Raw genomic sequence first — 57,671 nt, forward strand, 5'->3', positions numbered from 1 at the left:
ATTTTCTACTTTAAATAAAACATTAGAGAGCTCCTATGCAGTTAACAAATATATAAATGAATTTTTGGGTAATTAATTTATATAGTGCTTGATTTATACTTGTATAAACAGTGTTATAACTATATGATGTTACATAATAAGTGTATTATTAAAAAACAAAAACAGTCAATAACCTTAAAGTTGCTAACTGTTTTTATAGGCTGTTACATTGAAGCCATTCTTCTACATTCATCTGCACACATACGACAAATATCTGCACATGTTTGACAATGCTCATCTTTAAACATTGAACATTCTTTCGCACATGCATCACAAGCTCTAGCACACATATTACAGTGTTCTTTTGCAAACTGTCCATTCATAGACATAAGTGCTGATGACATTTCACACATTTGTGCACACTCAACAAGCATTTTCACACAATTCTTTCTTGCATTAAGATCAGGCTCATTTAAACATGCATCATAACAGATATAACATGCCTGTGCACATTTGTCACATGCCTCTATACATGTTTGAAAATTATTTCTTACCATTGTTGCTGTTCCCATTTTTAAACACTCCTTATGTAACTTAATTTTTTAACACGATATATAATATGTGTTTTAAAAAAATTTTTTATACGTTGAATATGGATTTAAATCTAAGTATGCAAGCTTTTATTTTATAGTAGACGTATTAAAAAAAGAGAGCCTTAAAATATTTATAAACTTGAAACGGAGTTTTATGTAACTTTAACAATTTATCATCAATAATTTCATTATTTACTTCTTCTAAATTAGACTTTGCCTTGATCCATCATGTTTTTAATTTCTTGCTGCAGCTGAGAGATATTTTTCATTTTTGAATCTCTTAATTGTGTAAAAAGCTGGCGTATTTCTGGATTACTAATCTCCATCATGTATTTATTATACATAGATTGTAATATCATTTCATCCTGTAGGGAATCATGCAAAAAATCAATATTATTCATATAGTATCACTCCTATTTAATGGTGTGTGACACACCAAATGGTATATCACGCCAAAATTTAAACAATTGAAAACTTTGACATAGTTTGTGTTAATGTATTGTAATGATTACGTGATCCTTGTTCCATTCCTTTTAACATTTGTTTTAACTTTGGATCATTAATTTGTTCTGAAATATTAGCATACTTTTTTGCCATACCGTCTTCATGGAATTGCATTTCCTTAAAAGCATTGTTCATTATTTCTTGTTCAGTAAGCATTTTTATAACCTCCTTATTTTTCAGTTATTACAGAATAGTATAATTCTCCGGTCGGATCAATCAATGCAGCATAAACATCTTTTACATTCGTAATACCTTTTTTTAGCAATTCATCCTTCAGCCATTTCTCATCATATCCTAATTCCTTTAGGTTTTTCTCTATAACTTTCCCGTCATTGATAAGGAGAGTTGGAAGACCACTACCCATAGTTTGAATATTTAAATCCTTTGGAGTTACAGGCTGATAGTCTGATTTTTTTAGAACACTTACATGACCGCTGGTTTCCAAAACTGCAGCCTCCACTTCACTAATATTAGGAACATCTATACTCCGTATATCATATAGTAGTAATTCTAATGGAAGGAAAGCTTTTGCCATGTTAGGGCGAATAATCTTCCCACCGGATACTAATGGTATTGATTTTCCCACTACAACTTTAGCGAAAGTCCTATTTTTTACAGCTATATAGGATATAAGATAATGAAGAATGTATATCACAACAATTATAACTATAGTATTAATAAAACTTATTTTAGCCTCAAATAAGGGAGCTGCTGTTATTCCACCCATCATCCAGAAAAATGTAAAGTCATAGCCTGCAAACTGTCCTCCAGCTCGGTGCGGTAAAACTTTCCCTTCTATCAATAGCAAAATTCCAACTACAATACTGCGTAAAGCGAATATAAATGGTCCAATTTCTTCTGCGCTTCCAAATACACTTTTTAACAATTCCATTGTTATCCCTTCTTTACTATATACTCATATAGACTGTTCCATCTGACTCAAGCATAGCTATAAATATATCTTTCGGATTGGTAATACCTTTTTCTTTTAATTTGGTCATTAGCCAATCATGTTCTAACCCCATAGCATGAAGATTTCTTTCGTCTATTTTTCCATCATAAATAAGAATTGTAGGTAGTGATATAGTTTTAGGTGGTAAGTTCATCTGCTTTCTTGTAAGTGGTAGTGCTTCAGGTTTTTTGATGACACTTATTTTTCCATAGGGTTCTAGTACAATAGTGTCAATTTCTGATAGATTATGGGCACCTCTTAGTCTTAATTGTCCTAATAGATTATCCAGTGTTACACGACAATCAAGCATATTTTCTCTGATTATTATTCCATCCTTCATAAGAAGTGTTTGTTTTCGATCGATTAATCTAGGCCATTTAATATCTAAGTAAGATAAAAAAATATTTACAAAGGCATATACAAAAATAATTACTAATCCAGAAGTAAGAGAAGATTGCGGATTTAACATTCTAATAGCAGCTAAGCTCACAATTCCAGCAGCTACTAAATAGTTATGACCTGACAAAATACCTACTTGACGGTGGCCCATTAAGCGAGTTGCAATGATTAATGCTATATAAAGAATAATAGCCCTTAATGCCAAAGCAATTACTGATAAATTTTTACTTCCTTCCATAAATGAATTCCAATCCAAAGTAAACCCTCCTGTATTACTAAAAAGCACATAAATAGAATAACTCTAAAAACATTATATTTAGTATAATATCTTTAGGGATATTATATTCAATAAAAACTTTTACTACATTCAACCTAGTAGAGATTGAGTCATTAAATCTTAAGCTAAAAAATAGTATTAAAATGAGCACTAATAGCTGATAGAACAGTTATTGATGCTCATTTTACTTTGAATCAACACGAAATACACTAGGTTTAATCTATATTTTATATTGTTTAGAATTTATGTCTTTATCAGTATATGTATAATTTCCGTTAGACGCGGTTTTTTCTATTTCATCGAGCCTATTATTGATTTGCCTTACTTCTGATTGAATGTTTAGTAGTAAATCCTTTATATCTTTATCCATTTAATCATACTCCTTTCTTGAAATAGTTTTTTCCAAGAAGCTGATTTTATTCAGATAAATCAATTTACAGATTGAAGAAATATATCCTCCTGAAAAGATATATTTACGAATCCATCAATCTCATAATTATTAATTACAATCTATAACTAAAATAAAAAAATCTGAAATGCCTCTATCACATCTCAGATTTTTTGTTTTTATATAATCCATAATTCTGTTATGCCAATCTAAACTGTATTCCAAAACCTCCCCTTGGGAAGTTCCAGTCAATATTATCGTGAGAACAAGCTATTCTGCAGGCCCCACACTCAAGACAGCCTTCATAGCCAACAGCAACATGTCCATCCTTAAACTCATAAACACGGGCAGGACAAATGAATGTACAGGTCTTTTCCTTACATGTCTCACATATCTTCTGATCCTTTATAGTTAAGTGAGAAAGGGTGTCTACATTATAAGTATTTAAATACAGCTTATCATCAATATTTACTTTTAATTTTGTATTTTCCATTATTTCATCGCCTTCCATATTTTAAATCCATCCATACCCATACTAAATAAAGATTTTCCGCCAGCCATGTGTTTAATAGCTAACTTTTGCTTGTCTCGTTTTGATACTCCATCTACAGTAAACATTTCACTCATTACCTTGTTAGCTGCCGGTATATAATGATTGAAGAACTGAGGATTTTCTTCCATGGTTGTAGATGCATTCTTATATTTTTTTAGATCCTTCATAACATAACTTTCTTTAAGCAGCTCCTGATAACGTGAAAGTGTTTGTTCATTGAATTTGCCTAACTTCTTGGCATGTATAATAGTCTCAGCAGCAAAACGTCCGGAGGTCATTCCTAAATTTGATCCCTCTCTATGAATACCATTAACAAGCTGTGCTGCATCACCAATTACCAGTACCCCATCCCCTACTAATTTAGGTATGCTATTATACCCTCCTTCCGGGATCAAGTGTGCATAATACTCACTTGCTTCACTTCCTGCAATTAAAGGCTTAATAACCGGATGCTGCTTGATATACTCTAGTAATTCATAAGGCTTAACATTTCTTTCGCTCATCTGTGAAAGCAAAGCTCCACATCCAATAGATATATGTTCCTTATTGGTATAGATAAAGGCTGTACCTACCATTCCTAAGGTTCCATCACCAAACATTTCTATGGTTGCTCCCATACCTTTGTCCAAGTTAAATCTATCTTCAATTTTATCTGAAGGCAGCTTTAATTCCTCCATAACTGCAAGGGCTACCTGATCTTTACGCCATTCTTTATGGAAGCCAAGGCTTTTGGCTAGTAATGAATTAACACCATCTGCAAGAACAACCACATCCGCATAAATATCTCCATCCGGTCTATCTGTTCTAACTCCAACAACTTTATTGTTTTCTACAATACATTCTTTTACAACAGTCTCGTTGACAATTAATGCTCCAGCTTCCACGCATTTTTTTGAAAACCACTGATCAAATTTGCCTCTGAAAACTGTAAAATTATTATAAGGAGGCTTTGACCATTCCATTCCTCTGTAACCAGTCTTTGCTACAGACTCTTTGCCCAATAACCAAAAGTTTTGCTCAATAATAGGACGTTCAAGAGGTGCTTCCTTCCAAAATTCTGGGATAATCTCGTCCATCATGTGGCGGTATAATACCCCACCCATAACATTTTTTGAGCCAGGATATTTACCTTTTTCAATAACAATTACATTAAGACCTTCTTTCGCCATTACATATGCTGCTGCAAGTCCCGCAACACCAGCGCCTACAACAATAACATCAAATTTCTCAGCCAATCTTTAAACCTCCTTCGCAATTGCACATAAATCTTTAGTTTTTAACTGTGAAATATCTCCGAGCGCTTCCTTAAAGCTACTAATTAATTTAGGTAATACTTCAAAGACATCTCCCTGAATTCCATAAGTAGCCAACTTCATCATTTCACATTCAGAATCTGTATTTATAGAAACTATGGTTTCCGCTCCCTGTATTCCAACGGTATGCTGTATCGCACCAGAAATTCCTATAGCAAAATAAAGTTTAGGGGATACTGTTTGTCCTGTTTGACCAACTTGACGTTTATGATCTACTAAACCTTTCTCAACAGCACCACGACTTCCTGCAACTATACCTCCAACAACCTTTGCTAACTCCTCTAGCAACTTAAATCCTTCCTGATTCTGCACACCACGTCCACCACAAACTATAATTTTAGCATCTTCAAGTTTTGCATTTTCTGCCTGTTCTTTAATAATCTCAAGCACCCAAGTCTTAAGAGATTTTTCTTCAATTTTAAAAGTTTCTCTAACTATAGTTCCTGTCTTATTTACTTCAGTTTCTGGCATATTCATAACTCTTGGACGAACAGTAGCCATTTGAGGACGGTGTTTTTCGCATACTATAGTGGCCATTATGTTTCCTCCAAAGGCTGGGCGACTGGCAAGTAATACTCTTTTTTCTAAGTCAATATCCAGCTGAGTACAGTCTGCTGTAAGTCCGGTTTTCATTGCAGTTGCAACGGCACCAGCTAGATCTCTCCCTGTAGTTGTTGCTCCCATTAACAATATTTCTGGTTTATACTTATTTATTAAATAGCAGAAAGCTCTATTATAAGTCTCAGCTCTATAGAAATGAAATACTGGGTCATCTATAACATATACGGTATCTGCACCATGTGTAAAAAGCTCAGATATTATAGATTCAACTTTATCACCTAATAAAACTGCACATACCTTTACCTCTAATTTCGAAGCAAGCTTTCTTGCAGCACCAATAAGTTCAAGAGTAACAGAGGCTAGATTACCTTCCAATTGCTCTGCAAAAACCCATACATCTCCAGTAGGCTTTTCTGACTTTGAAGCTTTATTACCTTCCTTAGTCTCATTCTTCAAGATATCATTGGCTTTCTTTTTGTCACCTAGAATACTTAACGCAGAAACTGGACACACCGATACACACTTTCCACATTCAATACACTTTTCTTTACTGGCTACTAATTTACCTTCTCCATTAATCTGCAATGCATCGAAGGGGCAACTTGGGATACAGGATTCACATCCAATACAAGAATCTGCAATTATAACTGCCATCTAACTATTCCTCCTTTTAAGCTATCTGTAAGCTGTTTTACCACCTCATCAATATTGCCCTTTAGTAATTCCCCACCAGATCTTTGAGGTGGAGGAAATATACGTCGAACTGAAGTTGGAGACCCTTTAAGCCCTAACTGACTCATATCTGCTTCGAAATCATTAATTCCCCAAATTGTTGATTTATAACGAGCTGCTCTAATCATATTTGGTAGCGGAGAATAACTTAAATCATTTATATCTTTTTCTACTGTAATTAAACACGGAAGCTTTGACTCAACTACTTCATAGCCATTATCAATTTTTCTGTGTATTACCACAGTATTATTTTTTAAATTTAGACCTTTTATTTTTTCCACATAGGTTAATTGCGGTATTCCAAGTCTAGATGCGATACCTGGTCCAACCTGAGCAGTATCTCCATCTATAGCCTGCTTTCCACAAAACACTAAGTCAATAGGCTCCTTTTCCATTATTTTTTTTATTCCAATTGAAAGTATATAACTTGTAGCTAGAGTATCAGACCCTGCAAATGCTCTATCGGAAAGAAGATATCCTTCATCTGCTCCCATTTCAATACACTTTTTAATAACTTCCTCTGCTTGTGGTGGCCCCATTGATATAATAGAAACCTTACCTCCAAACTTATTTTTAATTTTAACAGCCTCTTCTACAGCATGTGCATCATAAGGATTAATAATTGTAGGTGCACTTGATCTGTCTAAGGTATTTGTTTTTGGATCTATCTTAATTTCTGTAGTATCCGGTACTTGTTTCACACAAACTAAAGTATGCAAATAAACAACAACTCCTTCAATTTTTATTTAAAATTATTATTTTCAATCGTTTCTCATTGCTTGTGCTCTATTATATAAGTCTGATGTGAAGAAAAAATGAAGATTAAATAATTTTTAAAATTTACTTAAAACAATTTTGATACGTAAATATTTTTTTATAAATCTTCATAACTTCTACACAACTATTCTGTATATTATAGCTATTAAATGTGTTTATAGTGTGAGGGCTATCCCCATGTACTAGCTTATAAAATAACAATAATAATATTTAAATAGAAATAATATACTGATGAGGTGAATTTATGAGCATAAAAAATATAAGATTAAAAGTATACAACATGACTTGTACATCTTGTGAAAAAGCTGTAGAAAGAACATTAAAAAAATTAGTAGGAGTTTTTAATGCCAAGGCGAGCTTCAGCGGACAGTTTGTAGACATAGAATATGATTCTGAACTTTGCAGTCTAAAGGATATTAAAGACTCTATAAATAGTACTGGTTATAGTACCGATAACCCCTCTAACTTTGGATTTGCTGGAATATTAATGGTAGCAATAGCTATTATTCTTATAGGCAATTCTACTGGTGGTTTTGATATGAATAATATGCTTAAAGGAGCAACTTACTTTGTACTTTTTGTAGTTGGGGTTCTCACCTCTATACACTGTGTGGGAATGTGCGGTGGGATAATGCTCTCTCAAAGCTTATCTAATGAAAGCACCAATAAATTTCAGGCAATTAAACCTGCACTACTTTATAATGTGGGAAGAGTAATATCATATACAATTCTAGGCGGAATTATTGGTTCCTTGGGCTCCATACTTTCACTATCTATAAAAACTCAAGCTGCTCTTCAACTATTTGCTGGTTTATTTATGGTTATAATGGGATTCAATATGGCTGGTTTTTCTTTATTTAGAAAGCTGCAAATAAAACTACCTTGGTCTTTTTGTTCAGTAAAGAATAAACCTAAAACTCCATTTATGGTAGGTATTTTAAATGGTTTAATGCCATGCGGACCACTTCAAACCATGCAGTTATATGCTCTTGGTACAGGCAGCGCTGCTAAAGGTGCTCTTTCCATGTTCATATTTGCATTAGGCACAGTGCCTTTGATGTTAACTTTCGGTGCAGTTTCTGGCCTATTAAGCAAAGGATACACAAAAAAGATTTTAAAATTTAGTGGAATCCTTGTAATTGTTCTAGGATTAATTATGAGTAACAGAGGTCTATCTTTATCTGGAATAAATGTTGTTTCATCTGTAGCTTCTCTTTTGCCTGGCACTAATCAGTCCCTTGCTGCTTCTGCAGCGAACAGTACTAAAGCTGTTTTAAAGGACGGAGTTCAGGTAATAAATATGGCTGCAGATGGAAATGGGTATACACCTAATGTACTGTATGTAAAGAAAGGTATTCCTGTTAAGTGGATAATAGATGGAAAACAAATAAATTCCTGCAACAATGCAATTGTAGTACCCTCGCTAAATATAAAGAAGCAGCTAAATAATGGTGAAAATGTAATAGAGTTTACACCAAATGACAAAGATATAAACTTTAGCTGTTGGATGGGTATGATAAATGGTGTAATTCGAGTAGTAGATGATCTAGATTCTGTTGATACATCAAAGCCTGATCCTTCCGCTCCTCCAGTTGGTGGACCTAATTGCTGCAGTGGTGGTGCAGTAGCACCTAGTGCTAATTCATCAACTAAACAACAAACTCAAAGCATATATGGAAGTGATCTAAGTAAGGTTCCAACTGAAACTATAGTTAATACTGCAATGGTGATTGGTAAGAATCAAAGTGCTACAATTAAAGGGATTGGTTATGAGTTTAAACCTCTTATAGTTGTAGTAGATAAGAATATTAAAACTAAACTAACTTTTGATCTGACTGCCTTTGATAATCCAGAAGGAAAGTTTGAACTTGTATCAGCAAAAACTGCTGAAACTTTTAAATCTTTTGATGGAAAAAAAGGAGTTATAGATTTAGATATTACCTTTAATGAAGCCTCCGGTTATGGAATAGTAAAGGATGGTAAAGTTCTAGGTATTATTGAAGTGGTTGATGATATGAAAAAAGCTGATTTAGAAAAGATTAGAGAAACATATATTAAATAAAGTAATACTAAAACCTCTTTGTGTTATAGTTTTTTCCGAAATCTATTAAAGCACAAGGAGGTTTCTTTTTTTTTACTATTTAATTCTTACGTGATATATTTATTGTTTACTTTAAAGTGTATCGTTGTCATCTGCTGACTCTTTTTCTTTAGAGGTTAAACTAACTCTTTGTATATTAGGATAATCACAACTTCCAGATTCATTTGCTCCATGTTCTAATCTATTTAGGATTTCATTTTTTTTAGATTCTTGTTTCTCTTTATCTCTATCTGACATTTGCGACTTCCTCCTTGATTATTTTTTATTCCCATGCTTACAAGTTTTATTTTTCTCTAAATTCTTAACTTTATTCAATTAATGTAACTGTAGCTTCTCAATTTGGGTTACCTTGGATAGAACCAGATATTTAAGTAATAAGTTTTTAGAAACAATAAAATAAACTATATCCTGTAAGACAGGCCCAGAAGGATGCCTTGTTTCAGGATATAGTTTATTATTTTTTTACATATTTTTATTGTGCTTCAAAACTTCCACAATCAGTACATTGTTTAGTTTTAGCGGTTGTTTCATGTTTTGTAACTTGAATTTTTTCTAATGAACAGTAGCTTTCATCCTTTGCATGAAATTTACATTCAGTTACTGTACAGCCTATACTATTATTAGCTTTCATAAGTAAATACCTCCATTTTTATTATTTGTGATCAAAACCAACATTAATATTTTTGCCTTTTTATTTTTGTGTATTCGTGGGAATTGGTTCCTTAGTCGTATATCAATGGAGATATAAAATAGCTTTAAATTCTCCTGATCTTAGAATAAAAAACTATTCACTTGTTTCTTTACCTGACTTTTTGGTTATAACATAAATAAAGCCTACTGATTAAGTTTACCCTCATCAATAGGCTCCATTTATATTACTGCTTATTCATCAATATATTTTTCTTTCTTAAATATTCTTCCTCAGAAATCTCTCTGCTTACAAATCTGTGGTTTAAAATTTCTAGTGCATTGCTTTCCCCTTTATTTCTTATATTAAATATTTCCTTTGTAGACTGTGAATTAAAAGCCCAAACTAAAATAATAACAAAAATTATTAATGGTAGAATCATCATAATTTATTTCCTCCTATTGATTTTCTATGCCCTTATTATAATAAAAAAATATGGAGAAAATATGGAGAATACTAAGATTTAGATATTACCTTTAATGAAGTCTCCGGTTATGGGATGGTAAAGTTCTAGGTATTATTGAAGTGGTCGATGATATCAAAAAGGCTGATTTAGAAAAGATTAGAGAAACATATATTCAATAAAGCAATACAAAAACCTCTTTGTACTATAGTTTTTTACAAAATCTATAACATACAAGGAGGTTCCTTTTTTATTATTAAATTTTAAAAGGCTCTCCAACCGGAGAGTCTTTTAATCGTCTACTATACTTAAAAACTGCTTTAAACGTTCATTACTTGTATTTTCAAATACTTGCTCTGGTGTACCGCTGGCAATAATTAAGCCATTTTCCATAAATACAACCTTATGAGCTGCCTCCCTAGCAAAGCTCATTTTATGAGTAACTACCACCATTGTCATTCCTTCCTTAGCAAGACCCTTCATCACTTTTAGTACCTCTGAAGCTAACTCTGGATCTAAGGCTGAAGTAGGTTCATCAAAAAGCAGCACCTCAGGTTCCATAGCCATAGCCCGAGCAATAGCAACCCTTTGTTGTTGTCCTCCTGAAAGCTGATAAGGATATTCCTCTCTTTTTTCTAGAAGTCCCACCTTTTCTAAAAGCTCAAGACCTTTTTCACGAGCTTCTTCCCTTGAACGTTTCAACACTGTTACCTGTCCCTCCATAATATTTTCAATAACTGTCATATGTGGGAATAGGTAAAAGCCTTGAAATACCATTCCAGTCTGCTTTCGCAAGGCCACCACTTCACTATTAATCACTTTCTTATTTCCATCAAACATAAGTTCATTTTTTCCAATAGCAATGGATCCTTTATTAGGAATTTCCAATAAGTTCATACAACGGAGAAGAGTAGTTTTTCCTGAACCTGATGGACCAATAATCACTGCATTTTGTCCTTTATTAATTTGTAGATCTATACCTTTTAAAATCTCATTACTACCAAAGCTCTTATGCAAGTTCTTTATATTTATCATAATTTCTCCTCCTAGACTTATTAATATGAATAAATACTATTAATCTTTGTCCATGAATTACCTAGCCACATATCGTTCAAACCTTTTTTCCATCTTTTGCTGTAGCATTGATAATACAGTACAGAACATAAGATATATAAGTGCCGTTTCGCAGTAAAGCCAAAGAGGTTCATAAGTTGAAGCTGTTATTTGCTGAGCAATTTGGAACATTTCAGTAACAGTTATTGCAGCAGCAAGTGAGGTCTCTTTAACAAGGCTAATAAAAGAATTAGCTAACGGTGGTATGGAAACTCTAGCTGCCTGAGGTAGAATTACTCTACGTAATGCCTGACTATTAGTCATTCCCATGGAATATGCGGCTTCCCACTGTCCTTTAGGTATAGATAAAATTGCAGCTCTTATAGTTTCAGAGTTATACGCTCCTACGCTTAATGTAAAACCTATTATTCCAGCTGTTAAAGCATTTAATGTTATGCCTGCTGCAGGAAGTCCATAAAATATGATAAATAATTGTACAAGTAGTGGAGTTCCCCTTATTATCCAAACATAAAACTTTGCTATTAACACTATGGGCCTAAAATTTGATATCCTGGCCAAAGCTGTAGCCAACGCAAGGATCAAACCTAATGTAAAAGATATAAGGGTAAGGGGATCGTGTATTCCAATCCCGCCTTTAATAATGGTAAAAAAGAGCTTGTAAGTATGTGTATTATTCTTAATGTATTATCATCGAAATTCATATTATCACCACATTATTTTGATACATCAGTACCAAACCATTTTTCAGAAATTTTCAAATAAGTTCCATCAGCTTTCATATCAGCAAGTGTTTTATTTACCGCATCCACCAATTCCTTGTTTCCTTTGTTAAACAGTACTGCACTCTGTTCTGCGTTGTTATAGTCAGCAACAACTTTTATTGGCGCATCTGGTTTTTGTTTTTTCAAATCTAAGTAGGATAAACTATCATTGATTGTAGCATCCACTCTTTTTGAAGTTAATAGGTCAATAGATTGGTTAAATCCATCAGCCTGAACAATATTAGCACCATAGTTTTTGGCGATTTTTCCTAGATTACTTGTTAATGATTGAGCAGATTTTTTACCCTTTAAATCCTCAAATCTTTTAATATCTTGATTGTCACTTCCAACAATTAAAACTGCTTTCGAAACTATATAAGGAGTTGAAAAATCGTATTTTGCTTGGCGATCAGGATTAATTGAAACCTCATTTACTACAGCATCAAATCTTTTTGCATCTAAGCCAGCAAACATACCATCCCATTTTGTTTCAACAAATTGAGTCTTTACTCCAAGACGTTTTGCTATTTCATTAGCTATATCTACATCAAAGCCTGTTAAATTTCCATTGCTATCATGGAATGTAAACGGGGCATATGTTCCTTCAGTACCTATACGGATTACACCATTGCTTTTAATTGTTTCTAGTAAATTTTTATTTGTAGTTTGTGCCACTGTATTGTTAACTTGTTTACCATTTGATGAGCATCCAGTAATACCTACAGCTACAGCTAAAGTTAAAACAGCACTAATAAATAATCTTCTCTTTTTCATTTTAATTCCTCCTCGTATAATAAGTTTATAGCAGTTATTTACTGCCTATAAACTTATTTATTTTTTATATTTTGTATAGATTAAGAAAGCATCTCAATTTTTCTAGTGGGGATTCTCCCAATTCAGTATTGCTGATTCTTATACTTTCCGATCTATACTGTTTTAACCTACTATTTATTAAAGGATTTTCTAATGCTAAAATAGTCATAACGGAACTTTAGCGAAGGTTACTGCTGTATTCCTCCTGCAAAACACATTGTGTTATTGCCTGTAAAGCTTGCAGCCTGACCAAAGTATCATATTCTGCTTACACAAATGTTGCATCTCCTTTCGCAGCCACCAGCAAGGTTTTGCGTCTGGATGAATGCTAATTACGCGAGGTTGCAGTTAGTACTTTGGATTAGGATAATCCTTTCTAATTTCCTCATTATTTTTGAAAGGTGGTGATTTCATGAAGAAATTAGATTACTTATCAACTCTATTTGTTGGTATCGATATTGGTGCGAGACAAAATGTTGTCTCTGCTATTAATTTTGAACAGGAATTCTTGATTAAGATGAAACCTGTTCCTAATACGCAATTTGGTGCAGAGCAACTTGAATCCATGCTTGTTAAGGTTTTAGAAAACAATACTTTTAAAGCTGTTATAATCGGCTTAGAATCTACTTCCTTTTATGGAGTACATATAGCCAATTTTTTATCTGCTAGTGAAAAACTTATGACTTACAAACCTTATGTTTACTGCTTGAATCCTAAGGAAGTTGCTAACTACAAAGAATCCTTTAATTCTCTTGATAAAAATGATGGCATTGACTCTTTTGTTATTGCTGACTTTGCAAGAGTTGGCAGAATTCATATTGAACCTTGGCGTGGTTCTCAATATCTTGCTCTGCAAAGACTTACAAGGCACAGACTTCATATTGTTGAATGCTTAACTAGAGAAAAAACTTACATGTTATCCAATGTATTTCTTAAGTTCAGCGAATTTGCATTATTACAGGGAGAAGATCATCCTTTTTCTAATAAATACGGTGCTACCGCATCTTCAATACTTACTGAATTTCTATCTTCCGAAGATATTGCAAATACATCAATTGAAGAACTTGTTGACTTCGTCAATAGAAAAAGTCGGAAAAGGATTTCTAATCCTCAGATGACTGCTGAAATTTTGCAGCAAGCTGCACGTAATTCATACCGTCTTGATAAATGTTTGTATGAGCCATTAACAACCTCTATTGCTTGTTCTTTCAACTGTATTCAGGCTTTTGATAAAGAACTTAAAGGTATTAACAAAGCCATTGAAAAAGCTGTTATGGGAATGAATCCTGTGGAATACAAAATATTAATGTCTATTCCTGGTTTTGGCCCTGTTTACTCCAGTGGCATTCTTGCTGAATTAGGAAGTGTGCATGCATTTCCTAGTAATGATGCTATTGCTAAATACGCTGGCATCGTGTGGAAAGAAAATCAATCTGGAGGTTTTAAAGCTGAAAATACACCTATGAACAAAGCTGGTAACCGTTATTTACGCTATTATCTCATAGAAGCTGCAGGAAGTGTTGTTTGCCATATTCCTGAATATCAAGAGTTCTATCAGAAGAAATTTGCTGAAGTAACTACACATCAGCACAAACGAGCACTCGCGCTAACATCTCGTAAACTTATTCGTATGATTTTTGGATTGCTGGCTAAAAATCAGCTCTACTCTTCAAATAGAGTAGATTAATCTATATAAATTATACGAACATACTTTCTCATTGGACTGTATGTTTATTAAGGTTACCCATTTTTAAAGAAATCATTTGATTTTCTTTTCATTTTGTTCTTGACATATTACCAAATTGCTATTTTTTAGTTAATGCATTTTCTATATCTTGTATTAAATCATCTGTATTTTCTATTACGACAGATAACCTAAGATAACTCTCAAAGTCTGAATTTAATACAAAAAACTTCTGCCTCTATATTTAGAGGCAGAAGTTATATTCCGCGGTCCCACTCTAATTACCATAGACATAAATATGTTATGGCTTCTCATTAAATCAGGTACAAACATACCATAACGCTTTAACGGGCGTACCCGCTGCCGTCTACTAACTTTCGAGGCAGTGCTCAAAGGTGCATTCACACAAGTTACACTCAAGATCTTTTCAGCCTAAGGGATCTCTCTCTGTCAGTTTAGCTCATGTTACTCTTTCTTATCATAGCATTTTTGTTTTCTTAGTAATATTATAGGAATACTTTATTAATTAATAATATACAATATTCGACTTTTTTTGTCAACATATTTTTTAATTAACTCATAAATCGTATAGTAAATGTAGATCCTTTACCTACTTCACTTTCAACAGCAATAGAAGCTGAATGTAAAGTTAAAATATCTTTTACTATGGTTAATCCTATTCCACTTCCCTCTATTTTGTTTCGGCTCTTATCTCCTCTATAAAGCCTTTCAAATATAAAAGGTAAATCTTCTTTACTAATTCCAATTCCAGTATCTCTTATACTGACAATAATATCCTCTTTACCTCTAGTTAAATTTACCCAAACCTTTCCTCCATAATTTGAGAACTTTACTGCATTAGATAAAAGATTAATAAATACCTGTTTTAATTTATCTGCATCTCCAATTATACTATAGTCTTTATCTGGCCTTATATTATACACTAAATCTATATTCTTCTCTTTTAATGCAATTGAATAATCATCACATACCGAGGATAGCAGCTGATCTAATAAGACCTCCTCTTTATTAATAGAAACTGTCTCTGCTTCAAACTTCTTTAAAGTATTAAGGTTATTTAAAAGTTTTCCAAACCTAATAACCTCATCATTTAACCCTATTAACTGTTCTGTATTTACTGGAATAATTCCATCAATCATAGCTTCTAAGTTGTTTTGAAGAATATTCAGAGGAGTTCTTATTTCATGAGATATATCAGAGACTAATCTTTTTCTTAATAAGTCCTGATGATTAAGTTTTTCTCCCAAAGTATTTATACTGCTCTTAAGTTTTTCAATCTCCAATATGTCTGTATCTACATTAGTTCTAGAGTTATAGTTTCCATTAGATAGTTTTACTGATACATTTGACACTTCTCTAATAGGTACTGAAAACTGTTTTGAAATATACAGACTGATAATTATTACAATAATAAGACTTAAAAGAATACTAGCGATAATTCCTTTATTAATGGATAACTTAAAATTCACATCCTCAGCAGATAGCAATACTGAAGAATATTGACCTATCTGTACATAACCAACAACGCTTCCATTATAGTTAATTGGAAAATCATTTGTGGTAAAAACTCCACTTTTACCATCTAAGGCTTTAAAATGATCCTTTTCTTTAACATCATTTGGATCCATCATCCAAACCAACTTTTTATTTGAATCCAAGAGAGTTATACAATAATTGCTCATATATGCCTCGTGCTTCATTTCACTTCCCGAATCTGCTGTCCATTTTTTATCTCTTTTATAAACCTCTTGAAAATACTGTACTATTCTTTCATTTCTTTTGTTTTGGTTATTCACCATATACTCGTTAAATTTATTATTTATTGTCATATTTACAAATATAGCAGTTAGAAGAGCAGCTAATATGGAGCAAACTAAAATTATAATACTTAACTTTCGTCTAATACTATACATCAATTGTCACCACCAAACTTATATCCCAGCCTTGTAACCGTCAAAATATACTTAGGATTTTTGCTGTCTTCCTCTATCTTTTTTCTTATATTTTTTATATGAACATCTACTGTTCTGTCAAATCCCTCAAAATCCATACCAAATACCCTATCAATTAATTGTTCTCTACTAAGAACTTTTCCTTTATTTATTGCAAGAGCATATAAAATATCAAATTCATTGGGGGTAAGAGATATTTCTTGTCCTCTAGCTTTTACAATTCTACTGTCTTTATAAATTTGGATATTTCCATCATCTAAAGATAAAACTGAACTATCCTTTGACCCTAATCTTCTAAATAAAGAATTAACCCTAGCAACCAATTCTCTTGGACTAAAAGGTTTAACCAAATACTCGTCTGCCCCCGTGTTAAGCCCCTCTATTCTGTCTTCTAATGCAGATTTAGCAGTAGCCATAAATATGTGTACATCAGATTTGTCTCTTATAATTTTACATATTTCTTCCCCTTGAATATCTGGCAGCATTAAATCAAGTATTACCAAATTAAATTCGATTGAATCAAACAGTTCTAAGGCTTTTAGCCCAGTTGTTGAAGTATGCACTTCATAACCTTCTTTTTCTAGATATGCCTTTTGAATATTAGATACTTTTTCCTCATCTTCTACTATTAAAATTTTATTCATGCTACTCACCTCAATTTTATATTATTAAAAACTAATATTAATATTACTTCTTATAATAACTGAATTTTATAAAGATTTTATGTAGACTATAGAGTTATTAAAATCTATAGTAATCGCTTATTTAGATGTACTCTAAAGTTTGTCCCTAAGAATCTTTATAAAATCTTCACATCATTAATTTATAGTATATATAAAGCAAAAGTTTAAATCTACTGCTTTTTAAAAACACTGCAGGATTAATAGTAACAAATATGTTTAGGAGGACACAAAATGAAACAAAAACTTAAAATATGGTTAAGAGCTGCAAGACCTTTTTCCTTAACTGCTTCTATAATACCAGTTACAATAGGTGCTATATTTGCTGCAAAAGAATCAGAGTTTCAGTTAATATACTACCTGCTTTCTTTATTGGCTGCTGTTCTTCTGCAAGCTTCATCAAATATGCTTAATGACTATGATGACTTTATAAACAAAGTTGATACAAAAGAGTCTGGCTCTTCTAGTGGTATTATTTTTGAAAATTTGTTAACTCCTGAAGAACTATCTAAAGGAGGTCGCCTAGTTTTAGCTTTAGGATGTATACTAGGATTATTTTTAGCTTTGCAAAAGGGATTCTTTATTCTAATTCTAGGTACTATTGGAGCTTTAAGCGGTTATTTTTATACTGGAAAGCCCCTTATGTTAAAGTATAGAGGTCTGGGTGCCCCTTTAATATTTATAATCTTTGGGCCCCTAATGACGCTGGGTGGATATTTTGTTCAACTTCAGAGAATTAATACAAAGGTACTTCTGTTATCTATTCCAGTTGGACTTTTAACTACAGCGATTTTACATGCAAATGATATTAGGGATGTTTATCATGATAAAAAAGCTGGAATAAAAACTCTATCTATAATCATTGGAAGAGCTGGCTCCTACTATATCTATTATGGTTTAATTTCTTTATCCTATATTTCTGTTTTAGCTATGACTTATTATAGAGTTGCCCCTATTTGGAGTTTATTTTGTCTAGTTACATTGCCAACAGCATTAAAAAATATAAATAAATTGCATATATCTAATGGATCTACTTCTAAACTTGCTGCCCTTGATCAAGAAACAGCAAAACTACAGGGACAATTTGGAGTTATCCTTATTATTTCAATACTATTGTCCACTATAAGATAAAGGAGGTATTGTCTTGAACAATAAAAACTATAAATATTTAACTTTTACATTGTTTGCAGCAGCAATTCTATGGTATCTAATGTTTGTTATAAAACCCTTTAACTTTTGGATAGAAATGAGTGTATCAATATTACTATTAATATTGATGGCCTACTTTGCTAATAGAGATATCTTCTCTCTTGGAAAAGTAAAAATAAGATATATTTTAATTGGAGTAGTCTCAGCTATAGCCTTGTATGGAATATTTTACGCAGGGAATATAATATCAGGATACTTGTTTCCATTTAAGGATGCTCAAATTTCATCAGTTTATAGTAATAAATCAAATGCTAACTTAGCGCTAATAGGATTGTTACTATTTTTTATAATTGGTCCAGGTGAAGAACTATACTGGAGAGGCTTTATACAAAATACTTTAGGTAAAAAATTTGGAGAAAACAAAGGATATTTATTTTCAGTTTTATTATATGCAGCTGTGCATATTGTTACGGGCAACTTTATGCTGGTTATAGCAGCTTTGGTATGCGGATTATTCTGGGGATGGCTTTATAAAAAAGAGAAGAGCCTCATTCCAGTAATTATCTCTCACGCTGTTTGGGACTTAACAATATTCGTTTTGCTTCCACTAATGTAATCTCTTTAGTTATACTCAGGAAAAGACCCCAGTAATTAATTTTTATAGGTTCTAATTTTCTTCATAATTTCTTTATATGTACACAGTATAATTCAAGTAAAATAAAAATTATTTTATAAATTAAGAAAAGCAATTTGGAGGGATATATATGAATTGTCATGGAGATAACAAAGAAAAACAAGGAACTCATAAACATAGTCCATTAAAGCATATGCTGCATATGGCTATATGCTGCGGACTACCTATAATTATAATAGGATTATTACCAATTATAACAAGACTAAGTCCTAGTGCTGGTAGTGTAATTGGGAGAGTAACACCATTTTTGTGCCCAATAATGATGATCTTTATGATGCCAATGATGATGGGTAACAATAAAAAAGGAAGCTGCTGCGATACTAAAAAAACTAACACTGATAGTAAAGAAGTCGTATAGATTAAAGCAATAAAGTTATTTTTAAGGAGAGGCTCTTCATATTAAAAGGTCCTCTCCTTAAAAATAATCGCAAAATATTATCAAGCGAAACTTGAATCAGGTGACCATCGAATAATTTAATTAAAAGGGGGTACACTACACGTGATGAATAATACAATAGATGTTCAAAATATTTTCTCCTCTATCGCAGAAAAGTATGATAAGTTGAATTCAATTCTAACCTTTAATATAGATAAGCTTTGGAGAAAAAAAGCTATACAGGTATGTGATTTAAAACTCAATGATAAAGTCTTAGATTTATGCTGTGGCACAGGCCAGATGATTGATTATGCTTGTAGGAATGTAGGTAAAAAAGCTGAAGTTATAGGACTTGATTTCAATCAAGAAATGATTAACGTCGGATATAGAAGACTTAATCAAAGCATAGGGGATTATAAGTTTAAGTTATTAAGAGGTGATATTTTAGAATTGCCTTTTAAGGATAATAGTTTCCACTGTATAACAATTGCCTTTGGTCTTAGAAATATCAAATATAAAAATAAAGCACTATCAGAAATATATCGAGTTTTGAAGCCTGGAGGAAAACTTGTTTGCCTTGAACTATCCAATCCAGAACTTCCTATTCTCAAAGAGCTTCATTCTGCATATCTAACTTTTGTTCTACCTACTATTGGATATATAGGCACAAAAGACAAAGGGGCATATGCTTACCTTAGAGATTCTGTTAAGAACTTTATGCCGAAAAAAAAGTTGAAGCTTTTATTTGATGATACTGGTTTTATAAGAACTGGATATATATCTTTAACAGGTGGAATTGCTTCTATTCATTATGGAGTAAAAAAATAGATTCTATAGAAACATTATATTGGAATTACCTACAATTAGCCTATTTAAAATAAAAATTGGGGATAACTTAAATCCTAGTCAGCTATCGGCTATGGCGGAGAATTTAAATACAATTGTAGATTTTTCTAATTTAAAATCCGCATTTAGTTATAAACTTTAAGCTAAATGTGGTTTTTAAATTATTTAATAAATTTTTATCTTTTACTATATATCTTCATATTTTCTTCACAGCAAATCACTATAATAACAAGTGTAGTCGAGATATTAAGAAATCAATTATGCATCAACTTGCTTAATTTAGAATATATAGGTGGTGAAAAAATGAGATTCGATGAAATTTCAATTCTAATAATAAAAGAACTTAATCAATTTGAGTCAGAGTTAAAAAATATTGCATCAAAACTAGATTCTACAGTTGCACAAGATATTTTTACCTACTTTTTTTCAATTCCAGGTAAGAGGCTAAGACCTACGTTAACATTTTTGTGTGCAGGTGCCATAAATGGTGAACTTACTCCTTCTGCAGAACATAACTTAATTCAGTTAGCAATAGGTTTAGAGCTTATTCACAGCGCCAGTCTAATTCATGATGATATTATAGATGGTGATTTACTAAGACGTGGTCAAAAAACCTTAAATAAGACCTTTGGAAATAAAATAGCAGTGCTTGCTGGTGATGCTTTGTACTCAAGAGCCTTTACTATTTTCTCAGATACTCTGCCAAGAGAGTTTGCACAGGTGATGGGCAGAGTTACTGAATCAATGTCTGTAGCTGAAATATTAAATGCGAACAATCCCTCTCCAGATCGTGAAACCTATTTTGAAATTATTTTAGGAAAAACAGCATCCTTTATGAGTGCTTGTTGCATGCTTGGTGCCAGAATAGTTGGTGCCACTGAAGAAGAGTGTAATATGCTTTCTAAATATGGTAAAAACCTTGGTATGGCATATCAAATACTAGATGATTATATTGATGAGGATTCTATTGCAATGAGAAATGTAACTATTGAAGAGGGCTTTGAATTTGCATATAATGCGAAAGCTTCTATTGAGAATTTGAAAGACTCAGCATACAAGCAAAGCTTAATTATGTTAGTGGATTATGTCTTAGATTTTTATAGTCCTAAGGTAGAGAATGCATTATAGTAACTTTTTATTTTGATTTAATTATAAATGAAAGATAGGAGTGTGTATAAAGATGAAATTTTTCCGTGATAAAAGATTTGCTGTTCTTTGGACAGTACTTAGAATCTGGCTTGGTTATGAATGGATATCTGCAGGTTTTGAAAAAATATCAAATCCAACTTGGGTGGGCAGCAAAGCAGGAGTGGCAATTACAGGCTTCTTAAAAGGAGCATTAGCTAAGGCAACCGGTGAGCATCCCTTAGTACAAGGTTGGTATGCTAATTTTATCAAAACAGTTGCTTTACCAAACGCAAAAGTTTTTAGCTACTTAGTAGCTTATGGCGAATTATTAGTTGGAATTTCCTTAATTCTTGGTGCTCTAACAATTGTTGGTCTACTTGCTGGTGCATTTATGAATTTAAATTATATGTTAGCTGGTACAACTAGTACAAACCCTAACCTATATACTGTGGCTATTCTACTTATGGCTGCTGGAGCAAATGCTTACGTATTTGGTCTTGATAGATTTATCGTACCTAAGTTAGGCAAGCTTTTTAATAAAAATTCTAATATAAAGACGGTGACATAACTTTATTGCTGTTACCAATCCCAAAAGACAAAAATATTAAACTAATAGTAAAGGAAGGTACAAAAAATGAAAAACAAATTAATAAAAAAATTATCAATTATTTCAGCTCTAGTTCTAACTTTATCTACATCAGTATTAGCTGACGGCACTGGGAAAAAGATAGATCAGACAATTGATGGAGTTAAAGCAACTCTTATGCTAACAGGAGATAAGGCTAAAACCGGTGAAAACGAGTTAACCCTTAAATTATCCGATGATAAGGACAAGCCAATAAGTAACGCTGATGTGAAAGTATCTATAGAAATGGATAAAGGCAGCATGGGTGATATGAATATGGGTGAATCCAAGGCTGAAACTGTTCAATTCAAAAAGGGTCATGAAGATGGCGAATATGTTGGAACTGTAAAATTTAGTGATAAAGGCAAGTGGAAAGTTAAAACAAGCTTTATGACAACTAATGGAGATAAGATGGCTGATTTTAATGTTGATGTAGCAAGTTCTGGACCTAACTGGTTTGTTGTTGGAGGCTTCTTAGTTGTAGCTACTTTAATTATAGTAACTGCTGGAATAGCAAAGAAAAAGAATAAAAAAACTATAAAATCATAGAAAGTGAGGTAATGTTTTATGACAGAAAAAAAGAAACCTTTCATTGATGAAGAAAAAACACCCTCATCAGATGATAAAAATCTTTTAGATAATAAAAAATTTGCAAGCTTTATGAAAAGCAAATGGTATCCTGGTGTTTTTCAATGGCCAGTAGCAATAATATTTGCCTTTATAGTTTATGAGCTTTTATTCGGCTCTACTAGTGCCCATGATAACTTCGGTACTGCTGCAACCTGGGTATTATGGTGGCCTCTACTGCCAATTATATTCTTCCTTTTAGGTAGATTTTGGTGTGCTATATGCCCTTTTGGACTTCTTAACGATATAGTTCAAAAATTTGTTGGTAATAATCGTCCTGTTCCTAAGTTTTTAAGGAAATATGGTATTTGGATTATAGATGCAATGTTTATTGCGATAACTTGGAGTGATCACATTTGGGGTGTTGTTGAGTCACCTAGAGGTTCAGGAACATTATTATTGATGATGACTATTGCAGTAATATTTTCTGGCGCAGTATTTGAGCGTAGAACTTGGTGTAGATATCTTTGTTTCCTAGGTGGAGTATCTGGTAACTATACTAGAGCAGGTATGATGGAACTTAGAGCTACTCCTGAAAAATGTGCTAAATGTAATGTTGCCGCTTGTTATAAAGGAAGTGATAAGGCTGCAGGATGTCCTATGTTTGAATTTCCAAGAACAATGGATACCAATGCAGAGTGTAACTTCTGTGGAAACTGTGTAAAGAGTTGTCCAAACAATTCTATAAAAATATCAAGACGTGTACCTACTAGGGAATTGTGGTTTATCCGTAAACCTAAGCTCGAAGAATCTTTCCTTGCTGTTGTAATTATGGGTATAGTATTTGTACAGAATATCACTATGCTTAATATATGGGAACCAATATTAAATTGGCTTGAAAAGGCTACTGGTACAGATAGCTATTATGTAACCTTCACTGTAACATTTATTATTGCAATGCTAATTCCTATATTAATGTTATCAGCAACAGGATTGATTGCTAAAAAGTTTAATGGAGATTCTGTTAAACAAAACTTCGCTAAGTTTGGGTATGCTATTATTCCACTAGATATGGCTGCTCATATAGCCCACAACTTATTCCATCTACTAGCAGAAGGAAAATCAATATTCTACACTTTTATGGGGCTATTTGGTATGGAGATGAGTGGTTCAACTGCAATTTTGGATACTCCAACAATACAAGCCCTTCAGTATCTTTTAATTGCTCTTGGAACTATAGGTTCAATATATACTGCATATAGACTTGCTAAGAGTAATTATGGTGGTAAGAATAATAAGTCCTTAGGAACTTCAATAGTATATAGTGTTTTAATAATAATACTAGGTATTATAAACATAGTACTATTCATGCTTCCAATGGCAATGCGTATGTAGTTTAAATGCTATCAGAAAATGTTTTTCTGATAGCATTTTCTTCATAAAATCTACATATCAATTTTGTAAAATATGGTTAGGTTATTACCTCAGTAGTTTTTATTATTTATAACAGCATAAATAAGAGGTATTAATTCATTATAAAATTAGTTTGGGGATGATATGTTATGTTAAGAATTGATGACAATGCTTTCAATTATGCTCAGAGTAAAAGTCTATGCTTTGTAGTATCCGTAAAAAGATCAACAGTAGATTGCGACTGCGGAAATTGTAAATCTAGCATCAGAAATATTAAAATTAAAGTTTTATACGAAACTGAAGTTTTAGACAAGGAACGATATGATATTTATAAATATCAAGGTGTTAAGGTGTTTCTTTTAAAAGATTTAAGAGTTGTTGGTGATATAAACGTCTATCAAAAGCCGAAAATACCTTTTATGCAACCAATGTTCGGAGTTAAAGGTATAACAGCATATTAATAAAAATCACCTATGTCTTATAAAATAAACCATTAGGAAGGACTGTTAACTAGAAAGCACCCTCCATATTGCAAATTAATTATAAAAATATTTTCCAAGCAAAGGGTCAAACTATCCCCTGTAAGGTGAAATTATCTTTTCTGTGCACCTTACAGAGTGCAGTTTTACCCTTTTTCATGGTATAGTTAAAATTCCTATATTATATTACAAAAATACTATACAAGATCATACCATTTAAAGTTTAATTTTATATTTCCCTATTTATTATTCATCTTTCTGCCTTTTTCAGTGCACTTGCTACAGCATTTATAATTCCTTCACTTGATAGTGTAGCACCTGAAACAGCATCTACCTTTAAGGAATCTGAACTAATAATTTCTTTTGGAATTAGTCTAAACGGTTCCTCATAATATCCTCTAGTTTCATTATGAGAAATCACTTTAATATCTGTAATTTTACCACTACGTATAGTGACTGAAACAGTAAGACCAGGGCTGTATCCTTCCGATACTCCAGTATATATTCCATCATGATAGTGTCTGCTAGATAAATTATTAATTCTACTGGAAACTTCACTATTATTCAAATTTACGTTATCGCCATTACCATCACCGGTTTCTTGACTGCTATCCATAACAAAACTCTCTGTTGATGCATTATTTTGAGTAGTCTTATTTTCCTCACTGTTCAATAAAATACTTGTCCAATACAGTGATATAAATATAACCAATGAAATCAAAATATAGTTTATCCTATTTATTTCTACACCAAAAATTATCAGTTCTGAATTATTCTTCTTACAGTTATTAAAACATTTTAAACATCCTATACATTCCCCGCTCTTCATTGCACTAATACCGTCTATATCTATCTTCATGGGACAATTATTTGCACATAATTTGCATTTGTCGCATTTCCTTTCATCAACTTTAATCTTCAACAATTTTATCTTAGACATAATTGCTAAAACAGCACCTAGCGGACATAAATACCTACAAAAAAATCTCTCGATAAACATTGACCCAAATATAATAAAAGCAAGTACCAGAAAAGCTAAGGGATATTTTTTTATAGAAGTAGGAAATTTATTCATCTGCGCAAAGGCTACCCATGGATTAAGTATCTCTAAGGATGTATCATTTAAAATCCACATAAAAACTATAATATCAAATAATAATATGTACTTAATGAATTTCATTGTATGATCTACTTTTTCACTTAATTTCATCCTAAACTTGAATATCTTTTTACAAAAAAGAAAAATGAAATCATTTAAGGTGCCAAAGGCGCACATCCAACCACAGAAGAATCTTCCCATTACTATAGTCAACAATATTACGGGCAATATTTCTAGCGAGTATGCAAGAAATACATCTGATGAAAATCTTCCATGTATAATCATGTCAAATATTTTTCTTAAACCACTAAATGTTAAGTTGAACATTCCGCAAAGGAAAATAAAAGACATAACTTGTACAACAAACCTTACTACTTTCAGTACTTTAACTCTTAGTTCCATTTTACACCCCTATCAATATATTTAACAACTAAAAACTATTCTAACATAAAAAACTAAAGTTTTATGAAAAATAATAAAAATTTTGTCTAAATATATCGTAAAGACACTGGTGTTAGTTTGAAGTTTCAATTTTGATATCTATAGAGTTCGAAGATGAAACTTTAATCTATATTAGTGGAAAAACATATCATAAATATAGATTAAAATATGATCTTTCACTATTTAATTATGTGAAGTTCACAAAGAGTTGATTTAGCAGGATAATTCCTTAGGTAACAAGTTTAAAATGCCAAAGGTAAAGGCTTTGTTCAAGCCTCGCCTTTAATAAGCAATAAGACCTTACTTATTATTTGTATCACCTAGATTATTTTCAGATTTAACAGTATACTTATGTTTATTCAGCTCATCTACCAATGACCTATTTGATTCTAATAGCTCTTTTACCTTATCATTATTTTCTTCATTAATTTTCTTTATTCTATCCTCATATTTTACGGATTGATCCAGTAAAGCTTTTTCTTTTTCAAAATTAAGTTTTTCTTTAAGTTGCTTATTTTCTGTTTCGCATGTAGTTTTTAAATTAGTTATTTCCGCTTCATGTTGGGCAGTAAGGTTGTCTATTTCCTTTTTATGTTGTTTTTCTAAAAATTCAATTTTGTCATCTGCTTCATTAAGTTTTAAATTGCTTTCTGATAGTTGATGATTAAGTTCACTTACAAATTTTTCAGAAGTAGATAAGTCTGAGCGTACCTGCTCTATTGATTCTTTATAGCCTTTATACTCATTAACTAGACCAGAAAATGTATTTATCTTCTCTTTATATTCATCGATTAGAAGCCCATTCTGCTTATTAATATCTATCTGCTGATTATTCTCTTTTTCTAATGTATTATATTTATCTGTTAATTCCTTAAGTGATAATTTAAATCCCTCAACCTGTTCCCCTAATCCTGATATAGTTTCTTGAAGTGTTTCAATAAGCCTATCCTTTAGTCCTACAGTTTCATTGCATTCTTTATCCTTTGCATTGCTTAAATTGTTATACCTTTCGCCAGCGTTTATAAAGATTCTGTTTATCTGCTTAGTGAGTACTTGAAGTTCTTCTAAATCTACCATAGCTGTTGGAGCAGCTTTTTTAGCAATATCTATTTCATAAAGCATTATGAGATTTTCTGCAAACTCCTTGCTAGTTGCATAGTCTGAATTTCCGATGAGTTCATTAAGTTTTGACTTCAAATCTGAATCCATTTTTACTGACCAAGTTGTTTCTGACAATTAGAACGCCCCCTTATATGAATGAGGTATACCTATAGAATATAATATTATTAACGGGTTTACCTGGTTTACCATTATATTCATTATTATACCATAATTATTGCCAGCAGATACAATGGTATTCATGAAAAAATAAAAAGCACTATAAAAAACTGCTTTTATCTGCGGTACATCCTAGTAATGAAATACTTATCAAAACAAGGAATATAATTAGCAGACTTTTTCGTTGGGTACTCATATAAATCTCCTTTTAATAAGTTAAATTTGTATTTCAAGCCTTATTACTATTCAATGTCTATTGTGAAATTCCTTTAAGTAAGTATTGGTAATCCTATCTTGTTCTGAATGACCATAGTTTATTAGCTGAAAAGTTTATTATTAATACCAGCAGGGTTACAACTATCTGAGCTAGTATTTTATTAAGACCTATTATGCTAACACAAAGATATAGTAAAAAGGTACTTGCAGATAGTGCCCCTAAATTAACTAAAATAAATTTTACTGCGGTTGTTCCTACGGAGTTTTTAGATTTAAAAACCCAACGTTTATTTAAAATAAAGCTGTTTACCATCCCCACCCCATAGGCCAAGACATTAGCTACTATATAATAAAGTCCTAGCTTTACAATGATTGTATAAGAGATAAGAGAAATTAAGGTGTTTGAAACTCCAACTAAAGAGAACTTAATGAATTGAAGGTGCTTCTTGATTAAGTTTAGGTATTTCAAGTACATTAAGCTTCCCCTTTCTGTTTCTATACCTAGATTTCATATATAGAGATTTCAAATACATATCTCTAAGCATAAATCTACCTATGGTCCGAATATAGTGGTTTAATATTTCAAAGCTCGTTAAAGGCATGTCCACAAGGTATCTATTCAGAAAAGCCTTATCTTCCTTTAATATTTTAGTTATTATTTTTAGCCAAGGCTCGCCCCTCTTTCATCATTTGATAAGAATTTTAACTATAGCTATAATCAATAAATGACATGGATAAAAAGCATATCCAAAGTATTTATTTATCTGTAAATTGATTGTCCATTTTTTATAAATGAGTAGTAATGAAAATAAGCTTAAACATTGGATTAAAGTATTGTGTTGTAGTGCATATATCCCATTAATAATTAATAGAGCTATCACAGTATCATTTATATTATTCTTAAATACATAGAAAGCTATAATAGTTAAAACTCCATATAAACCATAGTCTAAAGGCAGAAAGTAGCTTAATATTAAAACTAAAGCTAAGATCACATACCTCTTTTTATCTATAGCAATGATACAAATAAGTCCAATAATAAGTGTAAAAAATATATTTAAACCTTTAGGGGTGATTAAGTGGAATATAGGCTCAGACACTAAAGCAAAAGCAGCTAGCCTTAAGATATACTTATTCACGTTTTTACTATAGGTGTAGCCCATTGCAATCCCATAAGCGAATATTGGAAAGGCTAACCTTCCAATAATTCTAAATGCTATTATATTAGGGAAAAATGCTAAGCCCATATGATCCATAATCATTAAAACAATTCCAAATACTTTTAAAGTATCATTTTTTTTATTTTCTTTTGTAACTATGATAGGATGATTTAATGTTCTCAGTGGATGCTCCATACATAGCACTACCTTTCAGAGTTATCTTCTAGGTCCATCAATTCATCTGCATTTAAATATAAAACTGTAGAAATCATAATAACAAGTAATATTCCGAGGATTATTGGTAAAGATGTTTCCATTATTTCACCTACTTTATATATCTTTTAGCTATTGTAAAATCACTTCTTGAAGATAACGAGGATATTTTGATTACATCCCCTGTTCGTGGAGCATGAATGTACATTCCATCACCAACATACATTCCTACATGGTGTATGTCACTTCCACCGAAAAATACTAAATCTCCTGGTTGTAATTGCTCTACAGGTATAGTTTGCCCAACTTTTACTTGCTCATAAGTAGTTCTAGGAATGTCAATTCCAAAATGCTTGTAGGTATACTGCACTAACCCACTGCAATCAAACCCGCTAGGGGTAGTCCCGCCCCAAACATACGGTAGGCCAAGGTAATTACTTGCAAAATCCACTAAGTCATCACCAGTAAAATTAGTGGTACTAGCAGTTTTACTAGCTTTCCTTGAATTAATTTTGTTCATCATATTTGTGGCAGATTCACTGGTATTCCCAAGGTTACTAATTAAATTGATCTGCCTAGATATTTCAGCCTGTCTTGCTCTTTCAGCAGCTTCGGCAGCTTCCCTAGCTTTTATCTGCTCAAGGATAGCCTGTTGAGTTTTTTTCCTAGTTTCAAGTTCCTTTAACTTATCTTCATTTTCCTTTTTTAATAGCTGTAGTTTTCTATTTTCATCAGTAAGCTTTTTCTTTTCTGCTTCACTATTATTCTTTAGGTCTTCATACTTAGTTACGATAGTCTTATCATGTTGTATGACTTTCTTAACCAAGTCAATTCTATCAATCATATCTGCCATGCTTTTAGCATCAAATATTACATCTAGGTAGGTACTGTTGCCAGAAACATACATTGCTTTAACTCTATTGCTTAAAGAAGATTTCTGTATATCTAATTCATTAGATAGATTCTTAAGCCTCTCTTCTTGTAGCTTTAATTCACTCTCTTTACTGCTTAATTCTTTTTTCTGAGTATCTATCTGCGCCATAATCTGTTCAATTTGATTATCTAGCTTTTCTATACTCACCTCCATCTCAAAGCTCTTTTGTTGTTGATATGATAATCCAGTAGCAGGGCTACTTGGAGGTTGGCTTACAGGATCAGCGAATACAGAACTATTTATTGCTAACATCAATCCCATGCTTATAGCAAGGATAAGCTTTTTTCTTTTCATAAATCCCCCTATATACTTGACAATATAATCATATAAGTAATTATAACACAACAAATTTATTTAATCAATGTAACAATATGATAGGAAATATAATTTTAATTTCCTTTTTAAGAAAACAAAATAAATATTTAATGCTGATATACATACAATAACTTCAATTAAGATAAACGTAATGTTAGGAGGAAAACTAATATGCAAAACCCAAATCAGCTTCAAGATAATGAATCAATCCTAAATGCTTTTAAAATGATTCTTCCTTATCTCAACAGAATTGTTCGTGAAGATATGGCTGTTGGTCTAACTGATTTAAAAGAATATATATCATATTATAGAGCGAGAGAATTTGAACTTGATCTACCGGCTGGTAAACCAATTAGAGGAATAAGGACTATAGAAGAGTGTATAAGAACAGGTAAGGATACCTTTGATGATATTCCAGATGAAGTATATGGGCGACCTATAAAAACAATATTTACACCAATTTATGGAGTAGATAAGAAAATCATAGGAACTCTAAGTTCTGGTATTGATTTAAATAACAGTCGTGATTTAGTAAAAAGCGTGGAACATTTATCTCACTCAACAAATCAGGTATCAGAAAGTGTTTCTCAGATATCTAAAAGTGCAGTGGAGCTTTCAGCCTCTGGACAGCAATCAATAGAGTTATCCAATCAGTTATCAGAAAAGTTTAGAGATACTACTATGATTTTAGAATTTATAAGAAGTGTGGCTGCACAAACTAATCTTTTAGGATTAAATGCTTCTATTGAGGCTGCAAGGGCAGGTGAGCAAGGTAGAGGTTTCGCAGTTGTTGCTAACGAGATAAGAAAGCTTGCAGAACAATCTCATGAATCTACTAAAAAAATTCAGACTATATTAGAAGAAATGAATAGTTCGGTTGTTGAAATTAATAAGTCAATAGAATCCACAGGAGCTATCAGTGAGGAACAAGCTGCATCAACACAAGAAATATCTTCAAACTTAGAATATATAAAAAATATTTCAGAGCAATTGAAAGTTTTTGTTGATCGTTATAAATAAGATACTATTTATTTTTATCATTCTTAGCCATGAATTTAATAACCCTCCATAATAAGAAAATGCCTATATCTTAAATTAGTAAGATATAGGCAAAGTTTATAAATTCAATTGAAATTATTTAATAGTTATTGGACTTTCATACTTAACTGTTTTCCCAAAGACTTTATCAAATTCTATATATTTTCCTGTAAGGTTTGCTCCTGATTCTCCTACCTTAGCTTTAGCTTCTGGATCTAAAACACTAGAACTAGGAGTAGTAATCTCTATTATATATTTACCTGGAGTTATTGAACTAAGGCTACTTGAAAACTGACCGTTTGATACTTTAGGAGTAAAGTCTTGTGTAACCATACTCTTATCACTAGCATTAAGTATCCTAACCATAACTTGTGTTGTATTAGGTAAATTTGTTTTTCCTTTTACGTTGAGAGTTCCGTTGCTTGAAGAAGTTTCAAGTGATATATCAACATTTATTTCCTTACCTTGAGTTGGGGCCTTCTCTTTCATTGAATCTGGTACTGGAAGCGGAGTACCTACATTGATTTCTTTATTATTGTAGTACCACTTGCCATCTTTATTTACATACAGGTTTTTAATAGTATCCATGTTCATAGTGTCAAGTTCTGCCTCAGTAACCTTAAGATTTACTTTAGCATTACTTACTAGCATGTAGGCTCTCATAACCTCTATAATAGGTCTTTTAAACTTTTCTGAAGCTGCTACAAATATAGGTGCATCTTTACTGTTAGTTTTAAATTGTTCTTGAATAAAATCATATATCTGTTGATTCTCTGCACTACTACTTTGCTTCTGTACCTGAGCAGGGGTGCTTACTGCCCCATTAGGTTTAGAGGAACACCCTGTAATTGTTGTTAGCATTGCTGAAAGTATAATTGCACATAATATTCTACGATTCATAGTTATTTATTTTCTCCTTTTTCAATTAATCTATTTTTGCTTACTTATCATTGATAAATTCCCTATCCAACTTATTACCCTTTACTTTAAGCTTTGCTTTATAAGTACCTTTAGGAGATTTAAAAGTGATAATATCAGTTTCTTTCTTCTCTTGTAATTGAGGTATATATGGCTCTAGGTTTACCCCTCCACTTTCAGCCGGAATACCAAAACCACATCCCTCTTTCCACCTGTTACAGCCCCATCCTGTAAATTTTTCTGTAGACTTATAAATCAAAGTACCTTCTTTACAAGCTGGACAGGAATAGGTCTTTTTATCAGAATGAACAGTTTCAGTGGCACCAGATGATTTAGCAGTATTAGAGCCTCCAATTCTATCTTTAATGTTCCAGTAGACACCTTCCTTAATTAAAAAGAATTCCTTATCTACTTTCTCTTTAGTGGTAGGGTCAGTACAACCTTTTATACTAGCCTTATCCCCTTTTAGAAGTTGTTTAGCTGCAGTTTTGGTTAATGTCTTACCATACTTGCCTAATATCTTATCATTCTTCCATAAGGTAAATTTGCAACCCTCTCTCCATTTGGAACAAGAAAAGCCTTTTGAGGTTTCGATTATATCTGCTCCGCACTCTTTGCATTGCCCTATAACCTCATTGGATTTAGATCCACTTTCGCCATTGGATGATTCAAAGGTAATATTTTGAATTTTCTTTGCTTCTTCTACAAGGAACTTAGAGTAGTTATGAATACTCTCCATAAATCTTTGAACAGGGTATTGACCTTTAGCCATCAAGTTAAGTGCTTTTTCCCATTTAGCAGTAAGTTCTGGTGACTTAATTTCCTTTGGAACTATCTCTATAAGCTTGATACCTTTATCAGTAGGTATTAAGTAATCAATCTTTCCTTTTTTCTTTCTAACAACATAACCCCTTGCTATTAAGGTTTCGATTATAGAAGCTCTCGTAGCAGGAGTTCCAAGACCGCCTTCTTTTAGTTGTTCTTTTAATTCTTCATCTTCAACAAATCTTCCCGCATGTTCCATAGCTTCAAGTAATGTAGCCTCATTGTATAGTGATGGTGGCTTTGTAGCATCTTTTTTACACTCAGCCTTATTAATTTTAAATGTATCTCCTATAGCGCATTTAGGAAGTTCCTGTTTTTCTTCATCTTCCCCATCCTTATTATCTTTACTTTCATTCTCTGATTCATCATTCTGATATAATACTTTCCAACCTTTTTTTATCGGTGTTGAGCCTTTTGTTGCAAAGGATTCATTTTCACAGGTAGTTATTATAGTAGTTGATAAATACTCATATGGAGGAAGAAAAATAGCTAAAAACCGTCTAACTATAATGTCATAAACCTTCTTTTCTCTATCAGATAAGGAATTTAAGTCAGCAGCAACCTCAGTTGGGAGCAGAGCGTGATGGTCTGACACTTTACTGTTATCAACCACTTTCTTATCTAATTTTAAGTTCTTCATCTGCAATATATAATCACAAACTTTTTCTAGTGGCGAGTATTTTACTGCCTTAACTCTATCCATTAATGTAGGTACTATATCATCACTTATATATTTAGAATCAGTACGAGGATAGGTAATAATTTTTTTCTCATATAATGATTGTGCAGTTTGTAAGGTTTCATTTGCAGATAACCCTAGTTTCCTTACACATGTCCTTTGCAGTTCTGTTAAATCAAATAATTGAGGTGCATACTGCTTCTTATTTTCTGTTTTAACATCTTGAACGACTGCCACTTTTCCAGTAATTTTATTAACTATTACATCAGCTTTAGCTTTATCAAATATTCTGCTCTCTTTAGATGTAGGATCAAACCATGTTCCGCTGAAGGTATCATATATTGATTTAATAGTCCAGAAGTCTTTAGGTACGAAGTTTTCAATCTCGTGATGCCTATTTACTATCATGGACAAGGTTGGGGTTTGTACCCTTCCAAGGGATAATGCTTCTTTCCTAGTAGTAATTCCACTTAATGAATCTTTGTATTTCAGAGTGAATGATCTTGTTCCATTCATTCCCACAAGCCAGTCGGATTCAGCTCTACACTTTGCTGAAAGATAAAGATTATCATAATCTGAACCAGGCTTTAAATTTGCGAAGCCTTCTCTGATAGCTTTATCAGTTTGGGAATTAATCCAAAGTCTTTTAAATGGTTTCTTGCAGCCTGCAAGCTGATGAATTAACCGGAATATATGTTCGCCTTCCCTCGCTGAATCAGTGGCTACAACAATATAATCTACATCAGGACTATTCATAAGCTTCTTAACAACACTAAATTGTTTTGCAGTTTTAGGGTTGACTTTTAACTTAAACTTATCCGGCAATATAGGTAATGTATCAAAAGACCATTTTGCATATTTTTCATCCATTTCTTCTGGATCACAGATGCTAACCAGATGACCCACTGCCCAGCTTACTATAAATTTATCTCCTTCTATATATCCATCATGTCTAGTATTAGTTTTATTTACTACTTTAGCAATGTCCATAGCAACACTTGGCTTTTCGGCAAGTACGAATACCTTCCCCATATTTAAAGTCTTCCTTTCGCTTTTCATTAAATTTTATCTATATGTTAAAGGTGGCCTTATCTAGCCACCTTAACCATCAAATCAGAAATCATATTTATATATTTTCTGTCATCAGAGATTCTAATCAAACTTTCTATAAAGTGTTTACTCTTGCTCTTAGGCAACTGCTTTCTTTCAACCAATTTAATTAGAACCATACAAGTATTATAGTTTTCTACGTGAGTGTGACCTTCTGCAAAACCTTTGTGAGTATTATGAACAATATAACCATAGCTAGCTCTATATACCTTGAAATCATGGTATTGGCATATCTGCTTTGACATATCTCTCACTCCTTAGCTTATTAGTTAATTTAAATGGTGTACCTTTGAACAAAAGTCCAATATATACTTTCATTTGCATTTACTTATAAGCCCCAAAGAATATTCTTTGGATTTGCATAAGTCTAATATTAAATTGTAATCTTCTAATCCCTAGAGATGTGCTTTTGCAACCTTATATATAAATAATACTTTGTCACATATAAGGATTAGAGATTTGAGCTACAAGCCTCCCCTCAAGATACTGGAGTCTATCGGTTATCAGGAAGCTATAATCATGCATAAAAAGCTACAGTACAATGAGATATCTTGAGAAGCGGATTAAATGTGATTTGCATTACCCATTGTTATGAATTTTATAGGGAATATTTGTACTGCCTATGCTTTTTTTATTGTACAAAATTATATCTTACATATATTATACAATAAAATTATTTAATTATCAATAACACTATGATGTAATAATAAATAATGAATTAGAAAAACTTACTAAATTTATATAAATATACAATAGCAAAGATGTATTTGAATAAACAAATTTATTGTGTTATAATTATATATATAATAAGATTAAAATTGTACTAATCCTTTTTTACAATGAATGAGTATTGCAACGATTGAATACTCAAAATCTAAAAATAAAAGAATGGATGCTGAAGCATTCGAGAAAAGAAAGGTAGAGGTGTTAAATTATGATGAAGAAAGCAAATGAAAAACAATCACTATATATAAATAGATTAAGCTATACCCTATATAAATTATGTGGGTGCGAAAATAAGAAGATAATAATATTCCCAGACGAAGCAGAGCAGCTACCTGCAGATATGGCAGAAGATATGATAAAGGAGTTAAAACAGAAGATATACAAAAAGGAATTAGAAAATTATGTTTTTCCATACCTTTATCAAACGGATAAGCTAGAAGAAATAAAGTCAATAAAGATTGGCCAGTACAAAAAAATAGAAAAGGTTAAACCAGTAGATACAACTCTATATGTTGTAACAACAGATGGAGAGGAATATCGAATTAATGGCAATTCAAAGCTTCTTATAGGTAAAACAGAGAGCAGTTTACAACAGGTGTATGAGGCTCTAGTAAAAGCTATCAACTATGACAAAGGTGTTAGATTATATGTTTCTGATAACTTGGCGTCTATATCAGTTAAGGATCAAGAAAGGGATACTTATATAGCTTCAATAATTGAAATAATAAATGCAATCATAGAAATCATGGGTAATAAAATGCCTATCAGCTGGGATAACAAATATAAACCAGAGCATATAGTAAAATTACAAATTTACATTAATGAGAGAAATCAAGATGTAGCTGCTAAGTTCAAAGCTGTAATGGGAAATGCACAACAAGCTCAGGATTTCTGTACGCTTCTTAAAGCAGGACAGGAGCATTACTTTGGGTTAACAGAAAAGGAATAAGGAGGTAACTGATTATGAAAAAACTTTTAGTATTTCTTATGTTTATAGGAATTTCATACCTAACATTAAAGTTTTTAAGTCCACTTTTAGGTTTAGATTTTAAAGACTTTTTACCTAGCAGTAAACTTGTAGGAATATAAGTCTGTAGTTTTCAGTGAGGGATATTAAGGGAGGTCATTAAATGATATGTACTAAGTGTAGGGACGATAATCCTGATACTAATGTGTTTTGTAGTAAATGTGGTAAAAAGCTAAATGGGAGCAGTAATAAAGGTAAAAAAGCATTAATGATAGGTATGTCTACTGTTGTTGCTTTAGGAATAGGTATCGGAGGGTATAGCTATTTCAAGCTGAACAATGGACAACCAACTAAAAGTAATACCTCCAGCACCTCTACAAAAACAGACGATAAGGTCAAAGAAAAGAAGAATGAACTTAATGGTGTTGATATAGGAATCCTAACTAAAGAAGATATTGCAAAGGCAGTAGAAAAGGGAAAAGAGTATAAGGGAAAAGCAGTGACTGTTGAAGGCAAAAATATGATTACTAGATCCAGTAATGAGTTCAAAGAAACTCTAGGGAAAAGGTTTGGTATAGCAACTCCATATAATCAAGTAGTATCTGCAAGTGTAAGTTATGCAAATAAATATATTGATCCTACTGTAGATAATGTTATGGAAACATTTAAACAATTAAGCCCAACTTATTTAAGTGAGATAGTTGGAATGGCATTCGTTGGTGGAGACAATATCAATTTTGCAAAAGAATTACACATGACTTTAAAAGTTTATGGTGATGAAGAGAAAGTTCTACAGCCAAAAGAGATGTTTAGGGAAGATTACTTCCCACCAGCAAAACCAACTGAGTTTTTCCCATATACACCTATATATGTTGACAGTGTAGCTGCGAGATTTGATGCAAAAGAAGTTCAAAAATTAAATCCTAAAGCAATAGAAATTATAGTTATTTATCCAGGTGGGAAAGAAGTAAGGCAGAAATTTGATTACAGTAAATTAAATGAATTATAGTACTGATCACTTAGTAGATTTGTTATAAATATAGGGGGTTAAAATGAAGAAAATATCAATGCTAGTATTATCTATAGTAGTTGCAAGCTCAATGTTTACTGGATGCTCTAAGAAAGCAGAGCAATCAGCAGCACAGGAAAAGAAGCAGGAACAAAAAGTTGAAAATAAAACGGAAACTGTTCAAAAGGAAGTACCTGTTTACCATATATATAAATTAGCTAAATACATGGATTCTTCTAAGTACACCCAACAGCAGAAGGATCTATTGCAGACAAGGGCAAATCAATTAAAAAGAAAAGATAATGAGAAGATTTCAATTGATGTTTGGGATAGTGATATAGGCTATGATAAAGATGGAGGCTTACAACTATATGCTTTTATTAGCAATTGGTCAGCAAGTGATATACAGAAATTAAACTATCAGGTAAACATAACAGGTAAGGATGGTCGCAAAATTGCTTCAGCGTATTTTAAACTGTCACTAGAAGAAACAGGCAACATACCAGCAAATCAGTCAGTACTTGTATGGCTCCATTTTGATCCTCAGTTTGTTTATACAAAAGATTATGATTTTAAAAATGGATTTTCTACAGAAGCAGTATATCAATATTAAAAAATATTAAAAAAAGTTTAGGTAAATTCTCTTAGATTTAAAGCAATTAACTTTTAGTAAAGAGTGTAATTCTAAGGTTTAGCCTAAACTTTTTTATATAAAACGATCATTTTAGCATTTTTACAATATTATTAGTTACCAGAGGAAAAAATATAAGAATTATCTTTAAATAATATAAATACGTGAGATGTAGAACCTAAATACGAATCTTTATGAATTCCATTTAGCTCACTTTCTACTTCTACTTCTACACTTGGAGTATCATCTCCTTCATCCCATTTAAACTCACAACTCTCTATATGTATAAGATTCCTTCCTGCATAATTATACGTATGAAGGTCCTTTTTTGTATCTTTAATAGTTTCGTCATAGCATTTTTGGGTGGTTATTGATTTTAAATCATCTAATTTTCCACTTAAATTATTAAATCCACCACAGTAACGAATGCTTAAGTATTTGTCAGACAAATTAAACGCTTTTTCTTGAAAATTTGATATACATTTCTGAAGTGCTATCAGCTTATTCTCATCTAAAGGACCTGCTTTAATAAAGCTATAAACATTAATAATCCTATACTTTCCGAATCTATCTTGAAGTATTATTAATACTGCATTTTCATTAACCACTTCTTTTCCATTTAGTTTGTAGTCTACATTATAATACACATCAAAAGCTTTGTATGTCCCATCCTCTAATGTTATATTCTCTCCTGATGCCAAAAGCATAGTCTTATTTATTTTTATTAATTCATTTGTTTGGTTTCTATCTATAAAAGTATTATATAGTCTTAATTGAGTACCATAAAAATGAGTAGTACCTATATTTTTTAATACTTCGTTATACTGCTTTTCAACGTTACCAGCATTCAAATTATAATATGAATTTAAGAAAGTCATTGCAATATCTTTAACATACATGTTGTCATTATACGGTTGATTTGAGATTGTATTACTTGACGGAGTATCATTTACCTTATTATCTGTTTTTTTATTATCTACTGCCTTATTATCTGCTGCTTTCTTGCTATCCAGATCCTTTTGTATTACTTCTTGTTTTACATTATTAGTCTGATTGACACTTGTTTCCTTAGTGCAAGGAATACACTAAACATTCACTTCCTTTCTCTAGCTGATCTCAATCAATTAGGTTTAATAATACGTATTTTTTTAAAATGAGTTAATATCTCCTTAATTTTATATTTCTACAGTTATAAATGGAATTCATTAACTATATCGGTATGATTATGTCGATATTAATACTTAACAAGTAAATTTAATAGAAGTACTATTTAGCTTGCTCTCATAGATTTTATTCGATTTATTTTTAATTAAGAGTGTAATTCTAAGGTTTTGCTTAAACTTTTTTCTTATTTTTTATATAAAAACGAGCACTTTCTCACCATAATATGGACAAAATATCACTTCATACCGTAAAAAGATATACGAAGTGGGAAATATAGAAATATTTGAAAAAAGGTTTTTAGTATTTTTTGTTCCTCCCCTACTTCCCTTCCCCCTTTTAAATATGTACAAATAAAAAAATAAAGAAAAAAAATAAAAAAGGGAAAAAGAAAAATAAAAAAAAGAACGAGAAAATTTTTTTCCACCGGAAGTTAGAATAACTGAGAGAGTTTTTAAGAGGACAGGCAGAGGAGCTTGAGCGGAGGGAGGATTTTATATATTATCCACTTCGTATATCTTTTTGCGGTGCGAAGTGGGTAATTTCAATGTAATGGAAACCTTATAGAAAAGTTTTAGGGCTAGAATCAAACTTCGATAATATTATTAATGAATGGGTATTACCATCATCTGCATCATAAGGGTCAATAAAATCACCATATTAGTATATAGTGATTTTAACATTTTAGTTATTCTTTTGAATAAAGATAATGATAGCATCCTTATTTTGAAGCTAATATCTTACTTTCTATCTCACGTAACTTATTGTACACAGCCTCATCATCACTTTTACTTAATTTTATTCCTATATTATATGAACCGACTGTTACATCGTCTTCATCCCTAATACTTTGAGAATATGGTTTTACTATAAGTAAATCTTTTAATTCCTGACGATACAGATCTCTATCAATCTTAAAACTACTAAAAATTATTTTTTGGGAACATGGAGCACTTAAGCTATCTGCAGCTAATTGTAGTATCCCAATCCCCCCATAATATTCATTAGCAACTCCTAATGGTGGCTTTATTAAGCATATACTTGCATTCTTCTGTTTTGAATTGTACAAATTAAAAAAGATTAAAGAATCGGTAACACAAATATCTGTATTAAAGTGCTTTTCTACTATTGGTATTGAGAAAACTCCACTTCCATTTTTTAAATCTTTAATATGCAATTCTCCCTCTTGAATTCCTTTTCCTGAACTATTTGTTACAAAAAAATATGTGTAATAAGTATCTTTTAAAATACTTTTTTGTGATTCATAATCATATCCAAAATCATCTATTTTATCTTCATTAGCATAGTTAATTAATTGATTTATGTTAAGCAACTCTTTAAAAAAGAGGTTATAGTCTATATTGTATATATCACAGAGAGTAAGAATCGTCTCAGTATTTGGTAATGCATGTCCGTTTGTATACCTTGATGTTAAAGAAGGATCAACTCCTAATAAATCTGCCAATTCTTTATTATTCAACCTATTTAAACGTTTTATTTCATTAAAATTATACGCTACAATCGCGTCGCTTCTCTTTTTTACTTTTTCTTTCAGCATTATTAAATTTTTATTAGCAGTAACAACATCTGAACTAATTGAATGTTTTACTGTTTCTGCCAACCTATTAATTTCACGATTAAGTTCTGTAACTTCTGATTTTAAGGATATCAAATCTCTTCTCTCCATAAATAAAATCCCCCCTCATCATTTCGTTCATAAAAATTTAACATTATTGATTATATTGAAACATAAATTGTTTCATTTTTCAATTATTTTCTTTTTTCATCCATTACTTAATGAACTGTAGCTAAATTGTTATACTTTAAATAGAAGATAAGCCTGGACAATTTTTGTTAAAGAGGATAGTCCAAATAGTTAATTTATAATGGGTACAAGGCTAATCTTAATAATGAAAAAGGGAGATGATATTATGTCTGAAAATTCTTCTAATCCTTTAGCAAAAGCTATAGTTGAAGGTGCTGCAGCGGCTATAGGTGAAGCTGTTTGTGGTAAAGGTGGTTCAATTATTGGTGCTGGAATAGGTGCAGCTATCTCTAATAGTGATGTGATGAATAAGCCACTTGGGTCCTCAAGTGTAAAAGTTACTGAATGGGATGAATCACAAGGTAAATGGGTGGAAGTTAATAATATTTATTAAAACTAATAATCACATTGCCGGGTATACATCAATGTATAGTTTGGTTTTATTAATTGATGTATACTAGCTCTTCACAAAATTAATTAAGTATATTATTAATTCAATTGAACATTTTAGGGGGGTTTTATTATGAAAAAATTTATATGTATGCTTGTAGTGGTGGTCTTTTCATGGGTAGGTTTACAATTGCAATCATCAAGTGTATCTGAAGCATGGAGGAATCTTATTTCTTTTTTTAGTGATAATGAGAAAAGGCAATCAATAGTTCTCACAGCAAGCAAAGCTCAAATAAACTTAACGGATTATAACTGTAATATATCTTTATATGATAGTAACAGAACAGTCAGAGCAATTGCTAACTTTGATGGACAAGTTCCAAAGGATGTGAATTTGATACTACAGATTAAGAGTATCAAAGGAATAGATAAGGTTAGTCTAAAATGGGACCCATCGCTTGGTAATTACGGGAAGTATACTGTAATATGTGATAAGGATTATTTTGTACCAGGTATAGAGTATACTTTTTCAATAGAAACAACATCCAAAACTACTAGTGTTGCCAAATCAACAACCCTTTTGTATGGACATTTGGTAAAAACAATAATTCAAACTTCATATGGCCAGTGGGAGGAAAAAGTGTAAAAACACAAAATTTCTCCTCAAGCCATTCTGGTATAGATATTAGTTCTTCATCAAAATCACCATCTATATTAGCTGTTGGTGATGGTACAGTTGTAAATGTATATAATAACTGTAATCATAAAGACAATCTTAAAGATAACTGTAATAAAGGTACAGGTTTTGGTGCATACGGTAATGTTATAGTTATAAAGCATAATGATAACACTTATTCTATGTATGCACACTTACTTAAAGACAGTATTAAGGTTTCAGTGGGCCAAACTGTAAAAAAAGGAGATATTATAGCAACTATGGGTAAATCCGGGGCATCAAAAGGTATTCATCTGCACTTTGAAATAAGAACAATCGCAAACAAACCAAGCTCAGCAGTAAATCCAAGTTTATATCTTCCTAAACACTAAATTTTATAAAAAAACACCTCTAAAATTAATTAGAGGTGTCTTTAACCATTTGGATTATCTCACTAAATTGTTCTTCTGTAATGCTTTTTTCATCTAAGGCTTTAATTAGTTCTACTGCTTGTCCAGGTGTTATTTTACCTTCCAAAGCAGATTGTGTAATCTGGTTTTTGGTTTTTTGAGTATCTATATATACATCTGCCAACTTTTCGGCATAAGGAATTGACTTTTTATCGTCTTTTTCCTTGTCATTAGAGGTTTCATTGGATTTGTGACCAGTTAGAGTTTGCTTTACATTTGTTATAAAGCTCTCTACCTTGTCATCACCGAACATTGGTACTGCTGCTACTGATGCAGAAACTGCGATAGCCAATGTTACCCCAATGATAATTTTTGTTATTTTGTCTAATGCTTGAAACCTGGTATATACAGGAGTGCTTATAAACCAATCTTTTAATTTTTCCAGTACACTTTCAATAAACATTTCTGCAGCCTTTTTAATGCAGAACAACACAGTTACGATAATCCCTACAGTTATCAATAGTACAAACCACTTGATTACCATAAGAATCCACCTCCTTGGTCATTTTTTTATTTCGATAATCAAAAAACTCAACCAATAGAGGGGAACCCTTAATGGGATCTTCTCGTAAGGTTGAGAATAATCCCATTAGGATTATGTAATCAAATTTTAAAATTCAATTTAAAATTCTAGTATAATATTTTAAGTTAGATATCTGGGTATTAATTACTGCAGCATATTATTTAAGTAATGTGAATATAAAAATTCCAGCTAGAATTAATGAAAATAACCCTGTTATAATATTAAATCCTATTCTTTCTTTTTTATATTCTTGCTTATTTAATATAGGTCCCACTATTAGAAGCAATGCCACTAATAGTATTGCACTAATTACTATTACTCCATATATAACTACCTTACTCATTGTTATATCCTCCCTCAAATACTTGCACAAAGCTTTTATATTTGCACAAATCTAAATAGAATGTTACGTTTGTAACCCCTTATATATATGTGTGTATAATCCTACTATCTTAAAGATACGAATACTGCTATGCAAAGTATTCCTATGAAAACTTCAAGAGCTATAACCCACTCTTTAATATCCTTTCTAAGTTGACAATGTTCCTGTCCACTTATAGCAGGCATAACCAACGTTACTATTTTAGTTAGTCCTACAATAAAAAATACATTTGCAATAATCATTAGTATTCTAATAAACTCCATTGATAACTTCATTTGCTAAAACCCCTTTTCCACTTATTACTGCTATAATAGGTATATTGTATCATTTCTACAACACATCTACTATAGCGGTAAGAAAAGTGAAATTGAGTTAGTTTAAGCGTATACCTTTATATCATTAGCCTCCCTTACCTCTTCTGCTGTAAGTACTCTCCTACAACTAGGGCAGGTAGTATAATAATCCCCCGGAGCAGAGAACAAACTCCTAATTGGACTTCCAAAATCCTTAAGTGTGGTCTTATCCCATTGTAACAATGAATGATCTTTCCCACAGTTTGGACACTTTAACTGACGATCAGTTGCTTCGTCAATCTCTCCCCTACTGTTCTCTTCCATACAGGTAGGACACACGAAGATATCTTCCATATCGGAGTGCTCTATTGGTGTTATCTCACCTTCAAAATACTCCTCTGTTGCCTTATTCCATTCTCTTATTGAATGATGGTTGCCACAGTTAGGGCAAGTATATAATGATACGTTATCTAATTTTGTTATATAATATCTTTCCATTTGCTTAAATCCACCTTTCCTCTTAAAATTTGCTTAAATCTTTTTATTAAATCTTGCAAGTATCTCTGCTTTTGATATTTCGTAGTACTTTTCAGATTCCCTATATAACTCCATATTTGTGTTATAGGAGCTATTTAGGTATATTAAACATTGCTCAAAGAAACTCATTAACACTTTATTAGAAAGTGCCCAAATGCCTCTTTCTCCAATAATCCTAATAGTATTTTTAAACTCCAAGTTATCCATTCCGTAATCTCCATTTAAATGTCCAATGCCTCGGATGTTCATATCTTCCTCGGCTAATCTTACAGATATATGGGGCAGTTTTAAACTATTCATCAATACCCATCTCCTTACTCATTATGTCCGATAGTCTTTTAGCTTCCTCATACATCTCGGCTAGGCTTTTTCCTATCTCCTTTGATGCAGGATCTTCTTCTGACCAATCACCATTTTTAAGTAACAATAACATTTCTTCATGAGAGAAGGAGTCTATCATTACTTCTATGGTTTCTGCTAAACTAATATCTTCTTCCTCAATATATGCATCATATTTAGAATTAATATATTGTTTGTGCATTGGTAAGACATTTCTTAAAAACATAGCTGTTAAATGTGTTATTGTGAATAGTTTGCCACAACAATCGCAACTGAATACACTTGTTAATTGTCCCTCAGAAAAACACTCTCCTACAAGCTTTGCTTTAATTATACGTTGATCGCTCTCTGTACAACTTTTCTTGTATTGAAATCCATTTTGATTTACTACTACAGGATCATGTTTAACTCCAGCTGCAGGTAACCAGAAAACTTTATTCCCTAGCTCCCACTCTATAAAATGTGGCTCATTCATGTATCCATATAGTACTTTCTCAGTATTTAGGATTTCATCAAGTTCATTATTGAATTCACCATTATAAAATCCCTTATATCCAAGCTCCCTAAATCTAAAAAGTGTTTTTCTGCTGAAGAATGTTTCGTCTAAAACTCCTATTTTAATTACATTTCCATTAGTTTGATGTTTAATATAGTTTCCCATTTTAAAAAATCCTCCTTTAAATTTGCTTAAATCCTTGAATTTGCATAAATCTGAGTTTAGCTTTCGTAAGGTAACATTATAGTTATTACAGGCTCCATGTTATCTCCTGGACCAATAACTGCTTTTAATTTCAGTTCTTCAATAACTTTTTTACCTCTTGTAGCTTCAACTTCGTGGTGCATTATTACTTTGTATAATACTGTTTGTCCACCAGATCTTTTACAGTGTAGAGCAGCCATATACAGTACATCCCAAAACCTACCCTCTCTATCTTGATAAGAGTATTGTTCTGGAATAGAGTTTATAACTTCATTTAATTCAGCAGTTATGGCTACTGGAAACTTAAATCCTGCTTCTTTTGCCATACTACTTACATCAAATAAAACTCCATCTGCTAAGGCCTCTGCTCTTGTGTAAACGCTAATTACATCTCCGAAAATACTTTCCATAATAAATTACCTCCATTTGCTTAAATCTTTTTTTATTTGCATAAATCCTTAATCCTTAATAATTTGAAAAACAAAAAAACCCTAGGTAAACCCACACATATAATCTGTGTAAATCCTAAAGTATTTGCGAAAAAAGTATTAAATTTGTTTAAAATCCGCTAAAAGAAATAAATCCTATAGCTTTAAAAATAAAATTATTAAGTTGTAATAATTATACCATTTATAGTGTTAAAGTGCAATATATATAATGAGTTCTCTAATCATAAAGTTTGCATTAGTGCAATTATACAACAATAAAAAAAGCAGTTATTTATATTAATAAAAATAACTACTTTAATTCCAATCATGTAATCTTAATATTATTTAAATAAGTATAAAAAATACAGAACTAATTCAGAAACCCCTAACAAAACACATGAAGGGAGTACACATTTAGTTTTTGTTGAAAACTTACTTGCATTTACTATAGGTACTAATGCAATCCCAAGAAATATTGTTACAAGTTCTCCTGTAATTACAGATATTAAAGCTACCTTATCATACATCTCAATACTCTCCCTAATAATTATATATTTTTGTATATGAAACTTTCATTCTTATTTGCCTGTTAAGGTCTTTAATAACTTAGCTGCCTTCTGATCATTGGGTTTTAAACTTAGAGTTTCTTGTAAATCCTTAATAGCATTCTCATTTTTGCCTAACTTACTATAAGCAAGCCCTCTATTATAATAGGATGCATAAGCTTTTGAATTAAGTTCAATTGCTTTGTTGTATTCCAGTATAGCATCATCATACTTTTTTTCGTTGTACAATGTGAGCCCCTTAGAATTATGGAGTGCATCTATATTCGGCTTCAAACTTATAGCCTTATCATAATATTGAATCGCTTCGTCATATCTCCTAAGCTTATCCAGAGCTTCGCCTTTGGCATAATAGGCTGTATAATTCCTTTTATCTATCGCTATAGCTTTATCAAAATACTTAATTGAGTTTTCATAATTACCCACCTTATACATAGATAAACCTTTTTCAAAAAAGAATACATGAAGGGCAATCTGTAAAGGGAAGATTAACACTATAATAACCGCAAAAATAATCCCAAACTTAGCATATTTCACACCCTTCTTACGTCTTTCCTTTTCCAAAGCGTAGTAATAGATTAGCAAAATACCCGTCAAACCTGTATTAAGATTAGTTGCTATCACTACAGGAAAATAATCACCTAGTTGCGTATACAGACATATTTTTAAAACAGGTACAATTAAAATCCATAGCCTGTGCCTCTTTTTATCGTAACTGAATCTAATTAATTCTAATACTATTATAAGCGTGCAAGCTAGCACTAAAAAGTAATTCATATATATCCCCCTATTTAATCTTCTATAATATAATTAATTTTCGTAGGTACGAAATTCTAATTAGGACACCACCTTTCTTTTAAAGTAAAAAAACAAAAGTAATGCCCTAATGGAGGGATTACTTTTGTTTTCAACTCATAAATACATTAGTAATCCCAAGTATTAAATTTTCTCTAGTATCCTTTTTTAATCTGCTTAAATCCTTCTGGACTAGCCTACATTTGGTACCGAATAATCTTCTAATATGACATTCTCACTACTGTTACAGTAGACACATTTGTCAAATTCAGGATTAAACATACCTTGTACAAAGTAAGTATAATTACATTTAGTACAAGTGCACCTTTGAAGGTCTAAATCTTCCTCTGCAAATAATTCTCTTATAAGAGTATGCGCAGATATTAAATCTTCAATAGGCATTTCAAAATCTTCCTTACTAAGAACTCCCTTTGTAATGTCAAATACTTTGACATTCATTGTTGCAACGTCCAATTCAATTTCAATCTTTTTGAAATTGTAAATACAGTAATAAGCAATTATACCTGTTCTTATAGAATAGTCTGTGTGGTAGTGAATAATCTTTGCATTATCCCCTACTAATTCCTTTAAATGATTCCTCTCATAGTCTGAAATCTCAGATAGTATAAAAGGGTTCTGGCATATCTTATCAAAGTATTCTTGCGGTGTTGCTAAGTAACAATCTACACATCCATCTACATCCTCAAAATAGAAAATGCTTACATCCCTATTACCATTAACATATTCAACAGAATAGGCTGATCGATGCTCCCAAGTACCTTCATCATTCCTTGTGCGAAAATCACTTATTAATTGAGTTAGTTCCTTCATTTCCAATCTCCTCCTTAAATTTGCATAAATCCTTAATAAATTGTGAAAATAAAAAAACTCTAGCAATTAACACAAAAAATCTGTGTAAATCCTAAAGTATTTGCTAAAAAAATATTTAATTTGCTCAAAATCCGCTGAAGAAAATAAATTCTAAAGCTTTTTAAAATAAATTATTAAGTTGTAATAATTATATCATTTATACCACTGTTATGCAATATATATGATGAGTTTACTAATTATAAAGATTGCACTTTAATAGATTTATAGTCACAAAAGAAAATAAAAAAATAATTTAAGAGTAAAAAAAGGCAGTAAAAAAGGAAAAGGTGTGCTACCCTCTTCCCTTTTCTGTCCTAAAGACAAAACCATATGTGCCTTATAATAAGGCTGCTCCTATGAGCCAAATCATATATAACTTTTCAATTATATAAGTACTAATATTATAAATAAAAACTACTAAATCGTCAATTCTGTCTATTAAGGATTAACTACTTTAGGTGTGGTAGCAGGCATTCCCTTTCGACTAAAGTATATTTTATACATCGCTATTGCTATTGCAATACCAACTACAATGACAGCAATATTCTTAATCAATATTACTATATCAAAGCTTTTAATAGCAGATAGTGAGGTTTTATTCATTTCGTCTATACTTGTAACTGATACCTTATTACTTTCTTTTACAACCTTGTATTTACTGTTCTTAGAGCTTGATAAGGCATCTAGGTTATTCCACTTAACTGTTCTATTTTCAAAGGCAAGTTCTTCTCCAGTAGAAATAACATAGGCTTGCAGCATTTGTCCATCTAAATATAGTGTTTCATTTTGATCTAATCTCTCTTTTAATTCATTTACTAAATCAGGTATGTAACTAAAATATATCTTTTGTGTCATATTTGCTGAGAAGTTTCCTAGCAAATAGCATATACCGAAGAAAACTAATATGTACGATAAGGTTCTTTTAATTTCCATAACCTCCTTTCTTATAAATTATTTGTTTACATTTCCATTATAAGAGGAGGTTTAATCTAAAAGCAACAAAAAAGAAGCCCTAGCAAACTGCTAGGACTACAAAGGTTACATATTAAACATCATTTGACCTTCGATTAGGTTATTTTTCTGCTTTTTACTTTTTGATTTTATTTCTACTATAGAAATCTGAGCAAAGCTTTCAGAAGGGTTAATTGCAATATCCTGTGTTCCAAATTTAACATCATATCTCTTTTTTGCTTCTTCATATAAATTATCCCAAGTAACATTTATTGCTTCTCTATGACTGGATAGTAACTCTATCTTCATGCCTCTGCTTGAAGTATCGTATCGCCCTATCCTAAAGAATCCATCTGTTAAAGCAGTTAAGCACTGCTTTGAGTAGGCCTTTTTCAGCTCATTTATTACATCATCCTTACCTTTACCTTTAAACAACTTTAGAAGATCCTTATCAGAAATTAATTCTTTTATGGATTTATCTAATACTTGTTTATCCGTTAGGACTTTGGCTTTTTCTGAACCTCTTCTTCCGTACTCATCTTCAAATAAATCTCTTATAGGTCCTGCAACTGATTCTTTAGAAAACCAAGTTGAGTTCTGCCATATGAAATTTATGAATTCTCTTTTTTCCTTAAATTCATCATCAGCATATGATTTCACGTTATCCCTCATCTGCTCCAGCTCATCTGCCCAAAGGACTTCTTTTGATAAATCATCAGCACTTAATTCTAGTTTACCAACCTTCTTACCTTCAAGAATTACAGTTCTGTCTTCTCTTATACCTGTTATCAGAAGTTCACCGTATCCTTTTAAAGTAACATGATAGCCTACTGCTATATCTCTATAATTTAAAATCTTTTCCCCTGATATTCTTATAGACTTTCTAGCTTCATATACCTCATCTGCATTGATTCTAGCCCTTTCATTTTTAAGAAAATCTAAGAGCATTGATTCTTTTATATCCCAAGGAAGCTTTACTCCTGTGAAATATTCAAATGGTTTAGAGTAAAATCTATTGTTGCCTGCATAAGCTAGGATCTTTCCATGTTGCATAACTCCTTCAAAATCTCCAAGTAGAAAAGAATTAATCATCTTCTGTATTTTTCTTAGGCTATCCTTATAAGAGCGGTAAATTGTTAAGTTCATGTATTCTGCAAGCTGAGATATTGTTACACAATGATTGATCTCACAACGATAATCAAATATTGCATTATCTAGGATATCTTTAAAGGAACTGAAGTAATATTCCTCCCTGTACTGATATTCAAAGGCATACAACTGAAAATACAGAAGTACCTCATCTATATCCTGTTCAGAAAATGCTGGCTCCAAAAGTTTTATTTTTTCTTTTACAACCTCACATACTTCAATCTGAATCTCAACAAATTCAGCTTGGTCAGCTGCTTCCAAAGCCTTTATTTCATTCCTCATTCCTTTAATTTTATTTTCATTATCCTTTAACTCTTCACCTTGTAAGCTTTTGCTCTCTGCCTTTAATACATCAATTTCATCCATTAATGAATTGATATAATTAATGGTTTGATTATTCATTTCTGCCCATTCATCTTCAATAAAAGCAGGGCTCTTAGATAAAAGAGTATTCTCACTTACATCTACTGATTTATTTTCTAATTCTAATATATTTAATTGTTCCATTTGCTCAAATCCTCTCTTTAATTAAATTTGCTTAAATCCAGAGGGAGAATAAAATTTTATTCCCCCTCTTTAATTAATTCTTAAGTTTAAATTGCAAACAAAGTCATTTGTCCTTCAATTAACTTATTTTTATCCCTAGTCTTTTTTACAGTATTGCTTAGCTTCTTTATGTCCGATTCTGTTAGAGTGAATAAAGTAAGTTCCTCTTGCTTTGAATTTTCTGGATTAGTTACTTTAGACTTTGCTACTTCAACAGGCTTAGCCTTTACTAATTCAATATCTTCCGTTATCTCTTTAACTCGATATTTCTTTATAAGCCTATCTGATATCTCCTTATATGACATTTTATATTTCTCTTTGCAATAATTCTTCACATCCATATCACCATATAATGAAATAGTTGCGCCCTTTGTAGTGCATGTAACTTGTCCTATAAAAAATCCATACTCTCCGCAAAGAGTTCCACCGTAATATTCATGTTTGAGTGCCTTTTCCAACTTTGCTTTATCCCCACTATTGATCATTTCCTGGTATCTGTCAGTGTAAATCCACTTAAGTGCATGTCCTTTAGCAGTTTCCTCATCCATATTAATAGCTGCTAGTCGGCCTCTTCTCATACTGTCCTTATGCAAAGGATCAAATATAGAATGTAAAATAACCTCGTTGTAACCTTTTATAATTAACTGGTCACTTGCTTGAGGTTTCCCCCATCTATAAAATCTTTCGCTTGAATGAAGTACATCCCATATATAGTTCTGTTTGTTGTAAAATTCTAAATCAGAAAGAATTGTTAAGTCCTCTGTTTTAACTGGTGTTGCATTAAGGCTTATGCCTTTTCTCACTAATTCTTCTAATGTGTATACTTTACTTTCGTCAAACAGTTCAAAAATTGTTCTTGCTATTTTAAGCTCTATTTCTCTAATTGAAATTTCTCTTGTTAAACAGTTAGGAGTTCTTTCAACCATTGCTTTTAAGGTAGGATCATCTTCTAATTGAGATTTTATTATAGGTGATGATTCAGCCTCATTCTCACCATGTTTATATATGAATGATAGTGATTCCTTGTCCTCAGATACCTTAACATCATGTAGACTGTATTCCATCATATTTTTAGATCCCTCATATTGAAGAAGTATGGTTTTATAAGGTGATTTTGCAATTTCTACAACACAATCGTCCTCTGTTTCTTCCTCTTCTTCTATGATTTCCACATCTACAGTTTCCACATCATTATCTACTGTATCTACTATTTCAACATTTACTTTATCAACTTCAGTAGTTTGTTCTATAACAGGTAATTCTGTAGTTGTTTCTGCTGACAACTGGACTTCTTTATTATCCTCACCTAAAATAATGCTTAACTCTGCAATTACACTTTCTAATTGGGCTATGTCCCCTCTTGATACTAAATATTCTGTTTGAAATTTAGCGGCTGCTATTCCCAAACGATATAAATGTCTTTCTTCACCTTCAGTTAAGATGTTATTAACTTGTAGTCTAAAGTATTTCTTTAAATTATCTAAGTGTTTGAAGTAAACTACATGATATTTTGGTGAATTTAACATATCGTTGTAAGTTCTTATAAAGCCACAATCTTCAAGTTTCCTATCAATTTCAAGAATGGAACTTGGTACTTCCTTCTCCTTATTTATTAAAGATTTACTACTTACTATATCTACATATTCCTGGTATTTCTTATCAGAAACATTTGCTGGAGTTAAGTGTTCCTTCATGGTCTTTGAAAGTTCAGTTTCTTGTACTGGCGAAATCACTTCTTTATTTACTGGAGCTTCAGCATTTTTAGTAGTTACAACTTCTTCATCCCCTGTATTTTCTGTTTCTATTTGAGGATTTGATATACTACTTGCCTTTTCAAACATTTCAACAAATTCTGGCTCATAGTAAAAAGATGAATTTCCCCCATATCGTCAAAAACCTTGTAGAAGTAATATCCTGTACTATCACTAATTAGCTTATACTCTATTACTTCTTTATTACACCTGTATACTGTCTTCATGCTATCTACAACCGCAGTATAATAGTGCAATCCCCCTCTTAGGTTGATAAATAATAATCTGTCCTCTATGCCCATGCTTTTAAGTTCATCAGAACGATCATTTTTATCTTCTATAACTCCTTCATAGCTTGGAGATATACCCTTTGTAATATGAGCTGATACTTTGGTTAAGACATCTACCAATTTCCACTGTTCAGCTAGTTCTTTTAATAGCTTTTCAGCTTTTTCGATAGCTATCTTTTTAGCTTCATCCATATTCCTATTTTGAAGTGGCTGGTAGCTTACTACAGTACCAGTTGTTGTTTCTACTACCTCAAAGTAATCATATTGATCTTCCTTTGTATAGCACACCACAGTTTCTAATCCACTTATGATATTAACAACCTTATATTTTTTTACTTCTATATACGCTCTGTCATAGATTGCTTTGAACTTATAAACCTTATCAGATACTTTTTTAACTCCCTCAATTAATGTATTATCACTTACTAAACTCAATAAATTTTCCATATTTGCTCAAATCCCTTCATATTTTATTTGCATAAATCCTTTTTATTAAGGGAAGAATTTAAATACTAAATTCTTCCCTGTATTTGTATAAATCCTAATTAAACTGAAAAACTTAAATTTGGTTTTAGGGCTCCTACTCTCTGCATTATTGCTTCCTTTATGGTATCGGCAATAGCACTTGCCATTCCAACGGGAACACCATTGCACACTTGCAATTGTTTGGATGATAAACTTCCATAGAATATAAAGTTGTCATCCAAGCCTTGCAATCTGGCACATTCCCTCACACTCAGGATACGATTGAGTTCAGGGTGCAGTATCATAGCCTTTCGTGGGTTAACTATTGTTATTGAAGGCTTGTCCCACTCGATTCTCTTGAAGTAATCACTGTGCTGCCCTGATGGTCTAAATTCTTGTGGAATATCATGTACATTTCCACCAGAAGGCACAAACTTCATCCTCTCCAATGTGAGTGGTTTAGGCTTAGAGTAATCCTGCTGATTAGGAGTTGCATCTGTTAAACCTTCAAATGCCTGTCTTACTGTCTGTACTGCATGTAGTTTCGGCTTTTGTATGTCTATCTTGCCTATCTTACTCCCGATAAGGATGCTTCTCTTACGCTCCTGGGCACCATACTCAGCTGCATTTAATATTGTTGAAGTAATCTCAAAGTCCTTTAATTCGGATTTAATTTCCTCTAGCAACTTTCCCTCGCCAATAGTATTCACTTGTCCTACATTTTCATGAACAAACACTACACATTCATCATTGTGCTTCACAGCCTCAATATATTTTCTAAGAAGTATATTATCTTCTATGTCTAATATTCTTTCTGCTTCATGTAACTGCTTATTAATATTAGTTACCCTATTCGAGTTACTATATTTTACACAGGGCGATCCACCTATGACGATTGGTGCTTTAGGGATAGTTGTTAAGTCTAAATCTCTAATATCAGCATTTACGATATGTGGTCCAATATTCTTTGAATAAGTCAAACAAGCATCAGCACTAATGTCTGTAGCAAAGATTATTTCAAAAAATTCGCTTGCTCCATTAGTTCCTTTGCATTTCTTGAAACCCATATCTAATAGTCCTGCTCCAGAGAATAGACTTACCACCTTCAAAGGTATTTCTAAGTTTTTAACCTTATTTTTTAGTTCCTTTGAATTACTGAACTTTTCAGCAGCAGTAGTTGCAGTTTGTATTACTTCGCTAAAGTCAAAGCTGAGTTGTTCAAATCCAACTGCTTTCTTCAAGTCCTTAACTGACATAACAACTTCAGATATCTTCTTAACCTTTATTAAGTCAGTTATGCTTGTTATCTTTCCAGCCTTGCTTTTAACACCCTTAACAAGAGATACTGCCTTATCTACAAAGGATTCCTTTGCATTAACATATCCTTCAACAACAACTAATGAGTTTTTAATTGTGACTTGTAGATAGTCAACATCCTGAAATGCCTCTAAAACCTCTTTTTTTCTAATGTCAATGACCGCTTTAGTATTACCTTCTTTAGTAACCCTTTTAGATACTTTATTGTCCTTCTCATTATCAGAACTAATAATGAATAATTTCTTAGACTTTACATCTAAAATGTAGCGGTAGTGACTACCAACCGTTAGGTTGGTAAGTCCTAGCTCTTTATCTTGAAGGTAAATTCCCCTTTTAGATAACTTCATTTTTCTTTTTTTAATCATTTGCGGAAATCCTCCTAATTTTCATTTGCTCAAATCCTAACAATATCTAGTGTATATCTCTATACACTGATTAATTTTACTCACTTTACACATAGACTACATATAATTAATGTAGTCTATGATTTGTTATCATTGTGGATAAATTAATTATAATTTCTCATATAATTTACCCCTTAAAATTTCTAATTGCTCTTTTAGTTTCTTATTTTCTTCTTCTAATTCTTTAATCTTTTTATCTTTAGCCATTATGATAATATCTTTAGATTTAGCTGTCTTATCATATTTGGCTCTTTGATTCATTTCCATACTTACTTGTTGCTGTCTTAATTCTTCAATTCTATTTTTAACTTCTTCATTATTATAAAGAAAAGTTTTAGATACTCCACTGGCTATCGCCACGCTATTGAAATTAATCTTTTCTTCACTAAGAGAAAGTTCTCTAATAGCTTTATCAACCTTTTCTAAAGTAATCTTTGTTTTTTCCTCTGCATATTTCTTTAATCCCTTTGTACTTCCAGCCATTATTGAATATCCTCCCTTGAAGCTCCATTTTTATGTAGTATCTTTTGTTCCCTAACTCTTTCGAGCGTATCTTCCAGCAATTTTAAGTATGTTTTATTCTTCTCTGCCCACAATTCTCTTCCACATCTTTCAGCAATATCAATTTGTTTTTTAGTATGTTCAATTTCATCTTCATATTCAGGAATATTTTCAACTGTAGTACAGAAACTTGCACAAGTTAAACAATGGTTCATTTGTTGCTTACATGGTAGTTTTGAAGGTTTAAAACATACACCGAAAGGTACTCTTACAGCATCTAAATTCTTTTTAACATATTCGTATCGTATAAGATTTTCACCATCATCAGAATTTAGATCTATTTGTTCAAGTTTATTGGTTTCAGTATTAACTCTAAATAAGTCTAAATCCTCAGTATTCTTCCATTTCTCGTAGAGAGTGTTTTCTGTTACTGTTGCATAATGGACTGTCATTTGAAGGCTCTGATGACCTAATATCTGTTGTATAATGCTAATACCCATACCTTGTTCTACATATTCTTTAGCTCTTGTATGCCTTAGTGAATGAAGCCTAAAATGATATAACTCACTATTAACATCTCTAATATCTTTTTGTTCAATAAGTCTTTGAATTGTATATAATAAAGATGCTTTATTCAATGGTCTTCCTTTTAATTTACCTTCATAAGTATTAAATAAATACTTTTTAGGGTTGTTTTCCTCTGTACTTAACTCTTTAGCTTTATCAATAGCTTTCTGAACCATTTCAGCAGCCTTATCCCTAATCGGGATTTTAAGTTCTGCAATGCCAGTCTTAGTTATTTCACCACAAAGGTAATAATTATATCTTTCCTCTTTACTATTCCATATCTGATCTAGGCAATTATCATATCTAAGATTTAATATATCAGTACCACGCCATCCTGTTTCTCTTAGGAGAATATAGATAGGTATATACTGTGGTCTATCTAAATCCATAATATTGTTATCTAATTGTTTCAATATAGGCTCTGGAACAAATTTAACCCTTCTCATTTCGTCTTGCACAAATTCTCTTCTCGGAATATCATCTTGGAAAATTAAAAATGACACTTCCTTTTTAGGAGCTTTATCATATTGAGCTATTTGAATATACTCTAAGAATGTTCTTACATAAGATATATATTTACTTGTTTCTGTAAGGTTTTTATCTTTTCTTTCATTACCTATAAAAAACAAATAATTTTCAATATCTTCTCTGTTTAAATTTTCAATAAAACCGTCTTTATATCCGTTATTATAAAAATAGTTAAAAAACACTTTTAAATGTTTTAGTATATTAAAACAATGCCCCCAACTTTTTTTAGTTATAATAGTTTTAAAATATCTTTTAACCATATCTTTATAATAAATAGGGATATCTGAAAAATTTATAGATGTAGCTAATCTATCTGATGTAGCACTCTTTTTAGCACCTTTAATATTCTTTGAATACCATATATCTTTTTCAGTTTCTTCTCTATCATCATATAAATCTTTAATAAAATCTAACAAGTAATTTGAAAACCAAAAATAACTTTTTTCATTTATATCAAATTTAATACCTCTATCTATTAAAAATATTTTCCATTTTATAAATGTCTTTTCTCTATCTAATTCTAATAAAGACTTTCCAGTATAAAATTCAGAGAAATGTTTTAGCGACACATTTAATCTAAGAATACCTTTGTTAGTCAGTAATTTTTCTTTATGTTTGTAAAGAAAAAAATATTTAATTTCATTTTTTAAATTATCATTTTTAATATTTGAAAAATCTATATATCGCATATTAGATATTTTTTCTCCTATAAAGAATGTTTCTATAGCATCCCATATATCATTCTCTAACCAATATCCATTATCCTGACTAAGATACTCAATTATTTCTTCATACTTGCTTTGTTGATTACTTTTTATCAGTTGTAAATTATCCACTTTATTCTTCCCCCTCGTTATAAATATCCAAGTCCAAATTAGGTTGAGTTTTCTCAAACTCCCTTGTTATATCTTCATCTGAGGGGTGAATATAAGTGTTCATAGTGGTATAAATATTTTTATGACCTGCTCTCACTCTAAGAAGTTCTGGTTGCCATCCTGCCATTCTAAGTACTGTTAATGAGCTATGTCTGAACATATGTGGTGTAACATATATTCCTGTTTTCTTTTTAAGACTTCTAAATAAATTATCTACATCAACATAGTGCATAGCTTTGTTTTTGTTATTACCACTTATCTTTATGAAAATATGATTAGTTTCAACTTCTTCATTATGGTATTCAGCTATATATTCCATAAACATGTCAGCCAAATTTTGTGATATATCTATTCTTCTAGGACTTGATACCGTTTTAATCTCAGCATTATTTTCAAGTTGTCCTCTGTCTTTTAA

General features: G+C 31.7%; 65 protein-coding genes and 1 other annotated feature (1 of these 66 only partly in view). Of the genes, 19 read left to right on the forward strand and 46 right to left on the reverse strand.

Features of this window, described 5'->3' with window-relative positions; genetic code table 11:
- Positions 1-203: 203 nt before the first annotated feature.
- The 10 genes from CLMAG_RS13160 to CLMAG_RS13200 all read right to left on the reverse strand — a co-directional run bounded on the left by CLMAG_RS13160 (position 204) and on the right by CLMAG_RS13200 (position 6,970).
- Positions 204-551 carry a four-helix bundle copper-binding protein gene (locus CLMAG_RS13160; protein ID WP_066622766.1) on the reverse strand — a complete coding sequence of 116 codons (348 nt, stop codon included), beginning with the start codon at positions 549-551 and terminating at the stop codon, positions 204-206.
- Between the two features lie 227 nt (positions 552-778).
- On the reverse strand, positions 779-973 hold the full coding sequence (locus CLMAG_RS13165; protein WP_066622769.1) for a hypothetical protein: 195 nt from the start codon (positions 971-973) through the stop codon (positions 779-781).
- Between the two features lie 58 nt (positions 974-1,031).
- Positions 1,032-1,232, reverse strand: coding sequence for a hypothetical protein (locus tag CLMAG_RS13170; protein ID WP_066622772.1), 201 nt, complete (start codon positions 1,230-1,232; stop codon positions 1,032-1,034).
- A gap of 13 nt (positions 1,233-1,245) precedes the next feature.
- Entirely contained in the window at positions 1,246-1,968 is a 723-nt protein-coding gene (locus tag CLMAG_RS13175; RefSeq protein WP_066622775.1) for a DUF421 domain-containing protein, read from the reverse strand.
- Positions 1,969-1,984: 16 nt separating this feature from the next.
- On the reverse strand, positions 1,985-2,683 hold the full coding sequence (locus CLMAG_RS13180; RefSeq protein ID WP_242873018.1) for a DUF421 domain-containing protein: 699 nt from the start codon (positions 2,681-2,683) through the stop codon (positions 1,985-1,987).
- 241 nt (positions 2,684-2,924) lie between these two features.
- Positions 2,925-3,074: a hypothetical protein gene (locus tag CLMAG_RS32995; RefSeq protein WP_169809802.1), complete on the reverse strand. Its 150-nt coding sequence runs from the start codon at positions 3,072-3,074 to the stop codon at positions 2,925-2,927.
- A 217-nt stretch (positions 3,075-3,291) separates the two neighbouring features.
- Complete coding sequence (locus CLMAG_RS13185) at positions 3,292-3,585, reverse strand: ferredoxin family protein (protein ID WP_066623124.1); 294 nt, start codon at positions 3,583-3,585, stop codon at positions 3,292-3,294.
- On the reverse strand, positions 3,585-4,880 hold the full coding sequence (locus CLMAG_RS13190; protein ID WP_066622776.1) for an FAD-dependent oxidoreductase: 1,296 nt from the start codon (positions 4,878-4,880) through the stop codon (positions 3,585-3,587). Before CLMAG_RS13190 ends, CLMAG_RS13185 begins: the two co-directional genes overlap by 1 nt.
- Before the next feature lie 3 nt (positions 4,881-4,883).
- Complete coding sequence (locus tag CLMAG_RS13195; protein WP_066622777.1) at positions 4,884-6,173, reverse strand: FAD-binding protein; 1,290 nt, start codon at positions 6,171-6,173, stop codon at positions 4,884-4,886.
- Entirely contained in the window at positions 6,161-6,970 is an 810-nt protein-coding gene (locus CLMAG_RS13200; RefSeq protein ID WP_066622779.1) for an electron transfer flavoprotein subunit beta/FixA family protein, read from the reverse strand. Before CLMAG_RS13200 ends, CLMAG_RS13195 begins: the two co-directional genes overlap by 13 nt.
- A gap of 302 nt (positions 6,971-7,272) precedes the next feature.
- On the opposite strand from CLMAG_RS13200, the gene CLMAG_RS13205 reads away from it, so the two are divergent.
- Positions 7,273-9,090 (forward strand): urease accessory protein UreH domain-containing protein, encoded by a 1,818-nt coding sequence (locus CLMAG_RS13205; protein ID WP_066622784.1) that lies wholly within the window; start codon positions 7,273-7,275, stop codon positions 9,088-9,090.
- 111 nt (positions 9,091-9,201) lie between these two features.
- Here CLMAG_RS13205 and CLMAG_RS32460 read toward each other — a convergent pair whose 3' ends face one another.
- The 6 genes from CLMAG_RS32460 to CLMAG_RS13230 form a co-directional block, all read right to left on the reverse strand.
- Positions 9,202-9,366: a hypothetical protein gene (locus CLMAG_RS32460; RefSeq protein WP_161486970.1), complete on the reverse strand. Its 165-nt coding sequence runs from the start codon at positions 9,364-9,366 to the stop codon at positions 9,202-9,204.
- Positions 9,367-9,601: 235 nt separating this feature from the next.
- Complete coding sequence (locus CLMAG_RS13210; RefSeq protein WP_066622787.1) at positions 9,602-9,760, reverse strand: DUF1540 domain-containing protein; 159 nt, start codon at positions 9,758-9,760, stop codon at positions 9,602-9,604.
- 244 nt (positions 9,761-10,004) lie between these two features.
- Entirely contained in the window at positions 10,005-10,202 is a 198-nt protein-coding gene (locus tag CLMAG_RS13215; protein ID WP_066622794.1) for an SHOCT domain-containing protein, read from the reverse strand.
- 309 nt (positions 10,203-10,511) lie between these two features.
- On the reverse strand, positions 10,512-11,255 hold the full coding sequence (locus CLMAG_RS13220; protein ID WP_066622795.1) for an amino acid ABC transporter ATP-binding protein: 744 nt from the start codon (positions 11,253-11,255) through the stop codon (positions 10,512-10,514).
- 57 nt (positions 11,256-11,312) lie between these two features.
- Complete coding sequence (locus CLMAG_RS13225; protein WP_341420323.1) at positions 11,313-11,876, reverse strand: amino acid ABC transporter permease; 564 nt, start codon at positions 11,874-11,876, stop codon at positions 11,313-11,315.
- Between the two features lie 131 nt (positions 11,877-12,007).
- Positions 12,008-12,829 carry an amino acid ABC transporter substrate-binding protein gene (locus CLMAG_RS13230; RefSeq protein WP_066622797.1) on the reverse strand — a complete coding sequence of 274 codons (822 nt, stop codon included), beginning with the start codon at positions 12,827-12,829 and terminating at the stop codon, positions 12,008-12,010.
- A gap of 451 nt (positions 12,830-13,280) precedes the next feature.
- Between CLMAG_RS13230 and CLMAG_RS13235 the strand changes: the two genes are divergently transcribed.
- Positions 13,281-14,555 carry an IS110 family RNA-guided transposase gene (locus tag CLMAG_RS13235; protein WP_066616512.1) on the forward strand — a complete coding sequence of 425 codons (1,275 nt, stop codon included), beginning with the start codon at positions 13,281-13,283 and terminating at the stop codon, positions 14,553-14,555.
- Positions 14,556-14,795: 240 nt separating this feature from the next.
- Positions 14,796-15,043: a binding site (T-box leader), on the reverse strand.
- A gap of 81 nt (positions 15,044-15,124) precedes the next feature.
- On the opposite strand, the gene CLMAG_RS13240 is transcribed toward CLMAG_RS13235, so the two are convergent.
- Both CLMAG_RS13240 and CLMAG_RS13245 read right to left on the reverse strand, forming a co-directional pair.
- On the reverse strand, positions 15,125-16,486 hold the full coding sequence (locus CLMAG_RS13240; protein WP_066622805.1) for a sensor histidine kinase: 1,362 nt from the start codon (positions 16,484-16,486) through the stop codon (positions 15,125-15,127).
- Positions 16,486-17,169 carry a response regulator transcription factor gene (locus tag CLMAG_RS13245; RefSeq protein WP_066622808.1) on the reverse strand — a complete coding sequence of 228 codons (684 nt, stop codon included), beginning with the start codon at positions 17,167-17,169 and terminating at the stop codon, positions 16,486-16,488. Before CLMAG_RS13245 ends, CLMAG_RS13240 begins: the two co-directional genes overlap by 1 nt.
- 270 nt (positions 17,170-17,439) lie before the next feature.
- Here CLMAG_RS13245 and menA point away from each other — a divergent pair, with 270 nt between their 5' ends.
- The 9 genes from menA (at position 17,440) to CLMAG_RS13290 (ending at position 24,464) form a co-directional block, all read left to right on the forward strand.
- Positions 17,440-18,336, forward strand: a complete 897-nt coding sequence (menA, locus tag CLMAG_RS13250) for a 1,4-dihydroxy-2-naphthoate octaprenyltransferase (RefSeq protein WP_066622811.1) — start codon at positions 17,440-17,442, stop codon at positions 18,334-18,336.
- A 13-nt stretch (positions 18,337-18,349) separates the two neighbouring features.
- Positions 18,350-18,970, forward strand: a complete 621-nt coding sequence (locus tag CLMAG_RS13255; protein WP_082831909.1) for a CPBP family intramembrane glutamic endopeptidase — start codon at positions 18,350-18,352, stop codon at positions 18,968-18,970.
- 148 nt (positions 18,971-19,118) lie between these two features.
- Positions 19,119-19,406, forward strand: a complete 288-nt coding sequence (locus tag CLMAG_RS13260) for a hypothetical protein (protein WP_066622820.1) — start codon at positions 19,119-19,121, stop codon at positions 19,404-19,406.
- Positions 19,407-19,550: 144 nt separating this feature from the next.
- Entirely contained in the window at positions 19,551-20,252 is a 702-nt protein-coding gene (gene ubiE, locus CLMAG_RS13265) for a bifunctional demethylmenaquinone methyltransferase/2-methoxy-6-polyprenyl-1,4-benzoquinol methylase UbiE (protein ID WP_066622821.1), read from the forward strand.
- Between the two features lie 321 nt (positions 20,253-20,573).
- Complete coding sequence (locus CLMAG_RS13270) at positions 20,574-21,398, forward strand: polyprenyl synthetase family protein (protein WP_066622825.1); 825 nt, start codon at positions 20,574-20,576, stop codon at positions 21,396-21,398.
- 52 nt (positions 21,399-21,450) lie between these two features.
- Positions 21,451-21,966, forward strand: coding sequence for a TQO small subunit DoxD (locus tag CLMAG_RS13275; protein ID WP_066622828.1), 516 nt, complete (start codon positions 21,451-21,453; stop codon positions 21,964-21,966).
- A 66-nt stretch (positions 21,967-22,032) separates the two neighbouring features.
- Positions 22,033-22,572: a FixH family protein gene (locus CLMAG_RS13280; RefSeq protein WP_066622829.1), complete on the forward strand. Its 540-nt coding sequence runs from the start codon at positions 22,033-22,035 to the stop codon at positions 22,570-22,572.
- An 18-nt stretch (positions 22,573-22,590) separates the two neighbouring features.
- Positions 22,591-23,985 (forward strand): 4Fe-4S binding protein, encoded by a 1,395-nt coding sequence (locus tag CLMAG_RS13285; protein WP_066622837.1) that lies wholly within the window; start codon positions 22,591-22,593, stop codon positions 23,983-23,985.
- A 167-nt stretch (positions 23,986-24,152) separates the two neighbouring features.
- Entirely contained in the window at positions 24,153-24,464 is a 312-nt protein-coding gene (locus CLMAG_RS13290) for a hypothetical protein (RefSeq protein ID WP_066622839.1), read from the forward strand.
- Positions 24,465-24,732: 268 nt separating this feature from the next.
- Here the strand turns inward: CLMAG_RS13290 and CLMAG_RS13295 are convergent, their stop codons facing one another.
- From CLMAG_RS13295 to CLMAG_RS13315, 5 genes are all read right to left on the reverse strand, one after another.
- Positions 24,733-25,983 (reverse strand): FMN-binding protein, encoded by a 1,251-nt coding sequence (locus tag CLMAG_RS13295; protein ID WP_066622842.1) that lies wholly within the window; start codon positions 25,981-25,983, stop codon positions 24,733-24,735.
- Between the two features lie 339 nt (positions 25,984-26,322).
- Entirely contained in the window at positions 26,323-27,258 is a 936-nt protein-coding gene (locus tag CLMAG_RS13300) for a coiled-coil domain-containing protein (protein ID WP_066622845.1), read from the reverse strand.
- A 331-nt stretch (positions 27,259-27,589) separates the two neighbouring features.
- Complete coding sequence (locus CLMAG_RS13305) at positions 27,590-27,991, reverse strand: GtrA family protein (protein ID WP_066622848.1); 402 nt, start codon at positions 27,989-27,991, stop codon at positions 27,590-27,592.
- Positions 27,992-28,202: 211 nt separating this feature from the next.
- On the reverse strand, positions 28,203-28,871 hold the full coding sequence (locus CLMAG_RS13310; protein ID WP_066622851.1) for a TraX family protein: 669 nt from the start codon (positions 28,869-28,871) through the stop codon (positions 28,203-28,205).
- A gap of 130 nt (positions 28,872-29,001) precedes the next feature.
- Positions 29,002-30,117, reverse strand: coding sequence for a C40 family peptidase (locus tag CLMAG_RS13315; protein WP_066622854.1), 1,116 nt, complete (start codon positions 30,115-30,117; stop codon positions 29,002-29,004).
- 192 nt (positions 30,118-30,309) lie between these two features.
- On the opposite strand from CLMAG_RS13315, the gene CLMAG_RS13320 reads away from it, so the two are divergent.
- Positions 30,310-31,158, forward strand: a complete 849-nt coding sequence (locus CLMAG_RS13320) for a methyl-accepting chemotaxis protein (protein WP_066622857.1) — start codon at positions 30,310-30,312, stop codon at positions 31,156-31,158.
- 114 nt (positions 31,159-31,272) lie between these two features.
- Here the strand turns inward: CLMAG_RS13320 and CLMAG_RS13325 are convergent, their stop codons facing one another.
- The 3 genes from CLMAG_RS13325 to CLMAG_RS13335 are packed head-to-tail and all read right to left on the reverse strand — an operon-like array spanning position 31,273 to position 34,953.
- The gene (locus tag CLMAG_RS13325; RefSeq protein ID WP_066622863.1) at positions 31,273-32,076 is read right to left on the reverse strand and encodes a hypothetical protein; all 804 of its coding nucleotides are present in this window, start codon (positions 32,074-32,076) and stop codon (positions 31,273-31,275) included.
- A 40-nt stretch (positions 32,077-32,116) separates the two neighbouring features.
- The gene (locus CLMAG_RS13330) at positions 32,117-34,630 is read right to left on the reverse strand and encodes a DNA topoisomerase III (protein WP_066622865.1); all 2,514 of its coding nucleotides are present in this window, start codon (positions 34,628-34,630) and stop codon (positions 32,117-32,119) included.
- A 56-nt stretch (positions 34,631-34,686) separates the two neighbouring features.
- Complete coding sequence (locus CLMAG_RS13335; protein ID WP_066622867.1) at positions 34,687-34,953, reverse strand: hypothetical protein; 267 nt, start codon at positions 34,951-34,953, stop codon at positions 34,687-34,689.
- Between the two features lie 689 nt (positions 34,954-35,642).
- Between CLMAG_RS13335 and CLMAG_RS13340 the strand changes: the two genes are divergently transcribed.
- The 4 genes from CLMAG_RS13340 to CLMAG_RS13350 are packed head-to-tail and all read left to right on the forward strand — an operon-like array spanning position 35,643 to position 38,023.
- Positions 35,643-36,383, forward strand: a complete 741-nt coding sequence (locus CLMAG_RS13340) for a hypothetical protein (RefSeq protein WP_066622869.1) — start codon at positions 35,643-35,645, stop codon at positions 36,381-36,383.
- Between the two features lie 14 nt (positions 36,384-36,397).
- Complete coding sequence (locus CLMAG_RS34330; RefSeq protein WP_278330490.1) at positions 36,398-36,523, forward strand: hypothetical protein; 126 nt, start codon at positions 36,398-36,400, stop codon at positions 36,521-36,523.
- A 41-nt stretch (positions 36,524-36,564) separates the two neighbouring features.
- Positions 36,565-37,410: a zinc ribbon domain-containing protein gene (locus CLMAG_RS13345; RefSeq protein WP_066622871.1), complete on the forward strand. Its 846-nt coding sequence runs from the start codon at positions 36,565-36,567 to the stop codon at positions 37,408-37,410.
- Between the two features lie 43 nt (positions 37,411-37,453).
- Positions 37,454-38,023 carry an SLAP domain-containing protein gene (locus tag CLMAG_RS13350; RefSeq protein WP_066622873.1) on the forward strand — a complete coding sequence of 190 codons (570 nt, stop codon included), beginning with the start codon at positions 37,454-37,456 and terminating at the stop codon, positions 38,021-38,023.
- 131 nt (positions 38,024-38,154) lie between these two features.
- Here the strand turns inward: CLMAG_RS13350 and CLMAG_RS13355 are convergent, their stop codons facing one another.
- On the reverse strand, positions 38,155-38,940 hold the full coding sequence (locus tag CLMAG_RS13355) for a hypothetical protein (protein ID WP_139264302.1): 786 nt from the start codon (positions 38,938-38,940) through the stop codon (positions 38,155-38,157).
- Between the two features lie 983 nt (positions 38,941-39,923).
- On the reverse strand, positions 39,924-40,889 hold the full coding sequence (locus CLMAG_RS13360) for a helix-turn-helix transcriptional regulator (protein ID WP_066622878.1): 966 nt from the start codon (positions 40,887-40,889) through the stop codon (positions 39,924-39,926).
- A 244-nt stretch (positions 40,890-41,133) separates the two neighbouring features.
- On the opposite strand from CLMAG_RS13360, the gene CLMAG_RS13365 reads away from it, so the two are divergent.
- The 3 genes from CLMAG_RS13365 (at position 41,134) to CLMAG_RS13375 (ending at position 42,404) form a co-directional block, all read left to right on the forward strand.
- Positions 41,134-41,361, forward strand: coding sequence for a hypothetical protein (locus CLMAG_RS13365; RefSeq protein ID WP_139264303.1), 228 nt, complete (start codon positions 41,134-41,136; stop codon positions 41,359-41,361).
- Between the two features lie 129 nt (positions 41,362-41,490).
- A complete protein-coding gene (locus CLMAG_RS13370; RefSeq protein ID WP_066622884.1) occupies positions 41,491-42,003 on the forward strand; it encodes a hypothetical protein in 513 nt (170 codons plus the stop codon).
- A complete protein-coding gene (locus CLMAG_RS13375) occupies positions 41,985-42,404 on the forward strand; it encodes a M23 family metallopeptidase (RefSeq protein WP_066622887.1) in 420 nt (139 codons plus the stop codon). Before CLMAG_RS13370 ends, CLMAG_RS13375 begins: the two co-directional genes overlap by 19 nt.
- Positions 42,405-42,429: 25 nt before the next feature.
- Here the strand turns inward: CLMAG_RS13375 and CLMAG_RS13380 are convergent, their stop codons facing one another.
- The 18 genes from CLMAG_RS13380 to CLMAG_RS13465 all read right to left on the reverse strand — a co-directional run.
- Positions 42,430-42,966, reverse strand: a complete 537-nt coding sequence (locus tag CLMAG_RS13380) for a hypothetical protein (RefSeq protein ID WP_066622890.1) — start codon at positions 42,964-42,966, stop codon at positions 42,430-42,432.
- A gap of 196 nt (positions 42,967-43,162) precedes the next feature.
- Entirely contained in the window at positions 43,163-43,348 is a 186-nt protein-coding gene (locus tag CLMAG_RS13385; protein WP_066622892.1) for a hypothetical protein, read from the reverse strand.
- A 104-nt stretch (positions 43,349-43,452) separates the two neighbouring features.
- Positions 43,453-43,662 carry a hypothetical protein gene (locus tag CLMAG_RS13390; protein ID WP_066622895.1) on the reverse strand — a complete coding sequence of 70 codons (210 nt, stop codon included), beginning with the start codon at positions 43,660-43,662 and terminating at the stop codon, positions 43,453-43,455.
- 102 nt (positions 43,663-43,764) lie between these two features.
- Entirely contained in the window at positions 43,765-44,178 is a 414-nt protein-coding gene (locus CLMAG_RS33720) for a hypothetical protein (protein ID WP_066622898.1), read from the reverse strand.
- Between the two features lie 33 nt (positions 44,179-44,211).
- Positions 44,212-44,517, reverse strand: coding sequence for a hypothetical protein (locus CLMAG_RS13400; RefSeq protein WP_066622900.1), 306 nt, complete (start codon positions 44,515-44,517; stop codon positions 44,212-44,214).
- Positions 44,510-45,217: a hypothetical protein gene (locus tag CLMAG_RS13405; RefSeq protein WP_066622902.1), complete on the reverse strand. Its 708-nt coding sequence runs from the start codon at positions 45,215-45,217 to the stop codon at positions 44,510-44,512. The genes CLMAG_RS13400 and CLMAG_RS13405 overlap by 8 nt, the downstream gene beginning before the upstream one ends.
- A gap of 56 nt (positions 45,218-45,273) precedes the next feature.
- Positions 45,274-45,666: a DUF6573 family protein gene (locus CLMAG_RS13410; protein WP_066622904.1), complete on the reverse strand. Its 393-nt coding sequence runs from the start codon at positions 45,664-45,666 to the stop codon at positions 45,274-45,276.
- 359 nt (positions 45,667-46,025) lie between these two features.
- Positions 46,026-46,211 (reverse strand): hypothetical protein, encoded by a 186-nt coding sequence (locus tag CLMAG_RS13415; RefSeq protein WP_066622906.1) that lies wholly within the window; start codon positions 46,209-46,211, stop codon positions 46,026-46,028.
- A gap of 51 nt (positions 46,212-46,262) precedes the next feature.
- On the reverse strand, positions 46,263-47,024 hold the full coding sequence (locus CLMAG_RS13420) for a tetratricopeptide repeat protein (protein ID WP_066622909.1): 762 nt from the start codon (positions 47,022-47,024) through the stop codon (positions 46,263-46,265).
- Positions 47,025-47,234: 210 nt separating this feature from the next.
- On the reverse strand, positions 47,235-47,873 hold the full coding sequence (locus tag CLMAG_RS13425; protein ID WP_066622912.1) for a hypothetical protein: 639 nt from the start codon (positions 47,871-47,873) through the stop codon (positions 47,235-47,237).
- Between the two features lie 477 nt (positions 47,874-48,350).
- Positions 48,351-48,845, reverse strand: a complete 495-nt coding sequence (locus tag CLMAG_RS13430; protein WP_066622915.1) for a hypothetical protein — start codon at positions 48,843-48,845, stop codon at positions 48,351-48,353.
- A gap of 105 nt (positions 48,846-48,950) precedes the next feature.
- Positions 48,951-50,519, reverse strand: coding sequence for a hypothetical protein (locus CLMAG_RS13435; RefSeq protein ID WP_066622918.1), 1,569 nt, complete (start codon positions 50,517-50,519; stop codon positions 48,951-48,953).
- An 86-nt stretch (positions 50,520-50,605) separates the two neighbouring features.
- Complete coding sequence (locus tag CLMAG_RS13440) at positions 50,606-52,399, reverse strand: hypothetical protein (protein WP_066622922.1); 1,794 nt, start codon at positions 52,397-52,399, stop codon at positions 50,606-50,608.
- A complete protein-coding gene (locus tag CLMAG_RS13445) occupies positions 52,360-53,046 on the reverse strand; it encodes a hypothetical protein (protein ID WP_066622924.1) in 687 nt (228 codons plus the stop codon). Before CLMAG_RS13445 ends, CLMAG_RS13440 begins: the two co-directional genes overlap by 40 nt.
- A gap of 98 nt (positions 53,047-53,144) precedes the next feature.
- Positions 53,145-54,746 carry a DNA cytosine methyltransferase gene (locus CLMAG_RS13450; RefSeq protein WP_066622925.1) on the reverse strand — a complete coding sequence of 534 codons (1,602 nt, stop codon included), beginning with the start codon at positions 54,744-54,746 and terminating at the stop codon, positions 53,145-53,147.
- A 147-nt stretch (positions 54,747-54,893) separates the two neighbouring features.
- Positions 54,894-55,268: a DUF6262 family protein gene (locus CLMAG_RS13455; RefSeq protein ID WP_066622928.1), complete on the reverse strand. Its 375-nt coding sequence runs from the start codon at positions 55,266-55,268 to the stop codon at positions 54,894-54,896.
- Positions 55,268-57,217, reverse strand: a complete 1,950-nt coding sequence (locus CLMAG_RS13460; RefSeq protein ID WP_066622931.1) for a tyrosine-type recombinase/integrase — start codon at positions 57,215-57,217, stop codon at positions 55,268-55,270. Before CLMAG_RS13460 ends, CLMAG_RS13455 begins: the two co-directional genes overlap by 1 nt.
- Before the next feature lies 1 nt (position 57,218).
- Positions 57,219-57,671 carry the final stretch of a tyrosine-type recombinase/integrase gene (locus tag CLMAG_RS13465; RefSeq protein ID WP_066622934.1) on the reverse strand. It continues 672 nt past the right edge of the window, so 453 of the gene's 1,125 nt are visible here — the last part of the coding sequence; the start codon falls outside the window, past its right edge; its stop codon occupies positions 57,219-57,221.

It is taken from the genome of Clostridium magnum DSM 2767, assembly GCF_001623875.1.
In the GTDB taxonomy this organism is placed as follows: Bacteria; Bacillota; Clostridia; order Clostridiales; family Clostridiaceae; genus Clostridium_AM; species Clostridium_AM magnum.

Excerpts from the sequence above, each read along its gene's own strand:
- CLMAG_RS13160 (WP_066622766.1), bottom strand. The coding sequence starts at position 551 with ATGGGAACAGCAACAATGGTAAGAAATAATTTTCAAACATGTATAGAG.
- CLMAG_RS13165 (WP_066622769.1), bottom strand. The coding sequence starts at position 973 with ATGAATAATATTGATTTTTTGCATGATTCCCTACAGGATGAAATGATA.
- CLMAG_RS13170 (WP_066622772.1), bottom strand. The coding sequence starts at position 1,232 with ATGCTTACTGAACAAGAAATAATGAACAATGCTTTTAAGGAAATGCAA.
- CLMAG_RS13175 (WP_066622775.1), bottom strand. The coding sequence starts at position 1,968 with ATGGAATTGTTAAAAAGTGTATTTGGAAGCGCAGAAGAAATTGGACCA.
- CLMAG_RS32995 (WP_169809802.1), bottom strand. The coding sequence starts at position 3,074 with ATGGATAAAGATATAAAGGATTTACTACTAAACATTCAATCAGAAGTA.
- CLMAG_RS13185 (WP_066623124.1), bottom strand. The coding sequence starts at position 3,585 with ATGGAAAATACAAAATTAAAAGTAAATATTGATGATAAGCTGTATTTA.
- CLMAG_RS13195 (WP_066622777.1), bottom strand. The coding sequence starts at position 6,173 with ATGGCAGTTATAATTGCAGATTCTTGTATTGGATGTGAATCCTGTATC.
- CLMAG_RS13205 (WP_066622784.1), top strand. The coding sequence starts at position 7,273 with ATGAGCATAAAAAATATAAGATTAAAAGTATACAACATGACTTGTACA.
- CLMAG_RS32460 (WP_161486970.1), bottom strand. The coding sequence starts at position 9,366 with ATGTCAGATAGAGATAAAGAGAAACAAGAATCTAAAAAAAATGAAATC.
- CLMAG_RS13210 (WP_066622787.1), bottom strand. The coding sequence starts at position 9,760 with ATGAAAGCTAATAATAGTATAGGCTGTACAGTAACTGAATGTAAATTT.
- CLMAG_RS13215 (WP_066622794.1), bottom strand. The coding sequence starts at position 10,202 with ATGATGATTCTACCATTAATAATTTTTGTTATTATTTTAGTTTGGGCT.
- CLMAG_RS13220 (WP_066622795.1), bottom strand. The coding sequence starts at position 11,255 with ATGATAAATATAAAGAACTTGCATAAGAGCTTTGGTAGTAATGAGATT.
- CLMAG_RS13230 (WP_066622797.1), bottom strand. The coding sequence starts at position 12,829 with ATGAAAAAGAGAAGATTATTTATTAGTGCTGTTTTAACTTTAGCTGTA.
- CLMAG_RS13235 (WP_066616512.1), top strand. The coding sequence starts at position 13,281 with ATGAAGAAATTAGATTACTTATCAACTCTATTTGTTGGTATCGATATT.
- CLMAG_RS13240 (WP_066622805.1), bottom strand. The coding sequence starts at position 16,486 with ATGTATAGTATTAGACGAAAGTTAAGTATTATAATTTTAGTTTGCTCC.
- CLMAG_RS13245 (WP_066622808.1), bottom strand. The coding sequence starts at position 17,169 with ATGAATAAAATTTTAATAGTAGAAGATGAGGAAAAAGTATCTAATATT.
- menA (WP_066622811.1), top strand. The coding sequence starts at position 17,440 with ATGAAACAAAAACTTAAAATATGGTTAAGAGCTGCAAGACCTTTTTCC.
- CLMAG_RS13260 (WP_066622820.1), top strand. The coding sequence starts at position 19,119 with ATGAATTGTCATGGAGATAACAAAGAAAAACAAGGAACTCATAAACAT.
- ubiE (WP_066622821.1), top strand. The coding sequence starts at position 19,551 with ATGAATAATACAATAGATGTTCAAAATATTTTCTCCTCTATCGCAGAA.
- CLMAG_RS13270 (WP_066622825.1), top strand. The coding sequence starts at position 20,574 with ATGAGATTCGATGAAATTTCAATTCTAATAATAAAAGAACTTAATCAA.
- CLMAG_RS13275 (WP_066622828.1), top strand. The coding sequence starts at position 21,451 with ATGAAATTTTTCCGTGATAAAAGATTTGCTGTTCTTTGGACAGTACTT.
- CLMAG_RS13280 (WP_066622829.1), top strand. The coding sequence starts at position 22,033 with ATGAAAAACAAATTAATAAAAAAATTATCAATTATTTCAGCTCTAGTT.
- CLMAG_RS13285 (WP_066622837.1), top strand. The coding sequence starts at position 22,591 with ATGACAGAAAAAAAGAAACCTTTCATTGATGAAGAAAAAACACCCTCA.
- CLMAG_RS13290 (WP_066622839.1), top strand. The coding sequence starts at position 24,153 with ATGTTAAGAATTGATGACAATGCTTTCAATTATGCTCAGAGTAAAAGT.
- CLMAG_RS13295 (WP_066622842.1), bottom strand. The coding sequence starts at position 25,983 with ATGGAACTAAGAGTTAAAGTACTGAAAGTAGTAAGGTTTGTTGTACAA.
- CLMAG_RS13305 (WP_066622848.1), bottom strand. The coding sequence starts at position 27,991 with ATGTACTTGAAATACCTAAACTTAATCAAGAAGCACCTTCAATTCATT.
- CLMAG_RS13310 (WP_066622851.1), bottom strand. The coding sequence starts at position 28,871 with ATGGAGCATCCACTGAGAACATTAAATCATCCTATCATAGTTACAAAA.
- CLMAG_RS13315 (WP_066622854.1), bottom strand. The coding sequence starts at position 30,117 with ATGAAAAGAAAAAAGCTTATCCTTGCTATAAGCATGGGATTGATGTTA.
- CLMAG_RS13320 (WP_066622857.1), top strand. The coding sequence starts at position 30,310 with ATGCAAAACCCAAATCAGCTTCAAGATAATGAATCAATCCTAAATGCT.
- CLMAG_RS13325 (WP_066622863.1), bottom strand. The coding sequence starts at position 32,076 with ATGAATCGTAGAATATTATGTGCAATTATACTTTCAGCAATGCTAACA.
- CLMAG_RS13330 (WP_066622865.1), bottom strand. The coding sequence starts at position 34,630 with ATGGGGAAGGTATTCGTACTTGCCGAAAAGCCAAGTGTTGCTATGGAC.
- CLMAG_RS13335 (WP_066622867.1), bottom strand. The coding sequence starts at position 34,953 with ATGTCAAAGCAGATATGCCAATACCATGATTTCAAGGTATATAGAGCT.
- CLMAG_RS13340 (WP_066622869.1), top strand. The coding sequence starts at position 35,643 with ATGATGAAGAAAGCAAATGAAAAACAATCACTATATATAAATAGATTA.
- CLMAG_RS34330 (WP_278330490.1), top strand. The coding sequence starts at position 36,398 with ATGAAAAAACTTTTAGTATTTCTTATGTTTATAGGAATTTCATACCTA.
- CLMAG_RS13345 (WP_066622871.1), top strand. The coding sequence starts at position 36,565 with ATGATATGTACTAAGTGTAGGGACGATAATCCTGATACTAATGTGTTT.
- CLMAG_RS13350 (WP_066622873.1), top strand. The coding sequence starts at position 37,454 with ATGAAGAAAATATCAATGCTAGTATTATCTATAGTAGTTGCAAGCTCA.
- CLMAG_RS13355 (WP_139264302.1), bottom strand. The coding sequence starts at position 38,940 with ATGTATGTTAAAGATATTGCAATGACTTTCTTAAATTCATATTATAAT.
- CLMAG_RS13360 (WP_066622878.1), bottom strand. The coding sequence starts at position 40,889 with ATGGAGAGAAGAGATTTGATATCCTTAAAATCAGAAGTTACAGAACTT.
- CLMAG_RS13365 (WP_139264303.1), top strand. The coding sequence starts at position 41,134 with ATGTCTGAAAATTCTTCTAATCCTTTAGCAAAAGCTATAGTTGAAGGT.
- CLMAG_RS13370 (WP_066622884.1), top strand. The coding sequence starts at position 41,491 with ATGAAAAAATTTATATGTATGCTTGTAGTGGTGGTCTTTTCATGGGTA.
- CLMAG_RS13380 (WP_066622890.1), bottom strand. The coding sequence starts at position 42,966 with ATGGTAATCAAGTGGTTTGTACTATTGATAACTGTAGGGATTATCGTA.
- CLMAG_RS13385 (WP_066622892.1), bottom strand. The coding sequence starts at position 43,348 with ATGAGTAAGGTAGTTATATATGGAGTAATAGTAATTAGTGCAATACTA.
- CLMAG_RS13390 (WP_066622895.1), bottom strand. The coding sequence starts at position 43,662 with ATGAAGTTATCAATGGAGTTTATTAGAATACTAATGATTATTGCAAAT.
- CLMAG_RS33720 (WP_066622898.1), bottom strand. The coding sequence starts at position 44,178 with ATGGAAAGATATTATATAACAAAATTAGATAACGTATCATTATATACT.
- CLMAG_RS13400 (WP_066622900.1), bottom strand. The coding sequence starts at position 44,517 with ATGAATAGTTTAAAACTGCCCCATATATCTGTAAGATTAGCCGAGGAA.
- CLMAG_RS13405 (WP_066622902.1), bottom strand. The coding sequence starts at position 45,217 with ATGGGAAACTATATTAAACATCAAACTAATGGAAATGTAATTAAAATA.
- CLMAG_RS13410 (WP_066622904.1), bottom strand. The coding sequence starts at position 45,666 with ATGGAAAGTATTTTCGGAGATGTAATTAGCGTTTACACAAGAGCAGAG.
- CLMAG_RS13415 (WP_066622906.1), bottom strand. The coding sequence starts at position 46,211 with ATGTATGATAAGGTAGCTTTAATATCTGTAATTACAGGAGAACTTGTA.
- CLMAG_RS13420 (WP_066622909.1), bottom strand. The coding sequence starts at position 47,024 with ATGAATTACTTTTTAGTGCTAGCTTGCACGCTTATAATAGTATTAGAA.
- CLMAG_RS13425 (WP_066622912.1), bottom strand. The coding sequence starts at position 47,873 with ATGAAGGAACTAACTCAATTAATAAGTGATTTTCGCACAAGGAATGAT.
- CLMAG_RS13430 (WP_066622915.1), bottom strand. The coding sequence starts at position 48,845 with ATGGAAATTAAAAGAACCTTATCGTACATATTAGTTTTCTTCGGTATA.
- CLMAG_RS13435 (WP_066622918.1), bottom strand. The coding sequence starts at position 50,519 with ATGGAACAATTAAATATATTAGAATTAGAAAATAAATCAGTAGATGTA.
- CLMAG_RS13440 (WP_066622922.1), bottom strand. The coding sequence starts at position 52,399 with ATGTTTGAAAAGGCAAGTAGTATATCAAATCCTCAAATAGAAACAGAA.
- CLMAG_RS13445 (WP_066622924.1), bottom strand. The coding sequence starts at position 53,046 with ATGGAAAATTTATTGAGTTTAGTAAGTGATAATACATTAATTGAGGGA.
- CLMAG_RS13450 (WP_066622925.1), bottom strand. The coding sequence starts at position 54,746 with ATGATTAAAAAAAGAAAAATGAAGTTATCTAAAAGGGGAATTTACCTT.
- CLMAG_RS13455 (WP_066622928.1), bottom strand. The coding sequence starts at position 55,268 with ATGGCTGGAAGTACAAAGGGATTAAAGAAATATGCAGAGGAAAAAACA.